Consider the following 57671-nt stretch of genomic DNA (forward strand, 5'->3'; position numbering starts at 1 on the left):
AACCTCAAATTAACCCAATAACAAAGCTACAAAGGTCAACGAAGAACCGAAAAACCACTCAATGTGGTGAGTAGGTTTTCCGCTGATGGCCGTGCCTGAGTTCAGGCGATCTAGAAAATCCGACTTTTTCAACAGAATCGGTCGGTAGCTGCCCGTCATGAACGACCGGAGCCGACCCGAAGCTGACTAACGTAAAGTTGAGGGGCGCGCCGCTTCTGGCGCGTCCCTCTCGAATGTTAGGCGTCGCTAGCTCGCTGGCCACAGTATCTTCCGAGCCAATAGTTCCGCTGATCTGGCAAAGCCCGCCGGTGGTTCTGAAGTGGAGCCATGGGCGATGTCGTCTCGCGCCTTCTTAAGCTCTTTGAACTGCACTACGTCAGCTTCCGGGAGGTTCGTCCAGGTACAGGCGGCACACCATACGAACCGGTCATAGAGGTTCCGCAACTGATCTGCCTGTGTCCGCAGGAGGCGGACTGTCGATTCTCGCTGTGACGTCGTGGTGCTGGTCAATTTCTTGATGCCTGCTTCATGATCGATTCGTCCGAAGGCTGCGTGTGTCTCCACCTCAAGCGCTAGAAAGAAGTAGAGAAATTTCTTGAGTTGATCGTCTTCTCCAAGGCCGAGAGCGAAGAACCGAGAGGCCTTTGGGTTGAGAGTTGGGGCAAGGCTTGTCACCGCTTCTAGCTTTTGCATCAGTCCCGCGAGCGGCAGGTTGTAGGACGTGTACGCCTCTGCCCGGAGCTCGATGCGAATGTCGCGCACCACTAAGCCAGTGCTTGTACGGCCGGCGGTGGCGCGCGCGACTTTGCGGAGAGCGACGAACTTACCGCCCTCGTTGAGCGTGCAAGTAAGTGCTGAAAGGATTGCGGGCAGGGCTCGCGCTTCCAGTTGAGCAAGTTCCGCGCGTACGGCAGGGAAGCAATCAAAAGTCGTCGTGCTGCCGTCGGCTTCCGCCTTTAGTAGACCATTGCTGCACGTGTGCTCGGCGGTTGGTCCAACTTGAACCAATACGAACGGGCCTTGGCACTTTGTTTCGGCCCTCCACTCCTCTTCGTTCTCTGCGAAGGTGTCGTTGAGTAGGGCCAAGCATCCTTCGTTGACGCCCGGACTAGCGGCCAGCCGGTAGGCGACGCTCGCAACAGTACCTGCGGTAACGTGAGTGGTTCCTGTTGCAAGAGCGATGCCTCTGGCTTCATACACGGTGACACTGGAAAACGCGGCAGCCACGCTCTCGCCCACGGCGAACTCACGGAAGCCCATCACGCGCATTACTTCGTCGGAGAACGTCACGGCCATTGGTATTCCTTGATGAGACGTACGCGATGATGCGCACATTACTGACGAGGCCACAGCATGTCCATGGGCCGCTTCTGGCCGATTCGGGACAGGAAGAAACCGCTTCTTTCAGGCATTCAAGGCATTAGTGAACCAGATGATGCAATCCAGTTCGGCCAGGTTTTTTGCCGGGTATCGTAGCGGGCAGCGCAGGCGCAATTCATTCTTTTCCTAGCTGCGGGTGATGCAGCAATAGCTGAAATATAGTCATCTGCCGCAAGGATGTGAGGCCCCCTGGTCGTGGAGGTGGCCGCGGGTCTTCTTTTTCCGCGCCCCTGCCGCCAGCCATGACTGCCCGAGCGGCCTTTGCCGCCGGGCGCAGAGGACAAACGAGGCGAGGCCATCGGCGTGTCCATGTCACCCGGAAACCGCCCACGCCCACCCGGGTCTAATCTGACAGGTATAGCCTGCAAGAGGGTCTTGCGATGAAGCTGCGCTATCTGTTGTACCTGGGGCTGGTGCTGCCACTGGCCGCCTGCACCCTGCATGTCGATGGGGACCGCGGGTACGCGCCCCCTCCGCACTACGCCCCGCCACCCCAGGTCGAGTGGCGCTGGGATCCCGATCTCGACGTCTATGTGGTGCTCGGCTGGCCGCATCTGTATTACCGGGATCGGGTCTATTATCGCTGGCACGACCATGATGGCTGGTACTGGTCCGACCGCCATGATGGCGGCTGGAACAGGGGGGGCAAGCAGTTGCCACCGGGGCTGAGCAAGAAGTACGGCAAACAGCGGCGTTCCTATGGTGGTGGTGGCTATTAGCCGGCGCTGGAGTGGTTTGCTGACTGCTCTCCCGATAGGCGGCGGTGCATCGCGCCTGCAGAGGTTTGCAGGGGTGCTAGCGTTGACATGTGGGCGGCGGGTGTTGCGCCGGCCCGCGTGGTTCTACTTCCTGCGCGTCGTTTAGCCAGTCATGGAGGTGATCGTCATGGCTCGCACTACATCCATCAGCCATTACCGCAATATCGGCATAGTGGCGCACGTGGATGCCGGCAAGACCACCACCACCGAGCGGATCCTGTTCTACACCGGGGTCAACTACAAGATGGGCGAGGTGCATGATGGCGCCGCGACCATGGACTGGATGGCGCAGGAGCAGGAGCGCGGCATCACCATCACCTCGGCGGCGACCACGGCGTTCTGGACCGGCTCGCGCAAGCAGCTGGACAGCTACCGGATCAATATCATCGACACCCCCGGCCACGTCGACTTCACCATCGAGGTGGAGCGTTCGCTGCGCGTGCTGGACGGCGCGGTGGTGGTGTTCAGTGGCGCCGACGGGGTCGAACCGCAGTCGGAGACGGTCTGGCGCCAGGCCGACAAGTACCGGGTGCCGCGCATCGCGTTCATCAACAAGATGGATCGGGCCGGCGCCGACTTTCTCCGCGTGGTCGCGCAGATCAAGCAGCGCCTGGGCCATACGCCGGTACCGATCCAGTTGCCGATCGGCCAGGAGGAAGAATTCCGCGGGCAGATCGACCTGATCCGCATGAAGGCCATCTACTGGAGCGCCGAGGACCAGGGCATGAACGGCCGCGAGGAGGAGATTCCGGCCGAGCTGCTGGAGCAGGCGCAACACTGGCGCGCCAACCTGATCGAGGTCGCCGCCGAGGCCAGCGAAGAACTGCTCGACAAGTACCTGGAGGGGGGCGAGCTGTCGGAGGACGAGATCAAGAACGGCGTGCGCCTGCGTACCCTGTCCTGCGAGGTGGTGCCGGCGGTGTGCGGCTCGGCGTTCAAGAACAAGGGCGTGCCGCTGATGCTCGATGCGGTGGTCGAGCTGTTGCCGGCGCCCAGCGAGGTCCCCGCGATCCGCGGCACCCACCCGGACCACCCGGAGCGTGAAGACGAGCGTCATGCCGATGACGACGAGCCCTTCGCGGCGCTGGCGTTCAAGATCGCCAGCGACCCCTTCGTCGGTACCCTGACCTTTATTCGGGTGTATTCCGGGGTGCTCAACTCCGGCGATGCGGTGCTCAATTCGGTCAAGGGCAAGAAGGAGCGGGTCGGCCGCATGGTGCAGATGCATGCCAACCACCGCGCCGAGATCAAGGCGGTGTGCGCCGGCGACATCGCCGCGCTGATCGGCATGAAGGACGTCACCACCGGCGATACCCTGTGCGACCTGAACAAACCGATCGTGCTCGAACGCATGGACTTCCCCGAGCCGGTGATCTCTATCGCCGTGGAGCCCAAGACCAAGGCCGACCAGGAGAAGATGGGCGTCGCCCTGGGCCGGCTGGCCCAGGAAGATCCCTCGTTCCGGGTGCGCACCGATGAGGAAACCACCCAGACCATCATCTCCGGCATGGGCGAGCTGCACCTTGACATCATTGTCGACCGCCTGCGCCGCGAGTTCGGCGTCGAGGCCAACACCGGCAAGCCGCAGGTGGCCTATCGCGAGACCATCCGCAATACCTGCGAGATCGAGGGCAAGTTCGTCCGCCAAACCGGCGGGCACGGCCAGTATGGCCACTGCTGGATCCGCTTCGCGCCGGCCGACGAAGGGCAGGAGGGGTTGCAGTTCAGCAACGAGATCGTCGGCGGGGCGATCCCGCGCGAATACATTCCGGCGATCCAGAAGGGCATCGAGGAACAGATGAAGAACGGCGTGCTCGCCGGTTATCCGTTACTCGGCCTCAAGGCGGCGGTGTTCGACGGCTCCACCCATGACGTCGATTCCAGCGAACTGGCCTACAAGGTTGCCGCGTCCATGGCCACCCGGCAGTTGTCGCAGCAGGGCGGGGCAGTGCTGCTGGAGCCGGTGATGCGTCTCGAGGTGGTCACGCCCGAGGAATATATGGGCGACATCATGGGCGACCTCAATCGCCGCCGCGGCCTGATCCACGGCACCGAGGAGGCCGTGACGGGGCGCATCGTGCGCGCCGAAGTGCCGTTGGGCGAGATGTTTGGCTACGCCACCGATGTGCGTTCGATGTCCCAGGGCCGCGCCAGCTTTTCCATGGAGTTCGCCCGCTACGCCGAGGCGCCGGCGCATATTGCCGCGGCCATCCTCAAGAAGTCCGCTTGAAGGCGCCGACGGGCCCTGGCAAGCCAGGTAGCGGGGCAAAAAAAGTCGGGGCAGTCTGTCGATTCGCGCATGAGGCGTTCGACTACTGGGCAGACGCCACGCCACCGGTCGCGTGGCTTTGCCCCTGCGAGGAGATACGACAATGCGTTTTATGGTGATAGTCAAGGCAACCGCAGATTCCGAAGCCGGAGTGATGCCCAGCGAGGAGCTACTGGCGGCCATGGGTCGCTACAACGAAGAACTGGCCGAGGCCGGCGTGATGCTCGCCGGCGAGGGCCTGCATCCAAGCGCCAAGGGCGTGCGGGTGAAATTCTCCGGCGACCAGCGCAGCGTGACCGACGGCCCTTTCAGTGAAACCAAGGAACTGATCGCCGGTTTCTGGATCTTCCAGGTAGCTTCATTGCAAGCGTGCATCGAGTGGGTCAAGCGCTGCCCCAACCCGATGCCAGGCGAGTCGGAGATCGAGATTCGTCAGATATTCGAAGCCGAAGATTTCGGCGCGGAATTCACCCCCGAGTTGCGCGAGCAGGAAGCCCGTATCCGCGCGCGCATCGATTCTGAAGACTGAGAGTTTTTTCGTAACTGCCAAGGAGAGTTCTTATGAAGATCCATGCCTACCTGATGTTCGACGGCCAGTGCGAGGCCGCGTTCAACTTCTACGCCGAGTGCCTGGGTGGCACCCTGGAGATGATGCGTTACGCCGATAGCCCTGAGGATATGGGGGTTTCGGCGGAGTTCCAGCAGCGCATCATGCATGTCTGCCTGACGGTGGGCGACCAGTTGCTGATGGCCTCCGACACCCTGCCGCAGTCTCCGTACGAGGGCATCAAGGGCTGTTCGATCTCGCTGCAGGTGGACAACGTGCCCGAGGCCGAGCGCCTGTACGCCGCGTTGTCTGCCCAGGGCTCGGTGCAGATGGAACTGCAACAGACCTTCTGGGCCACGCTCTTCGCCATGTTCACCGACCGCTTCGGTGTGTCCTGGATGATCAACTGCGCGGTGGACAGCCAGATGGGTTGAGCCCGTTGCGGTTGCCTGGTGCGCACGGCCTAGGCGGCCCCGCGCACCCTACGGATCGAATACCCGTAGGGTGCGCCGTGCGCACCGTGGATAGCCCCATGCCGGCTTTACCGCGCTCGCCTTAGCTGACCAGGGTCAGGGTCGTTTGCGCCTGTTGCTCCGGGGCGGGCTCGGCTACTCCGGCGAGGAATTCATCACCCCAGCGACGGATGTCGTTGTAGCTGACGATGTCGAACAGCTCGCGCAGCCGGGCCTGAGCTTCGGTCTTGGGCATGTTCAGCGCCAGGTAGCAGGTGCTGGCCAGGTCCGCGGTGTCGTGCGGGTTGGTCAGCAGCGCGCCCTTGAGTTCGGCGGCGGCACCGGCAAACTCCGAGAGTACCAGCACACCCGGGCCTTCGAGCAGGCCCTGGACGGCGACGAACTCCTTGGCCACCAGGTTGAGACCGTCGCGCAGCGGGGTGATCCACATCACGTCGGCCATAGCGTACCAGGCCACCACCTGCTCGAAGGGGAAGGCACGGAAGAAGAACTGCACCGGGGTCCAGCCGATGCGGGCGAAGCGGCCGTTGATGCGGCCAACGGCTTGTTCGATCTGCGCTTGCAGTTCGTCGTAGATGGTCATTTCGCTGGCGGCCGGTACGCAGATACTGACCAGGGTGACTTTGCCGAGCAGCTCCGGGTTGTCCTCCAGCAGGCGCTCGAAGGCCTGGAGTTTTTCCAGGATGCCCTTGGTGTAGTCGAGGCGTTCCACCGAGAGGATCAGTTTCAGCCCGCTAAGCTCCTTGCGCAGGTCGGCCATCAGTTCCTGGATCTTCGGTTGGTCCAGGGCGCTGCTGATCCGGCCGATGTCCAGACCGACCGGGTGGGCGCCGAGTTTGACGATCCGGCTGCCGGTGTCTACCGCGGTGGTCATGCGCTCCAGGCCCACGGCGCAGCCATAGGTGATGAAGCGCGGTGCGCAATTCTGCCGGCTGACGGTTTGCAGCGGCGTCACGCCGCGTGCCACGTCGACGAAGTTTTCCACCTGGCGCGGGATATGAAAACCGATGTAGTCGCATTGCAGCAGGCTACCGATGATCTGCCGGCGCCAGGGCAGCACGTTGAACACATCCGCCGAGGGGAAATAGGTGTGGTGGAAGAAGGCGATGCGCAGGTCCGGGCGCAACTCGCGCAGATAGCCGGGAACCATCCACAGGTTGTAGTCATGCAGCCAGACGATGGCGCCTTCGGCGGCTTCCAGGGCGGTGCGTTCGGCGAAGGCGCGGTTGACCTTGAGGAACACCTGCCAGTCGTCTTCGTTAAAGGTGGCGCGCTCCCAGAAGGTGTGCAGGGTCGGCCAGAAGGCCTCCTTGGAGAAGCGCTTGTAGAAGATGTCGACTTCTTCCTTGCTCAGCTTGACCCGCGCGGCCTTGAGCTTGGGATAGCGTTCGGCGTCCACGGTGGTGTGGACGTCGAACGGCTCGTCGCCGTCTTCATGCACCGCCCAGGCGACCCAGGAACCGGGGCGGCCGTCGCCGAAGAAACTCAGCAGGGTCGGGATGATGCCGTTCGGCGAGGTCGGGCGGCGGCGTTGCAGCTTGCCGTCGACCCGATGTTCTTCATAGGGCAGGCGGTGGTAGACCATCACCAGCTCCGATTTGCCGGGTTCGGCGGCGATCCGCCGTTCGGCGGCGATGCCGTGCTCGCCGAGAAAGCCGAAGTGGGCGAACGCCTGGAGAATCCCGCCGCAACCCGCGCGGCTGGCATGCAAGGTGCGCGAGGACTGCTCGGTGGCTTGCAGCAAGCCGGCTTCCGAGTTGCCGACGCAGACACTATTGAAGGTGCCATCGAGCATGCTCAGGTCGTTGAGGGAGTGGCCAGCAGCCAGCACCTGGTCATTGTCCAGCTCCAGCCAGTCAGCCAGGGCTTGCAGGCTGCTGCCCTTGTTGACGCCATGGGGCAGAAAATCCAAGTAGCGGTCGGCGGAATAGAGCAGGTCGCAGCCGAGCGCTTGGGCGGCTGCAAGCAGGGCCGGGTTGGCGGCTTGCTCGGGGGTGCAGAAGTAGGAGCAGCGGCGCATCTGCGGCACGTCCTGGCGCTCCAGGTCGAAGCCTTCGATGGCGCTGGCGACCTGGCTTTCGCCGGGCCAGAGCGCATCGACCTTGCTTTGCAACGACTGGATCGGCTGCAGGGTGTCGCCGTGGGTGAAGCTGGCGCCGACGTCGGAGATGATGTAGTCCGGCTGTGGCAGGGTCGGGTCGGCCAGCAGTGGCAGTACCGACTCCAGGCTGCGGCCGGTGACATAGGCCAGGCGGATTTCCGGGTGGGCGGCGATGGTCTGGTAGAGGCTTAGGCGATCTTCTGGATCGCCGGAGAGAAAGGTTCCATCGAGATCGGTGGCAAGTAACATGCGCAGTCTCCTTATGCAGTTGACGCGCCGACATGGGCCGACGTGCTAAGTGTCGGGCGGACTCGCTTCGCAGCGGTCGCCTCTTCTGTTATGCAGGAGCAGATCGTTCGTTCGGCTCTTGCGCTGATTCGGTTACCACTTCCTCGTCGATGTCGTCCGATGGGGGGGCATCGGGCATCAACTCCAGCACGGTATGGCTGGTGCGGAGCATCGGCATGAAGTGCCCATGCGGCTCGCTGACCAGGTCGCTGACGTGGCGCAAGCGGTAGAAGGTATAAGCGGCGAGCAAACCGAGGGTCGCCGCAAAGTACAGTGGCAACGCCTGGGCACCCAGATGCTGCATGAGCAAGCCTGCCAGCAATGGGCCACATACAGAACCGATACCATTAACCATCAGTAGACTGCTGGAACCGGCGAGAATTTCATCGCTGTGCAACTGGTCGATCAACTGCGCCACGGCAATCGGGTAAATGGCGAAGGCCAAGCCGCCCCAGACGAAGATCGCCGCGAGCAGCAGGCGTCCGGTGGGCAGCACGCTCATCAGCAGGGCCACCACCACCGACAGCGCCACCACCCAGAACAGCACCAGGCGCCGGTCATGCTTGTCGGAGTAAATGCCGATTGGCCACTGCAGCAGGGCGCCGCCGAGAATCGCGCCGCTCATCAACAGACCAACGCCGGTGGCGTCGAAACCGCTGAGGCTGGCATACACCGGCGCCATGCCCCAGAACGCGCCCAGGGCCAGGCCGGACAGGCCGGCGGCGGCAATGGCCAGCGGAGCAATGCCGGCCAGCTGGCGCAGGTTGGTGTGCAGGGTTTCCGGCACGCTGGGCTGCGGCTGTCGGGTCAGGGCGATCGGCATCAGCGCCGCGCTGATCAGCATCGCCGCGAGGACGAACAGCACGAAATCGCTGGGGTCGGCCAGATTGAGCAACTGCTGCGCCGCTGCCAGGGCGCCGAGGTTGACCGCCATGTACATGGCGAACACCTGGCCGCGTTTGTCATTGGGTGCCCGGGCGTTGAGCCAGCTCTCGATCACCATGTACAGGCTGACCAAGGCCAGGCCATAGAGCACGCGCAAACCCAGCCAGACCCACGGGTCGATGATCAGAACGTGGAGCAGTGCGGTGATGGCTGCCAAGGCGGCACAAAAGGCAAACGCGCGGATGTGCCCAACGCGACGAACCAGCGGAATCGCCAGCCAGGTGCCAAGGAGAAAACCGACGAAGTACCCGGACATGATCAGTCCGAGCATCCCGGTGGAGTAGCCTTCGGCGACGCCACGCAGGGTCAGTAGGGTGTTGAGCAGGCCATTGCCGAGGAGGAGTAAAGCAACCCCACCGAGCAATGAGCTGATAGGGGCAATCAGGGACCACATGGCGAACTACCCTAGGGGACTATGGCTCTGATAGCAAGCAGGAATCGCGCCATGATATTTAGAGCGTGTTGTTAATCATTTGATTTATATATGAAAAATAGTCTGATGGACGGTTTCTTGTTTTGCTATTGATAGAGTTCGCACCATTCCGGTGCGCACTCTGCTCGGAAGCTGTGAAAATATCGAGCGCCATCGCGAGATCGTCTCCATGCGTTCGCGGCACGGCGCGCTACGTGAAAAACGGCGGAGTTTAGTGAGCTAAATGACCCTGTTTTTCGCGTGGCGCAATGTCAGTAGCGGGAGCCAGGGAGCGGTCGTCGTAGGCGAGCGTTTTTTCACAGCCTCTCATTGCTGCTCGAGCTGCAGCAGCTCGAGCGCTGGCGGTGAGAGCCCGGCTACCTTGTTGAAGCGTTCGATCATGTCATTCAACTCCTCGCGGTCGCGTCGAATGGCAATATGCCGGTCGGCTGTTTCCACGACACTGCGTGCGTGGGTGATCAGCTCGGCTTGGTGATGGGGGCGAGGGTTTTGAAACATCAGGTTCTTGAACGCTTCTAGCAGGTTGGTCAGTACCTGCGGATCGCTTCTGCCATAGGTGCGTATTGGGCCGAAAATCTGCTGGAGTAGTTGGTCCAGCGATAGTTCGAAGAAAAATACACGGGGGGCTTCGCCCGCCAGCGGCGCGGAGTCCAGGTCGGGCAACTGCAGGCGCTTGGAGAACAGCACGCTGAGCATGTCGATAGCGGTGATTGCGGTGCCTGGGTCGTTGATGCCGGGGCTCAGGGCTTTCACCGCAATTTCGGAAATTTGCTGGCAGCCAAATACATAATGCGCGCTGGCGTATTGCTCGACGAAGAAGTCGAAGCAATCGAGCAGTTGCTGGCACAGTTCGTCGTCAACTTTGCGCTCGAGTTTGAGCAGCGGGTGGCCGGGCATGACGAAAAATCCGCGATGGATCAGTACTGTCATGCGCAGGTCATTGTCTACCAGCAGCCGGTTGAGTGTGTGGGTATTGAGCGTCTTGAAATAACCGCTGCGTTGCGCATTGACTACCACCCACCCCTGGTCTGCCGGCCAGGAAGGCTCCTCGTTGCCATCGAGCAGTTCCACGCGGCTGGTGAGCTTCGCAAGCGTGGTGGCGTAGAGGTTGTTGAGGATGTATTCGACCTGGATCGATTGCGAGATGGAACGGATGAAGTGCACGAACAGACCCAGGCAGGCGATAGCCAGCCCCAGCGTAATCAGCACGCCAAGGCTGGGGGCCTGATGTTGCTCGGTCTGCTCGATGGTGGTGATCAACAGCAGTGCGTAGAGGATGGTTCCGAGGTAAACCCCCAGGGTCTTCTGGTGACTCTTGCTGCTGATCAGGCCTGGGATTACCCGTGGCGATAGGGACGCGGAGGCGTTATTGAGTACCACCATGACCATCGAAAAGCTGAACACCATCAATGACAGGATGCCGCCGACCAGGGTGCCAAGAATCAACCGGGCATTGTCGGGGTTACGCACCAGGCCAAAGTCGAACCGCTGTTTGAGCGCCATCAGCCAGGGCTGGTACTCGATGGCCATGTTCACTATGCACAGCAGCAAGAAACCCACGGCTATCAGCGTGGGAAAGAACGCCATGCTGTGAGTGACGCGGTGGTAGGTGCGAAAGAGCAGGTTGGCGGGGTGGACCACAGGTTTTCTCGTGCTGACCAAGGGGGGGCAAACTATACAACTATAGGCTCCGCTCGCGTGATGCCTACGCCGGCCTGAGTAGCAAGGCAGCGGAACTGGTCAGGATCGTAACTATGTTCGCAGCGAGGAGGCTACCGCAGGGTAACCGCTTCGCCATCATGCCGGCGGCATCGAGCCATTAGCTTGAGCAAACTCGGGCGATTGCCTGTGCCAAGGCATCCAGCCGTTCGCTATCCAGGCCGGCAACGTTGGCCCGGCCGCTGCCGACCATATACACACTGTGTTCCGCACGCAGACGCTGCACCTGTTGGGGCGACAAACCGGTGTAGGAGAACATTCCGCGTTGCTCGGCGATATGCGCAAAGCGCTCGGCCAGGCCATAGGGGCGCAAGGCCTCGACCAGACCCAGGCGCAGGCCGGCGACCCGTTGGCGCATGGCCTCCAGTTCATCGCTCCACAGCTTTCTGAGTTCGCCGTCGTCGAGGATAGTGGCGACCACGGCCGCGCCGTGGGCCGGAGGCGTCGACCACAGGTTGCGGGCGATGGAGGCCAGTTGGCTGCGCACATCCAGCAGTTTTTCCGCCTCGCTGGTGCAGACAATCAGGGCGCCGGTGCGCTCGCGGTAGAGGCCGAAGTTCTTCGAGCAGGAGCTGGTAATCAGCAGTTCGGGCAACTCGCTGGCGAACAGGCGCACGGCCCAGGCATCCTGTTCCAGGCCGGCGCCGAAGCCCTGGTAGGCGAAGTCGATCAGCGGCAGCAGCTCGCGCGCCTTGACCACGTCCAGCACGCGGCGCCAGTCGTCTTGAGTCAGGTCGAAACCGGTGGGGTTATGGCAGCAGGCGTGCAGCAGCACCACGTCGCCCCGGGGCAGGTGGCTGAGTGCGGCGATCATTGCCTCGACGTTGAGCCGGTTGTCGGCACCAACATAGGGGTAATGGCCAACGCGCAGCCCGGCCTCGGCAAAGATGGTTTCATGGATCGGCCAGGTTGGGTCGCTCAACCAGATGCCGCGGCCGGGCAGGCAGTGGTGGATGAAATCGCCAGCCAGGCGCAGGGCGCCGGTGCCGCCGGGGGTCTGGCTGGCGGCCGCGCGCTGCTCGGCGAGCAAGGGGCTGTCGGCGCCGAGTACCAGCCTGGCCAGGTGGCTGCAAAACAAGGCATCGCCGTGGCCGCCGATATAGCTTTTAGTGGTCTCGCTGTCGACCAGGCGCTGCTCAGCCAGCTTGACCGCTCGCGGAATCGGCGTCAGGCCCTGGGCGTCCTTGTACACACCCACGCCAAGATCGAGTTTGGCCGGGTTGCGGTCGCTGCGATAGGCCCCCATCAGGCCGAGAATCGGGTCGCCGGGCACCCTGGCAATCGGGGCGAAATGACTCACTTGCGGCCCTCCGCGGTTTTCGCCACCTCGTCGGTACGTGCGGCCATGATGAAGTCGTTGCGGTGCAGGCCGCCCATCTCATGGCTCCACCAGGTGACGGTGACCTTGCCCCACTCGGTGAGCAGGGCCGGGTGGTGGCCGACTTCCTCGGCGATGGCGCCGACCGCGTTGGTGAAGGCCAGGGCGTGTTTGAAGGTGCGGAACAGGAAAACTTTCTCCAGCTCCATATGGCCGTCACGGGTTTCGATGTTCCAGTCGGGGATCTCGCGGATCAGCTCGGCGAGCTCTTCATCGGATACTTTCGGCGCATCGGCGCTACAGGCTTCGCATTTGGCTTGGGCAAGGCTCATGGGGGTTCTCCAGAACGAGTGAATAGGCGTAGGGCGTACCGGGCGGCGAATCGCTCGCGAAGCAGTACGCCGTTTATTGTTGAATGTAGGTGACTGAGAGGCGGACTGTTCGCTTCGCTCCTGAGTCCGCCCTACACACGGATCAGGCAGCTTTCGGCGGAAACTTCGGTGCGTGCAGGCCCATCTGCATGGCCTGATGGACCATGCCCATGATGTCCTGGTGCGCCAGTTCGAACAGATGCTTGAGTTCCGGCAAGACGTAGTACAGCGGTTGCAGGATGTCGATGCGGTAAGGCGTGCGCATGGCCTCGATCGGGTCGAATGGCAGGTGCTCGGGTTCCCCGGACAGACTGTAGACGGTTTCCTTCGGCGAGGAGAGGATGCCGCCGCCATAGATCCTGCGACCCTGGCTGGTGTCGACCAGGCCGAACTCGATGGTCAGCCAGTACAGGCGGGCCAGGTACACCCGCTCCTCCTTCGTTGCCTTGAGGCCGAGCTTGCCATAGGTGTGGGTGAACTCGGCGAACCAGGGGTTGGTCAGCAACGGACAGTGACCGAAAATCTCGTGAAAGATGTCCGGCTCCTGCAGGTAGTCCAGTTCCTCGGGGCTGCGGATAAAAGTGGCCACCGGGAATTGCTGACTGGCCAGCAGCTCGAAAAAGGTCTGGAACGGGATCAGCGCCGGCACCCGGGCGACGCGCCAGCCGGTAGCACCCTGCAACACCCGATTCACTTCATCGAGTTGGGGAATACGCTCATGGGGCAGGCCGAGTTGCTCGATGCCGTCCAGGTACTCCTGGCAGGCACGTCCGTCGATCACCTTGAGTTGCCGGGTGATCAGGGTATTCCACACCTGATGCTCGGCTTCGCCGTAGTGGATAAAACCGCTTTCATCCGGCTGCCGAGCCACATACTGCGTACTCTTCATCGCTGCCTCCTGCTGGGGCTGTCATTGTTATGTTGGACAATGGATACCCCGGATTGTGAGGTTGCGCAGCGCTGAATGCGGCGATTGGGCAGGCTAAAGGCAGGATTTTCGTAACGAAAAGATTACGTTGGCATCGGTGCGGCCAACTATCGTCTTGCTGCTGGGCTAACCTGTCACATATTCTTGACGAAAAATATGGAGAGGCCGTCGATTTTCGACGCTCTGCTATCAGGAAATATGTTCAGGGCCTGCCATGCGTATCAAGATTCACTGCCAGAACCGGATCGGCATTCTGCGCGACATCCTCAACCTGCTGGTCGACTACGGTATCAACGTCGCCCGTGGCGAAGTCGGTGGCGAGCAGGGCAACGCCATCTACATGCTCTGCCCGAACCTGATCAACCTGCAGTTCCAGGCCCTGCGGCCGAAGCTGGAGGCGATCCCCGGGGTGTTCGGGGTCAAGCGCGTCGGCCTGATGCCCAGCGAGCGCCGCCATCTGGAGTTGAACGCCTTGCTCGGCGCCCTGGACTTTCCGGTGCTGTCGATCGATATGGGCGGCTCTATAGTCGCCGCCAACCGCGCCGCCGCGCAGTTGCTCGGCGTGCGTGTGGACGAGGTGCCGGGCATTCCACTGTCGCGCTACGCCGAGGATTTCGACCTGCCGGAACTGGTGCGTGCCAACAAGTCGCGGATCAATGGCCTGCGGGTCAAGGTCAAGGGCGATGTGTTCCTCGCCGACATCGCCCCGCTGCAGACCGAACACGAAGAGAGCGATGCCCTGGCCGGCGCGGTACTCACCCTGCACCGCGCCGACCGCGTCGGCGAGCGCATCTACCATGTGCGCAAGCAGGAGTTGCGCGGTTTCGACAGCATCTTCCAGAGCTCCAGGGTGATGGCCGCGGTGGTGCGCGAGGCGCGGCGCATGGCGCCGCTGGATGCGCCGCTGTTGATCGAGGGCGAGACCGGCACCGGCAAGGAGCTGCTGGCGCGCGCCTGCCACCTGGCCAGCCCGCGCGGGCAGTCGCCGTTCATGGCGTTGAATTGCGCCGGCTTGCCGGAGTCCATGGCCGAGACCGAGCTGTTCGGCTATGGCCCCGGCGCCTTCGAGGGCGCACGGCCGGAAGGCAAGCTCGGCCTGCTGGAATTGACTGCCGGCGGCACCCTGTTCCTCGATGGCGTCGGCGAGATGAGCCCGCGGTTGCAGGCCAAGCTGCTGCGCTTCCTGCAGGACGGCTGCTTCCGCCGGGTCGGCAGCGACGAGGAGGTTTATCTGGATGTGCGGGTGATCTGCGCCACCCAGGTCGACCTGTCCGAGCTATGCGCCAAGGGCGAATTCCGCCAGGACCTCTACCATCGGCTCAATGTGCTCAGCCTGCATATCCCGCCATTACGCGAATGCCTGGACGGCCTGGCGCCGCTGGTCGATCACTTCCTCGATTCGGCCAGCCGGCAGATCGGCTGCCCGTTGCCGAAGCTGGCGCCCCAGGTGCTGGACAAGCTCGGCCACTATCATTGGCCGGGCAATGTGCGCCAGTTGGAAAACGTGCTGTTCCAGGCGGTGTCGCTGTGCGAGGGCGGTACGGTCAAGCTCGAACACATCCGCCTGCCGGACTACGGCGCACCGCAGCCGCTGGGCGAGTTCTCGCTGGAGGGCGGCCTGGACGACATCCTCGGGCGCTTCGAGAAGGCGGTGCTGGAGCGCCTGTACCACGACCATCCGAGCAGCCGGCAGCTGGGCAAGCGCCTCGGCGTGTCGCACACCACCATCGCCAACAAGCTGCGCCAGCATGGCCTGGGTAAGGAATGAGTGGCGAGCTGAGTGTAGGAGCGGGGGGGCGCCCAGTCCCCCCACGTTCCTACAAGTGAGGGCCGCGACTGGCCTACGACCTTGGTGCAATTGTCGGCGGACGGGGCGAGGGCGAGACTGGCTACGTTCGGATCCTGCGTGATTTGGATGTAAGTGGTTCTCCATTCCGCTTGCGGAATGTTTGGGTAGGCGGCCTCTCGTTAGGTCGCCTTTTTTTCGCCTGCAATCTACCCCGTCGAGCGTTTTGACGGCCGGTCAGCGACCCGATTGCGGTTGCAGCGGTGCCTGGCAGCTGGTCGTGCAACTGCTTTACTGAGAGGTTATGTAAAGACCCGCACCTACTGCGGCCGTCTCCAAGCGCCCGCGACGGTACTCGGTTTTTTCACAGCCGCTGAGGCATGCTTGCAACGCCTTTGCGGGCTGTCAGTGGTGCAAGACCATGGTTGTAGAGCGGTAATACCATGGTCGAATGGCCCTAGTAGGGGTATCTGGTTACAAAATGCCCCATAGAAAAACAACTACCCACCGAGGTCTATCCAATGAGTGCTGCGTCCCTCTATCCCGTGCGCCCAGAGGTGGCGGCTCAGTCGCTTACCGACGAAGCCACCTACAAAGCCATGTACCAGCAGTCGGTGATCAACCCCGACGGCTTCTGGCGTGAGCAGGCCCAACGTCTCGACTGGATCAAGCCGTTCACCAAGGTCAAGCAGACCTCGTTCGACGACCACCACGTCGATATCAAGTGGTTCGCCGACGGTACCCTCAACGTTTCCTACAATTGCCTCGATCGGCACCTGGAGGAGCGTGGCGATCAGCTGGCGATCATCTGGGAAGGCGATGATCCGTCCGAGCACAAGAACATCACCTACCGCGAGCTGCACGAGCAAGTGTGCAAGTTCGCCAATGCCCTGCGCGGCCAGGACGTGCACCGTGGCGACGTAGTGACCATCTACATGCCGATGATTCCGGAAGCGGTAGTGGCGATGCTCGCCTGTGCCCGTATCGGTGCGATCCACTCGGTGGTGTTCGGTGGCTTCTCGCCGGAAGCGCTGGCCGGGCGCATCATCGACTGCCAGTCCAAGGTGGTGATCACCGCCGACGAAGGCCTGCGTGGCGGCAAGCGCACCCCGCTCAAAGCCAACGTCGATGACGCCCTGGCCAACCCGGAAACTGCCAGCGTGCAGAAGATCATCGTGTGCAAGCGCACCGGTGGCGATATCAAGTGGCACCCGCACCGCGACATCTGGTTCGAAGACCTGATGGCGGTCGCCGGTAGCGTCTGCGCACCGAAAGAAATGGGTGCCGAGGAAGCGCTGTTCATCCTCTACACCTCCGGCTCCACCGGCAAGCCCAAGGGCGTGCAGCACACCAGCGCCGGTTATCTGGTGTATGCCGCGCTGACCCATGAGCGGGTATTCGACTACAAACCGGGCGACGTCTACTGGTGCACCGCTGATGTCGGCTGGGTCACCGGTCACAGCTACATCGTCTACGGCCCGCTGGCCAACGGCGCGACCACCTTGCTGTTCGAGGGCGTGCCCAACTACCCGGATATCACCCGCGTCGCCAAGATCGTCGACAAGCACAAGGTCAATATCCTCTATACCGCGCCGACCGCGATTCGCGCGATGATGGCCCAGGGCGATGCAGCCATGCAGGGTGCCGATGGCTCCAGCCTGCGTCTGCTTGGTTCGGTGGGCGAGCCGATCAATCCGGAAGCCTGGAACTGGTACTACAAGGCGGTCGGCCAGGAACGCTGCCCAATCGTCGACACCTGGTGGCAGACCGAAACCGGCGGCATCATGATCAGCCCGCTGCCGGGCGCGACCGCGCTCAAGCCAGGCTCGGCAACCCGTCCGTTCTTCGGCGTGCAGCCGGCGCTGGTGGACAACATGGGCAACCTGCTGGAAGGGGCCGTCGAGGGTAACCTGGTGATCATCGATTCCTGGCCGGGTCAGGCGCGTACCCTGTACGGCGACCACGACCGCTTCGTCGATACCTACTTCAAGACCTTCAAGGGCATGTACTTCACCGGCGACGGTGCCCGCCGTGACGAAGATGGTTACTACTGGATCACCGGCCGGGTCGACGACGTGCTCAACGTTTCCGGTCACCGCATGGGTACCGCCGAAATCGAAAGCGCCATGGTCGCCCACCCGAAAGTGGCGGAAGCCGCAGTGGTCGGTGTGCCGCACGACATCAAGGGGCAGGGCATCTACGTCTACGTCACCCTCAATGGTGGTCAGGAGCCTTCCGAGCAACTGCGTCAGGAATTGAAGAACTGGGTGCGCAAGGAGATCGGTCCGATCGCCTCGCCAGACGTTATCCAGTGGGCTCCCGGTTTGCCGAAGACTCGCTCGGGCAAGATAATGCGCCGCATCCTGCGCAAGATCGCGACCGGCGAATATGATGCGCTCGGCGATATCTCCACGCTGGCCGATCCTGGCGTGGTGCAACACCTCATCGAGACTCATCGCGACATGCAGGTCGCCTAACCGGCACCGGCAAACCGCGCCCCACCTCGGCCACGAACCGAGGTGGGGCGTTGTCGTTTGTGGCTGCCGGAATATCGGTAGGAGCGGGGGCGACGCCCAGTCCCATGTCCGCGAAAACTCTGCAAGACAAAAGCTTCGCGGGCATGGGCTAGGCCCCCCCGCTGCTCCTACGGGTTCAGCGTTGTCACCGAAAGGGTAACGCCGTGCGCGGTTTATGGGGTGCAGGGAAACGCTTTGCGCCGATTTGGTGCGGCTTTGAAAAATACAAATGACCTGAAAGGCCCGTGAATAAAGGGTTTTGCAAAATCAGGCGCAGTAATTGCTTGGCTAATAGGTTGTCTTTCCATTCTGTCCCTGCATATTTGTCGGGGGCTGTCAATACGTCCGCAGTGCCCGTCCGGGTCTTTTGTAATTACTTGTCGCATTGAAGAAATATCGACTTTCGACCTGTCGCTAGAATGCCGCACACCCAGCCGGAACTGCTTGTCTCTGTCTGTTGCCCAGCAAAGACGGCGACGTTCGCTGCAAGTTATCCGTGGCTGGAGGCATGTGTGCTCACAGGGTTACTGCCAGCCGCATCCATTCCCATTCGAAGGAGTCACAAGATGAAGAAGATTGCACTTCTCGGCGCACTGGCGCTATCCGTGCTGGCGCCGCTGGCCATGGCTGATGACAGCAAGCCCCTGCGCATCGGTATCGAAGCGGCTTACCCGCCGTTCGCCTACAAGACTCCTGACGGTAATATCACTGGTTTTGACTACGATATCGGCGTTGCCCTGTGCGAAGAGATGAAGGTCGAGTGCAAATGGATCGAACAGGAGTTCGATGGCCTGATTCCAGCGTTGAAAGTGCGCAAGTTCGATGCGGTGCTGTCGTCCATGTCGATTACCGAAGACCGCAAGAAGTCAGTGGATTTCACTGGCAAGTACTATGCAACGCCGGCCAAGCTGGCGATGAAGGCCGGTAGTGTGATCAACGATCCTTTGGTCGACCTCAAGGGCAAGAAAATCGGCGTGCAGCGCTCTTCGGTTTACGACCGTTATGCCACCGAGGTCTTCGTCCCGGCTGGCGCTGAAGTGGTGCGTTACAGCTCGCAGAACGAAATCTTCCTCGACCTGACCTCCAGTCGCCTGGACGCCACTCTGGCCGATTCGGTGAACATCGACGACGGTTTCCTCAAGACCGACGCCGGCAAGGGTTTCGCTTTCGCAGGGCCGGACTTTACCGATGTGAAGTATTTCGGTGAAGGCCAGGGGATTGCCGTGCGCAAGGGCGATACGGCCCTGGCCGACAAGATCACGGCAGCCATCGCCGCTATTCGGGCCAATGGCAAATACCAGGAAGTGCAGGACAAGTACTTCAGCTTCGACGTCTACGGCGACTGACTGCTGCAGGCAAGTCGTTTATCAGTGAGAGTGGCGCAAACAGGCCGGTAGCGCGCTTGTGCCACTTTTCCGTTGTGCTCCTCGGCGCCGCCCGGCGCCTGTATGAGGTACCAGAGCATGCTTGACGGCTACGGCTCGACCATTCTCGAAGGCGCCTGGCTCACCCTGATGCTGGCTCTGTCATCCGTTACGGTAGCCATCTTCCTCGGCTTGCTCGGTGCGGCGTTCCGTCTGTCGCCGATCAGGTGGTTGGCGATTCTCGGTGAAACCTACGCCACGGTGATTCGCGGCATTCCCGACCTGGTGCTGATTCTGCTGATTTTCTATGGCGGCCAGGACCTGGTGAACCGGGTGGCGCCGCTGCTGGGTTATGACGAATACATCGATATTAATCCGTTTATCGCCGGCGTATTCACCATGGGCTTCATCTTCGGCGCCTACCTGTCGGAGACTTTTCGTGGCGCCTTCATGGCCATCCCCAAAGGCCAGAGCGAGGCGGGCGCCGCTTACGGCATGAGTGGCAGCAAGGTGTTCTTTCGCATCCTGGTGCCGCAGATGATCCGTTTCGCCATTCCGGGCTTCACCAACAACTGGCTGGTGCTGACCAAGGCCACCGCGTTGATTTCGGTGGTGGGGCTGCAGGACATGATGTTCAAGGCGAAAAGCGCGGCCGATGCCACCCGTGAGCCGTTTACCTTTTACCTGGCGGTCGGCGCGCTCTATCTGGTGCTGACCAGCGTGTCCCTGCTGGTGCTGCGCTATGTGGAAAAGCGCTACTCGGTCGGCACCAAAGCCGCCGATCTGTGAGCATGGGAGCGAACGCATGATCTTCGACTACAACGTGATCTGGGAAAACCTGCCGCTGTATTTCAGTGGCGTACTGGTTACCCTGCAGCTTCTCCTTATTTCCCTGGCCTTCGGCCTGGCGCTGGCGATTCCGTTGGGGCTGATGCGGGTGTCCAAGTCGCCGCTGCTGAATTTTCCGGCCTGGCTCTACACCTATGTGATCCGCGGCACGCCGATGCTGGTGCAATTGTTCCTGATCTACTACGGCCTGGCCCAGTTCGAGGCGGTGCGTGAGAGTTTTCTCTGGCCGTATTTTTCCAGCGCGACCTTCTGTGCCTGCCTGGCGTTCGGCATCAACACCAGTGCCTACAGCGCGGAGATCCTCGCCGGCAGCCTCAAGTCGACCCCACATGGCGAGATCGAAGCGGCCAAGGCCATGGGCATGTCGCGGGGCAAGCTGTACCGGCGCATTCTCCTGCCGTCGGCATTGCGCCGGGCACTGCCGCAGTACAGCAACGAAGTGATCATGATGCTGCACACCACCAGCCTGGCGTCGATCGTCACCCTGATCGATATCACCGGCGCGGCACGCACCGTCAGTTCGCAGCATTACCTGCCGTTCGAGGCGTTCATCACCGCCGGGTTGTTCTACCTGTGCCTGACCTTCGTCCTGGTGCGCCTGTTCAAACATGCCGAGCGCCGTTGGCTGGCCTATCTGGCGCCACGCAAGACCTGAGGAGGCGAACATGCAACGGATCGATCATGTGCTGCCCTGGAACTGCCCCGGCACGGAACGGCGGTTAAGTGTATTCCGCTTTGGCAGCGGCCCGTGCAAGGCCTACATCCAGGCATCCCTGCATGCCGATGAGCTGCCGGGCATGCGGGTCGCCGTGGAACTCAAGCGGCGCCTGCACGAACTCGAAGCCCAGGGTCGCCTGAGCGGCGTGATCGAACTGGTGCCGGTCGCCAATCCGATCGGCCTGGGGCAGTTGTTCCAGGCGACCCAGCAGGGGCGTTTCGAGTTCGCCAGCGGCAAGAATTTCAACCGTGACTTCTTCGCCCTGGCCGAGGCCATTGCCCCGGCCCTGCAAGGCTGTCTGGGCGAGGATGGCCCGGCCAATGTGCGCTTGATCCGCTCGGCGATGCTGGCCGCGCTGGGTGTGCTGCCTGCGCCGGCTTCCGAATTGCAGGCCTTGCAGCGCCTGTTGCTCAAGCACGCCAGCGATGCCGATGTGGTGCTGGATCTGCACTGCGACTTCGAGGCGGTGGTGCATCTGTACACCCTGCCGCAGCAATGGGATCAATTGCGTCCACTGGCCGCCCGCCTGCAGGCCGGCGCGGTGCTGGTCACCGAGGATGGTGGGGGCAGTTCATTCGACGAAGCCTGCTCGCTGCCCTGGTTGCACCTGGCCCGGCAATTCCCCGAAGCGGCTATCCCGCTGGCGTGCCTGGCCACCACGGTCGAGCTGGGTGGCATGGCCGATACCGGCAAGGAGCAGGCCGTAGCCAGTGCCGAGAGCATTCTGGCGTTTCTCGCCGAGCAGGGCCTGATTGCCGGCGACTGGCCGGCGGCGCCCGAAGACAGCTGCGAGGCCACGCCTTTCGAGGGCGCCGAATATGCCTGCGCGCCGCATGCCGGAGTGGTGAGTTTTCTGCAGCCGGTGGGGGCGCGAGTCAAGATCGGCGATCCGCTGTTCGAGGTGATCGATCCGCTCAGCGATCGCCACAGCACCGTCTGCGCCTCGACCGATGGTGTGCTCTATGTTCGTGAACGGATGCGCTTTGCCCAGCCGGGTCTGTGGCTGGCCAAGGTCGCCGGTCGTACCCCTATTCGCCAGGGTCGCTTGCTCAGCGACTGATTCAAGAGAGTGGAAACCATGTACAAACTCGAAGTTCAGGATCTGCACAAGCGCTACGGCAGCCACGAAGTGCTCAAGGGCGTGTCCCTGGCGGCCAAGGCTGGCGACGTGATCAGCATCATCGGCTCCAGCGGCTCGGGCAAGAGTACCTTCCTGCGCTGCATCAACCTGCTCGAACAGCCCCACGGCGGCAAGATCCTGCTCAACGGCGAGGAACTCAAGCTGCTGGCCAACAAGGAGGGCGCGCTCAAGGCCGCCGACCCCAAGCAGTTGCAGCGCATGCGCTCGCGCCTGGCCATGGTGTTCCAGCATTTCAACCTGTGGTCGCACATGAGCGCCCTGGAAAACGTCATGGAGGCGCCGGTGCATGTGCTCGGTATCGCCAAGGCCGAAGCCCGGGAAAAAGCCGAGCATTACCTGAACAAGGTTGGCGTGGCTCATCGCAAGGATGCCTACCCGGCGCACATGTCCGGCGGCGAGCAGCAGCGCGTGGCGATCGCCCGGGCCCTGGCCATGGAGCCGGAGGTGATGCTGTTCGACGAACCGACCTCGGCCCTCGACCCCGAACTGGTCGGCGAGGTGCTCAAGGTCATGCAGGATCTGGCTCAGGAAGGCCGCACCATGGTGGTGGTCACTCACGAAATGGGCTTCGCCCGCGAGGTCTCCAACCAGTTGGTATTTCTCCACAAGGGCGTGGTCGAGGAGCGTGGCGACCCGCGCGAAGTGTTGGTCAATCCACAATCGGAACGCCTCCAGCAGTTTCTCTCTGGTAGCCTTAAATAACGCTATGCATCGGTTAGCCGATCGCAGGAGCGGTCCATGGCCGCTAAATTGGCGGCCAGATTGCTATCGCGGGCATGGCCCGCTCCTACGACAGTCGAAACTCTTATCCGTGTGACATGCCCTTAAATGCCTGCCAGAGCCTAAACTGCCCCCATGACTGCCCATCGAATCGGCTTCCTGCTTTGGCCCAACTGCAAGCCCCTGACCCTGGCGTTGGCCGAGGAGGCCTTGCGCGTTGCCCAGCGTGTCCACCCGGACGTGGTCTACGAACTGTCGTTCATCCAGGCCGAGCCCCCGGTCGAAGGTGCCTGGCGCCTGCCGGGTGAAGCCTGGACGGGCAGGCTGGATGGTTTGCACAAGCTTTTCCTGCTCGCCGACGAGCCCCCCGGGCCCATGCCTCTGGCCTTGTCCAGCGCGCTCAAGCAGCTGGTGCGTGCCGGTTGCGTGATCGGCGCGATATCCGCCGGGGTCTATCCCCTGGCGCAACTGGGCCTGCTCGATGGTTACCGCGCCGCCGTGCACTGGCGCTGGCAGGACGATTTCAGCGAGCGCTTCCCCAAGGTCATCGCCACCAGCCACCTGTTCGACTGGGACCGTGATCGCCTCAGCGCCTGTGGCGGGCTGGCCGTGCTCGACCTGCTGCTGGCTTTGTTGGCCCGCGACCATGGCGCCGAGCTGTCGGGCGCGGTGTCGGAAGAACTGGTGGTCGAGCGTATTCGCGAGGGCAGCGAGCGCCAGCGCATTCCGTTGCAGAACCGCTTGGGTTCCAGCCATCCCAAGCTGACCCAGGCGGTGCTGTTGATGGAGGCGAATATCGAAGAGCCGCTGACCACCGACGAAATCGCCCAGCACGTCTGCGTCTCGCGCCGCCAGCTGGAGCGCATCTTCAAGCAGTACCTGAACCGCGTACCCAGCCAGTACTACCTGGAACTGCGCCTGAACAAGGCGCGCCAACTGCTGATGCAGACCAGCAAGTCGATCATCCAGATCGGCCTGTCCTGCGGCTTCTCCTCCGGCCCGCACTTCTCCAGCGCCTACCGCAACTTCTTCGGTGCAACCCCGCGCGAAGACCGCAATCAGCGGCGCAGCAACAGCCCCTTCGAGCTGACCTCGGCGCCGGTCGAGCGCGGCTAGATCCGCCACCTTGGGTTAGGCGTGCCCCGTTGATTGCTTGCAATGCGCCAGCGGCACGCCGTTACCTACAATGGGCATCACGCCGCTGGCGTTCAATGACTCCAGATCAGCCCCACCAGCAGGTAGCTGACCAGGGTCACCAGCACCACGCCGATCAGGTTGAGGGCGAAGCCGGCCTTGATCATCGACTGGATGCGCATATGTCCGGTGCCGAAGACGATGGCGTTGGGCGGCGTCGCCACCGGCATCATGAACGCGCAACTGGCGGCGATGGCGGCGGGAATCGCCAGCAGTTCCGGCGGCATGCCCTGGGCCACGGCCAGGGCGCCGAGCAGCGGCAGGAAGGCTGCGGCGGTGGCGGTGTTGGAGGTTACTTCGGTGAGGAAGATGATCACCAGCACCGTCACGCCGATCATCGCCAGCATCGGCAAGGCGCCGAGCATGCCCAGGCTCTGGGCGATCCATTCGGCCAGACCCGTGCTGCGGATCACTCCGGCCAGGGACAGGCCGCCACCGAACAGCAGCAGTACGCCCCAGGGCAGCTTGACGGCGCTCTCCCAGTTCATCAGGAACACCCGCTGCCTGGCGTCCACCGGGATGATGAACAGCGCCAGGGCGGCGGCGATGGCGATACTGGTGTCGTTGACGCCGGGCACCTGCGCAGCGATCAGCGGCTGGAATACCCAGGCCTGGGCGGTGCAGAGAAATACCAGGGCCACCAGCTTCTCGCCGCGACTGAGGGGGCCGAGCGCCGCCAGTTCTGCGCGGATCAGCTGACCGCTGTCATGGCCGCTCAGCTTGAAACCGCCACGGGTCAGCCACCACCAGATCGCGGCCAGCATCAGCAGCGCTACGGGCAGGCCGATCAGCATCCATTGGCCGAAGCCGATCTGCACGCCGTAGCTGTCATTGAGAAAGGCCGCCAGCAGGGCGTTGGGCGGAGTACCGATCAGGGTGGCGATGCCACCGACACTGGCGGCATAGGCGATGGCCAGGAGCAGGGCGGTGGCGAAGCGTTCGGTTTCTTGGTCGGCGCAGTTGCGTTCGCCGGCCAGCAGGCCGATCACCGACAGGCCGATGGGCAGCATCATGATGGTGGTGGCAGTGTTGCTCACCCACATGCTGAGGAAGGCGGTGGCCAGCATGAAACCGGCGATCTGCCTGCTCGGCTGGCTGCCCATGGTCAGCAGGGTGAGCAGGGCGATGCGCTTGTGCAGGTTCCAGCGCTGCATGGCCAGGCCGAGCACGAAACCGCCAAGGAACAGGTAGATGGTCGGGTTGGCGTAGGGCGCGGTAGCCGCATTCAGGCTGTCGATGCCCAGGGCCGGGATCAGCAGAATCGGCAGCAGGGCTGTGGCGGGGATGGGAATGGCTTCGGTGGACCACCAGGTGGCCATCAGCAGGGTCAAGCCGACGGTGGCCCAGGCGCCAGTGGTCAGCCCGGCTGGCGGCTCACTGAGCAGGCAGACCAATAGCAGCAAGGGGCCGAGCAGCAAGCCGATCCAGGCCGCCTTGGCGGGGCCGGGCATGGGAGGAAGGGCTTCGTCCATGTGCAGTTTCCTCCAGATCCAAAGGCCGGCTTTGATCGCGCAGCCTGCAACCCGTGAGCACTGCGGCAGGCCCCCGGATTGCGTCAGCGTGAGTCGTCAGACAAGTCGGTTGGGCGGCCGAACAGCGGGCTGCCGCAGCGGTTGCAGAAGGCTGCGGCGCTATCATGCCGGTCTTTGTGGCAATGCGAGCAGTCATGTTCGAGTTGGCCATCGGTGCGCATCGCCGTGGCCAGTTCCGCGGTGAATATGCCGGTGGGTACGGCGATGATCGAGTAGCCGGTGATCATCACCAGAGTCGCCATGGCTTGGCCGAGCGCGGTTTTCGGGGTGATGTCGCCAAAGCCGACGGTGGTCAGGGTCACCACCGCCCAGTAGATGCTGATCGGGATACTGGTGAAGCCGTTCGCCGGACCTTCGATCACGTACATCAGGGTGCCAAACACCGTGACCAGGGTGGCGATGCCGACGAAGAACACGATGATCTTCTGCCGGCTGCCGCGCAGCGCGGTGAGCAGGAAGTTGGCCTGGCTGAGATAAGGTGCAAGCTTGAGCACGCGGAATACCCGGAGCATGCGGATCACCCGGATCATCAGCAGGTACTGGGCATCGGCGAACAGCAGGGCGAGGATCGCCGGCAGCACCGCCAGCAGGTCGACCAGGCCGAAGAAGCTGAAGGCATAGCGTAGCGGCTTGGGCGAGCAGTACAGGCGCGTGATGTACTCGATGGCGAACAGGACGGTGAAGCCCCATTCCAGGCCGAGCAGTTGCGCGCCGTACTGGCTGTGAATGCTGTCGATGCTGTCGAGCATCACCACGACCAGGCTGGCCAGAATGGCCAGCAGCAGGTAACGGTCGAAGCGTTGCCCGGCCGGGGTGTCGGTGTGGAAGATGATGATGTACAGGCGCTGACGCCAACTTTGGCTGCTTTCCATGGATAAAACCGGTGGAGTGGGAGCATGCAGCCTAAGCAGCTCGATGGGGCGATGGCAAGGCGAACGTGCCGGTTAGCGTGTCGCCGCCGACCCGGTGAGCATCGCTCTTGGCGAATGCCTGCGTGCGCGCAAACCGGATTCCGGGGCCGTCAAAGGCTTCGGCCGGTCTTGGCGGAGTTGCCCGCCTGTAGGCAGGCAACTGGTGGGCAGGTTAGGACGGCTGGGCCTTGGCTCCGGCGGTATCCGGCGTCTTGGATTCTGCGGTTTGCCCTTGTGGGATTGGCCAGGCCTGTGGGTCGATGTCCAGTTCGGGGAACATTCTTGGGTCGAAACTGGGGCTGACGATGCCAGCAGCACGCTGGCGTTCGTAGTCGCGCATCAGGCGCAGACCTACCTTGAGCAGCAGAACCAGGGCGATAAGGTTGACCAGGGCGAGCAGGGCCATGGTCAGGTCGGCGAAGGCGAACACTGTGTTGAGATCCTGCAGGGCACCCCAGAGGATCAGTGCCAGGGTCAAGAGGCGGAAGCCCGCAACTGCCATGGGGTTGTCCAGGCCCATGAAGCTCAGGCTGTTTTCGCCCAGGTAGTAGTTGTAGACCATCGACGTGAAGCAGAAGCAGAACAATGCCAGGCTGACGAAGGCACGACCCCACTCACCCACATGCTCAGCCATGGCCGCCTGGGTCAGGGCGATACCCCCTAGGCTGCCGCCCGGCTGGTAGGCCTCCGAAAGCAGCACGATCATCGCGGTGCAACTGCACAGCACCAGGGTGTCGATGAACACGCTGAATGCCTGCACGATGCCCTGGTTGACCGGGTGGGGTACTTCGGCCACAGCGGCCACGTTGGGTGCGCTGCCAAGGCCGGCTTCGTTGGAGAACAGGCCGCGCTTGATACCGTGCAGTATGGCCGCGCCGACCCCTCCACCGACGGCCTGTTCCAGGCCGAAAGCACTGTTGAAAATCATCAGCAATGCCTCGGGAATGCGCTCTACATGGCTACCCAATACGTACAGGGTCATGAGCAGATAGCCGAGGGCCATAACCGGCACGAGGATCTCGGTGAACCGGGCGATGCGCTGCAGACCTCCGAAGATGATCGCCGCCAGCAGGCCAGCGATCAGCGCGGCGCAAGCATAAGCGGGCAGACCGAGGGTATCGTTGAGTGAGGTGGCAATGGTGTATGACTGCAGGGCGCTGAAGCCGAAACCGAAGGTCACCAGCAGCAGGATCGAGAAGACCACCGCCAGCCAGCGCGACTTCAAACCGCGCTCGATATAGAAGGCCGGCCCGCCACGATACAGGCCGTTGCTACCGCGAACCTTGAAGGTTTGCGCCAGGGTGCATTCGAAGAAACTGGTGGCCATGCCGAGCAGGCCGATCATCCACATCCAGAAAACCGCCCCCGGGCCACCCAGGGTAATGGCGACGGCGACACCGGCGATGTTGCCGGCACCGACCCGCCCGGCGACGCTCAGGGTCAGGGCCTGAAACGAGCTGATCTGTCCTTTCTGGTGTTTGAAGGCGCTGCGCAGGATGCCGAACATGGCGGCGAAGTGTCTCAGCTGCACGAAACGGGAGCTGCAGGTGAATAGCAAACCGATGGCCACGAGGGTGACGATCAGTACCTTGCCCCAGAGCAAGTCGTTGAGGAGATTAAGCATGGCGAAGGTCTCTGCGATTGGAGTTGGGATTGTCGAGGCAGAACGATTCAGTTTCGGCTGGGCAGGTGCAGGGAACTGCAGGGCGCGGCCGGAGGCGTTGCGCTGGCGGGTTCTCGACGACCTGTCGATTCTTGTTATGAGCGGGCGGCACCCACGAAGGCCTGAAACAGGCGGCTTTCTTCCTGATTGATACGGTATTCGGGGTGCCATTGCAGCCCCAGGGCGAAGCGCCGATCGCGGCGTTCCACGGCCTCGATCAGGCCGTCCTCGGCGCGTGCTGCCGGCAGCAGGTTGTCCGGCAGTTGCCGGGCACCCTGGTGGTGTACCGAGTTGACCCGCAGGCGGCTGCAGCCGAGCAGACGCTGCAACTGGCTGTCCGGGGCGATATCTACCGGGTGCCAGGGGTGGTCGTGGGCCGTCGTCTGCATGTGCTCGAGGGCTCCGGGCATGTCGCTGCCGAGGTCCTGGTAGAGGCTGCCGCCAGAGGCGACCACCAACAGTTGCATCCCGCCGCAGATGCCCAGCACCGGCATGTCCCGGTCCAGAGCACCGCGCAGCAGGGCCATCTCGAAGGCGGTGCGCGTCGCCTTGGTACTCACGCTCTGGTGCTGCGTGCTCTGGCTGTAGAGCTCTGGCGGGATGTCGAACATGCCGCCGCTGACGAGCAGAGCATCGATTCGCTCCAGGTAGTCCTGCACTGCCGAGAGGTCATGTGGCAGGGCGATCGGCAGGCCGCCGGCGGCACTCACCGCCTCGGCGTAATTGACGCGCAGGGCGTACCAGGGATCGAGAGAGTAGCCACCGCCTTGCGGTTCGATATCCAGGGTGATTCCGATCAGGGGTTTGCGCATGGCGGTTCCTTTCATTGAGGGCGGGCGGCGATCACCATCATCTCCACCAGTACGTCGGCTGAGGCGAGGTCGGCCTGGGTCGTGGCACGGGCCGGTGCGCTGCCAGCCGGTAGCCAGCGCCCCCAGGCTTCATTCATGGCGGTGAAATCCCTTTCGATGTCTTTCAGCCAGATCTGGACACTTAACAGGTTGGAGCGATGGCTGCCGGCCTGTTGCAGAAGGCTGTCGATCTTTGCCAGCACCTGTTCGGTCTGGCTGGCGCAACCACCCTGGCGGTCGTCCGGAATCTGGCCGGACAGGTAGATGAGATCGCCGTGGAGTACGGCGCCACTGAGGCGCGTGGTGCTGGCGATACGCTCGATATGCATGGGAAGCTCCTGTCGATTAGCGAGAGTTGCAGTTGGGAAGACTCAAGCCTTCCAGCGAGATCGGGCTTTTGCGCCCGGAAATCAGGGATGAAAGAACCTGGCCACTAGCACAGGCCAGGGTGAAGCCCAGGCTGCCGTGGCCGCTGTTGAGCCAGAGGTTGGTAAACGCGGTGGCACCGAGCAGCGGCGTACCCTGTGGGGTGCAAGGGCGCAGGCCGGCCCAGGCCTCGGCCTGCTGGTAATTGCCGGCACCAGGAAAAGTGCGCTCGCCCAGGCGGCGCAGGGCGCTGAGACGTCGTGCGTTGGGGTGAGCGTCGCTTGCTCCGATATCGACCATGGCGGCGACCCGTAGCTGGTGACCGAGACGGGCGTAGACCACCTTGTGATCAAAGTCGGTAACGCTGACCTCCGGGGCGATGGCATCCTCCGCCAGCGGCAGGGTCAGGCTGTAGCCCTTGAGTGGGTAGATTGGCAGGTGCAGGCCCAGGGTACGGGCCAGGCGGGCACTGTGATTGCCCGCGGCAAGGACGAAGGCATCGGCAGCGATGCATTCTTCACCCAGGCGCAACGCGTGAATTTTCCCAGCGCTATGCTCGAAACCGGTCGCTGGACGGCCGCTGAGGCGGCGATAGCGGCCACTGGCTTGCAGGCGTTGTTCCAGTACCTGGCAGAAGCGCAGGCAATCGGCAACTTCGTCGTCGGCGCTGTAGATGCCGCCGGCCAGTTGCCCGGATATGCCTTCCAGGGCAGGCTCCAGTGCCAAGCATTGGGTCGCATCGAGTAGCTGTTGCCCGGATGCTTCGCTCATTTTGCGTGCGGCCTGGTGCAGGCTGCTGGTATTGCGGTAGACCACCAGCTTGCCATTGCTGCGCCAGGCGAAGCCGTCGAGGCCGTCCTGCGCCCGCCATTGCGCCAGGGTCTGCTGGCTGTGCAGGGCCAGGCGCAGCAGGTGGCCGGTATTGCGCTGGTTGACCGAACTGCGACAGGCCGCGAGAAAGCTCAGGCACCAGCGCCATTGCCGCGGCTCCAGGCGCAGGCGGAATTTCAGTGGCGCGGCGTCGCCCTGCAGCATCCAGGCGAGGGCTTTGAACGGCACCCCGGCATCAGCCAGGGGGGAAACATAGCGATAGCTGAGTTGACCGCCGTTGGCATGGCTGGTTTCCTGAGCGACCTGTGCGTGGTTTTCGCACAGGCTGACCTCATGACCCTCGCGGATCAGCGCATAGGCGGTGGCCAGACCGACGACCCCACCCCCAACTATCGCGACGTGCTTGCTCATTCGTGCCTCCATGACTGCTCAATGGGGCCAGCTTGCCGCCCTTGGCAGCGGAGATCGAATGAACAGATGTAGGGCCGCCATTACCTAAGGTTATGGGGCGAAGCGCTATGCTGTGGCTCGGAGCGCCATAGTTCCGTCTTCGAATCTTCTACCCAGTGATAGGAAATCTTCGTGCGGCTGCGTCATATCGAAATTTTCCAGGCAATTCTGCAGACCGGCTCGGTCACCGGTGCCGCCAAGCTGCTGAATATCACCCAGCCAGCGGCGACCAAGGCGCTGCGTCATGCCGAGGCACAACTCGGCTTTAGCCTGTTCTCCCGGATTCGCGGGCAGTTGCACCCCACCGCGGAGGCGCGCCTGCTGGAGGAGGCCACCGGCAAGGTATTCGACGACCTGCGGGAGGTTCGCCGTCTGGCCGGCAATCTGCGCAGTCATAGCGACCGCCCCTTGCGCATTGTCACCACACCGACCCTGGCGCAGAGCCTGCTGCCGGCGAGCATCGCGCAGTGGCGGCGACGCTACCCGAAGACACCCTGTGCGCTGGCGACCCATCACACCCGGGAGCTGGTCGAGAGCCTGTTGCTGCATGAGGCGGATATCGGCTTCAGTCTGCAGGAGCCCAAGCATCCAGCGCTGCGTAGCGAGACCCTGGCTCAGGGCTGTATGCGGGTGATCGCGGGCCGCGGCCAGTGGAGCGAGGTGCTGTGCGGCAAACCCATGGTCCTGCAGGAGCTGGCGGGCCAGCCGCTGATTGCCCTGGACACTCGCGATGGCCTGGGCAGTCTGTTGAGCAGCCAGCTGGATGAAATGGAGGATGCACCGGTGATTACCACCTACGTGCAGACCTATCAGGTGGCGCGTTCGTTGGTGGAGGCTGGGCTCGGCCTAGCGGTGGTGGATCCCTTCACCGCGCTTGTCCATAGCTCAGCGGCGGTGCAAGTGCGCGAATTGCACCCATGCATCATGGTGACGCTCTATGCCGTCAGTCGGTCCAGCGATGGCAAGCACCCTGCTGCCAGCGCCCTGATCCGGCAGATGGCGGAACAGGCCAGGCAGTTGCTGGCGCGCTGAACACAGTTCAGTATTTGCCCCGTGGGGCGCTCGCCGCCACCGCCCGTTGCCAGCAGTTGCGGCCGGCCTGGATTAGCCAGCAGCTGAGGATAAAGGGCATGGTCAGGGCGGGCAGGCCCAGGGCGCTGAAGCCGGGTTGCAGCAGCAGGGCCAGGGCGATACCGAGGGCCGGCAGCCAGGGCCGCCGATGAACCTGACTGAGGGCGATGGCCGCCAGGGCGGCGTTATAGCCATACAGGCCGGTCAGCGCGCTGTGCTGCGGCAAACCCTGGTACAGCGCCAGCGCCAACCCGCCGGTTGAACCCAACAGCGCCCAGCAGGCCGCGCGCCGGTCGGCCAGCAACAGGCCCAGCAGCAGGCAAACGCCGGCCAATGGCTGGTCGAGAAAGATCACCTGGCCCAAGCCGCGTGCCATGGCGATCAGGCCGGCCCACCAGTCGAGCGGTTGCGCCTGGCCTGGGGTGGCCAGCGTCAACTCAAGCTGCAGGGCGGGTGACAGCCACAACAGCAGCCAGCTCAAAACGACAAAGGGCAAGGTGAAGGCGGGCAGCCACTGGCGCTCGCGCATGCGTTGCATCCAGGGCGCGAGCCATAGGCTGGAAAGCCCGGCGCTGACCATGATCAGCAGCGGCAGCAGCGCTGACCAGGCGAACTGCAGGCTGATCAGCATGCCCAGCAGAATGCCGTTGTAGCCATACAGGCCCAGGGCGATATCTGTCCTGGCATAACCTCGACGCTGCGCCGTCAGGGTGCTGCTAAGGCCGCCGAGCAGGGCTCCGCCAAGCAATTCGGGCGCGCCCATGGCAATGGCCAATAACACCAGCAGACCACAGCCGGGGTGGGCCTGCAGAAAGATCTGGCTAAAGCCATTGAGCAGGGCGCGAAACCCTCGCAGAGCATGACGATTGGGCAGAGGCAGTGGCTGCATGCAGGCTTACCCTGGAATAAAAAGAGGCGTCCATCTGGACGCCTGCAAACTGGCTGGGCCAGCGTGGGATTTGTAGTGCGCAAAGCCGTGTTTGCGCCGGATTGCGCTTAGCGCAGCGTTTCGATACGCAGGCTATTGGTGCTGCCCGGCTGGCCAAAGGGTTCGCCGGCGGTGATCACCAGGGTGTCGCCGCGCCTGGCCATGCCTTGTGCCTGGGCGATTTCCAGGGCGGTGCTGGTGACTTCCTCGACCTGGTGCAGACGCTGGTTGACCACCGAATAGATGCCCCAGGCCACCGTCAGGCGCCGTGCGGTATGTAGATTCGGTGTCAGGCTGAGGATCGGCGCCGTCGGTCGTTCGCGCGAGGCACGCAGGCTGGAGGCGCCGGATTCGCTGTAATTGACCAGCGCGGCCACCGGCAGAATCGAACTGATCCGGCGGATCGCGCAGCTGATCGCGTCCGACGCCGTGGCTTCGGCTTGCGGTCGGCCGACGTCGAGCTGAACCTGGAAGTCCGGGCCGTTTTCCACCTGACGAATGATCTTGCTCATCATCTGTACGGCTTCAAGCGGGTAGTCGCCCGAGGCGGTTTCGGCCGAGAGCATCAGTGCATCGCTGCCTTCGGCCACGGCATTGGCCACGTCGGTGACTTCGGCGCGGGTCGGTGCCGGCGAGAAGCGCATGGATTCGAGCATCTGGGTGGCCACCACCACCGGTTTGCCGAGCTGGCGGCAGGTGCGGATGATGTCCTTCTGGATGCGCGGCACGTTTTCCGCCGGTACTTCCACACCCAGGTCGCCACGGGCGACCATGATTGCGTCGCACAGGCGGGCGATTTCTTCCAGATGGGTCACTGCCGAGGGTTTCTCGATCTTGGCCATCAACAAGGCGCGATCGCCGATCAACTGGCGGGCTTCGATAATGTCTTCGGGGCGCTGGACGAACGACAGCGCCACCCAGTCCACCCCCAGCTCCAGGCCGAAGGCCAGGTCACGACGATCCTTTTCGGTCAGCGGGCTCAGTTGCAGCACCGCTTCGGGTACGTTGACGCCCTTGCGATCCGACAGCTCGCCGCCGGCGATTACTTCGGTGATCACCGCGTCGGCTTGCTTGCTGGTTACCTGCAGGCGCAGGCGGCCGTCGTCGAGCAGCAGGCTCATGCCCGGCTGCAGCGCCTCGATGATTTCCGGGTGGGGCAGGTTGACCCGCCGGGCATCGCCCGGGGTGCTGTCCAGATCCAGACGCAGGGTCTGGCCGCGTTGCAGGTTGACCTTGCCGTCTTTGAAGCGGCCAACTCGCAGCTTTGGCCCTTGCAGGTCCATGAGGATGCCGATTGGCGTGTCCAGCTGGCGCTCCACTTCGCGCACCCAGGCGTAGCGCTGGGCGTGATCGGCGTGCTCGCCGTGGCTGAAGTTGAGGCGGAACAGATTGACCCCGGCCTCGACCAGTTGACGGATATCGTCGCTGCCTGCGACGGCCGGGCCGAGGGTGGCGAGGATTTTGACTTTCTTATCAGGACTCATTGTGGCTGCTCTCGAGAATCAGAATGGCGCGGAAATCGTTGACGTTGGTACGGGTCGGCCCGGTGACGATCAGCGCATCCAGAGCAGCGAAATAGCCGTAGCCGTTGTTGTCATGCAGTTCGTCGCTGGCACTCAGGCCCAACTGGGCGGCGCGGGCATAGCTGTCCGGGGTCATCAGCGCGCCGGCGTTGTCTTCCGAGCCGTCGATGCCATCGGTGTCGCCGGCCAGGGCATAGACCCCGGGCAGGCCCTTGAGGCTGTCGGTCAGGCTCAGGAGGAATTCGGCGTTACGTCCGCCACGGCCGTGTCCGCGCACGGTCACGGTGGTCTCGCCGCCGGAGAGGATCACGCAGGGCGGCTTGATCGGCTGGCCATGCAGCAGCACCTGTTTGGCGATGCCGGCATGCACCTTGGCCACCTCGCGCGATTCGCCCTCCAGGTCGCCGAGGATCAGCACGCCGAGACCGGCTTCGCGCACCTTGGCGGCGGCGGCATCGAGGGACTGCTGGGGGCGGGCGATTAGCTGGAAGTGGCTGCGCGTCAGGCAGGGGTCGCCAGGCTTGACCGTTTCCGAGGCCGGACTCTGCAGCCAGGCGCTGACCTTGTTCGGGATCTCGATGGCGTAGCGGTTGAGGATCGCCAATGCCTGGGCCGAGGTAGTCGGGTCGGCCACGGTCGGGCCGGAGGCGATCACCGTAGCCTCGTCGCCCGGTACGTCGGAAATCGCGTAGGTGTACACGCTGGCCGGCCAGCAGGCCCTGGCCAGGCGGCCGCCCTTGATCGCCGAGAGGTGCTTGCGCACGCAGTTCATCTCGCCGATGGTGGCGCCGGATTTGAGCAATGCCTTGTTGATCGCCTGTTTGTCCTTGAGGCTGATGCCGTCGGCCGGCAGGGCCAGCAGGGAAGAGCCGCCACCGGACAGCAGGAAGATCACCCGGTCGCTTTCCGTCAGGTTGCTGACCAGCTGCAGCACCCGGCGGGCAACCCGTTCGCCGGCATCGTCCGGTACCGGGTGGGCGGCTTCCACCACTTCGATCTTTTTGCAGTTGGCCCCGTGCTCGTAACGAGTCACCACCAGGCCGGAGACCTCGCCCTGCCACTCGCGCTCGATCACCTCGGCCATGGCCGCGGCGGCCTTGCCGGCGCCGATGACGATGACCCGGCCACTGCGGTCGGCGGGCAGGTAGTCGGCCAGCACCTGGCGTGGGTGGGCGGCGTCAATGGCGCTGGCGAACAGCTCGCGCAGCAGGCTTTGCGGATCGATGGACATGGCGATCTCTCTTGTTAGGGTTGGATCAACTCGATTCTAGTGCGCAGCGTCCGTCAGGCAGACGCTGCGCACTAGAATCGACCATCCCGGCAGGCGGGCCGTGACACCTTCTGCCGGGCGGTCGAAAGGGTTCCACGCCGAAGCGTGGGGAGTGGTGCGTGGTGCGTGGTGCGCATGGCGCACCCTACGGGGTATCGCGATCCGTAGGGTGCGCTGTGCGCACCGCGGGTTCATTCACCGCGGATCGAAAAGTTGGCCATGTGCTCCAACCCCTTGATCAGCGCCGAGTGGTCCCAGTTGCTGCCGCCGATGGCCGCACAGGTGCTGAACACCTGCTGGGCGTTGGCGGTGTTGGGGAGGTTGAGGCCCAGCTCGCGGGCACCCGCCAGGGCCAGGTTGAGGTCCTTCTGGTGCAGGCTGATGCGGAAACCCGGATCGAAAGTGCCCTTGATCATGCGCTCGCCGTGCACTTCAAGGATCTTCGAACCGGCGAAGCCACCCATCAGCGCTTCACGCACCTTGGCCGGGTCGGCACCGTTCCTGGCGGCGAACAGCAGGGCCTCGGCCACCGCCTGGATGTTCAGGGCGACGATGATCTGGTTGGCTACCTTGGCGGTCTGGCCATCGCCGTTGCCGCCGACCCGGGTGATGTTCTTGCCCATCGCCTGGAACAGCGGCAGGGCGCGCTCGAAGGTCTGCTCGCAGCCACCGACCATGATGCTCAGGGTCGCAGCCTTGGCGCCGACTTCACCACCGGATACCGGTGCGTCGAGATACTGCGCACCGGTGGCCTTGATCTTCTCGGCGAAGACCTTGGTCGCGGTAGGGGAGATCGAACTCATGTCGATCACCACTTTGCCGGCACCAACACCTGCGGCAACGCCGTCGGCGCGGAACAGCACATCATCGACCTGCGGGGTGTCCGGCACCATGATGATGATGAACTCGGCTTCCTGCGCCACTTCACGCGGGTTGGCCAGGCCGATGCCGTTGTCGCCCAGCAGGTCGGCTGGAGCCTTGTCGAAGTGCTCGGAGAAGAACAGGGTGTGCCCGGCGTTCTGCAGGTTCTGCGCCATGGGTTTACCCATGATGCCGGTACCGATAAATCCGATTTTAGCCATGAGGTTGTCTCCTTAGATGGCGTTATGGATGCTCTTGTGGAAAGGAGCGAGCCAGCCAAGGCCGGCGGCAGTGGTGGTGGCGGGCTTGTATTCACAGCCGATCCAGCCCTGGTAGCCGATACGGTCCAGGTGCTCGAAGAGGAAGCGGTAGTTGATCTCGCCGCTGCCCGGCTCGTGACGGCCCGGGTTGTCGGCCAGCTGTACGTGGTTGATCACGGCCAGGTTGTTCTCGACGGTGCGGGCCAGATCGCCTTCCATGATCTGCATGTGATAGATGTCGTATTGCAGGTACAGGTTGCTGCTGCCGACCTTGTCGCGAATGGCCAGCGCCTGTTTGGTGTTGTTCAAGTAGAAGCCGGGGATATCGCGGGTGTTGATCATTTCCATGACCAGCTTGATACCGGCTTTTTCCAGCTTGCCTGCGGCGTACTTGAGGTTGTCGACCAAGGTCTGCTCGATGTTCGCGCAGTCATAACCCTGCGGACGGATGCCGGACAGGCAGTTGATCTGGCTGTTGCCCAGCACCTTGGCGTAGGCGATGGCCTGATCCACGCCGGCACGGAACTCCTCGGCGCGGTCGGGGTGGCAAGCGATACCGCGCTCGCCCTTGCCCCAGTCGCCGGCCGGCAGGTTGAACAGCACCTGCTCGAGCTTGTTGGCGTCCAGGCGAGCCTTGATTTCTTCGGCGGCAAAATCATAGGGAAACAGGTATTCGACACCACTGAAGCCGGCATCGGCGGCAGCGGCGAAACGGTCCATGAAGTCCACTTCTGTGAACAGCATTGACAGGTTGGCGGCAAAACGGGGCATAAAGCATTCCTCGGTTGCGTAAGGTAGCGTGGGACGTAGGGTGCGCCGTGCGCACCGAAAGGTACGCGGTAGGCACTCTGGTGCGCGCGGCGCACCCTACGGATCAATCCAGCAGCGAGATGGCAGTCGGCGCATCGGCACCGCGCTCGGCGAGGTCTTCGAACTCGTTGACCGCATTGATCTCGACACCCATGGAGATGTTGGTCACCCGCTCCAGGATTATCTCCACCACTACCGGTACGCGGTGCTCTTCCATCAGCGCCTGGGCCTTGGCCAGGGCAGCCTGGATGTCGTTCGGCTCGAATACGCGGATGGCTTTGCAACCCAGGCCTTCCACCACGGCCACATGATCGACGCCGTAACCGTTGATCTCCGGCGCGTTGATGTTCTCGAAGGCCAGCTGCACGCAGTAGTCCATCTCGAAACCGCGCTGCGCCTGACGGATCAGGCCCAGGTAGGAGTTGTTCACCACTACGTGGATATAGGGCAGGTTGAACTGCGCACCCACGGCCAGTTCTTCGATCATGAACTGGAAGTCGTAGTCGCCGGACAGCGCCACCACCTTGCGGGTCGGATCGGCCTTGACCACGCCCAGTGCCGCCGGAATGGTCCAGCCCAGCGGGCCGGCCTGGCCACAGTTGATCCAGTGGCGCGGCTTGTAGACGTGGAGGAACTGCGCGCCGGCGATCTGCGACAGGCCGATGGTGCTGACGTAGCAGGTGTCCTTGCCGAAGAACTCGTTCATCTCCTCATACACGCGCTGCGGCTTGACCGGCACGTTGTCGAAGTGGGTCTTGCGCTGCAGGCTGCGCTTGCGCTCACGGCAGGCTTCGACCCAGGCGCTGCGGTCCTTCAGCTTGCCAGCGGCCTGCCACTCGCGGGCCACTTCGATAAAGGCGTCCAGGGCGCTGCCTGCGTCGGAGACGATGCCCAGGTCCGGGTTGAACACGCGGCCGATCTGGGTCGGTTCGATGTCGACGTGGATGAACTTGCGACCCTGGGTGTACACGTCCACCGAGCCGGTGTGACGGTTGGCCCAGCGGTTGCCGATGCCGAACACCAGGTCGGATTCGAGCAGGGTGGCGTTGCCGTAACGGTGCGAGGTCTGCAGGCCGACCATGCCGACCATCAGCTTGTGGTCGTCGGGAATCGCGCCCCAACCCATCAGGGTTGGCACCACCGGTACGCCGGTCAGTTCGGCGAACTCGACCAGTTTGTCCGCCGCGTCGGCGTTGAAGATGCCGCCGCCAGCGACCAGCAACGGACGCTCGGCTTCATTGAGCATGGCCAGGGCTTTTTCCGCCTGCACGCGATTGGCGGCCGGCTTGGCCAGTGGCAGTGGCTCGTAGGCGTCGATGTCGAATTCGATCTCGGCCATCTGCACGTCGAACGGCAGGTCGATCAGCACCGGGCCGGGCCGGCCGCTGCGCATTTCATAGAAGGCTTTCTGGAAGGCGCGTGGCACTTGGCCCGGCTCCATCACCGTGGTCGCCCACTTGGTCACCGGCTTGACGATGCTGGTGATGTCGACCGCCTGGAAGTCTTCCTTGTGCATGCGTGCACGCGGTGCCTGGCCGGTGATGCACAGGATCGGGATGGAGTCGGCCGATGCCGAGTACAGGCCGGTAACCATGTCGGTGCCGGCGGGGCCGGAGGTGCCGATGCACACGCCGATGTTGCCGGCATTGGTGCGGGTGTAGCCCTCGGCCATGTGCGAGGCGCCTTCGACGTGGCGAGCCAGGATGTGGTCGATGCCGCCGACTTTCTGCAGTGCGGCGTACAGCGGATTGATGGCGGCGCCGGGGATGCCGAACGCAGTGTCAACGCCTTCGCGGCGCATCACCAGTACGGCGGCCTCGATTGCTCTCATTTTGGCCATTGTCTTGTGCCTCTTTTGTTATCAGATTGTATACAAAGATGCTGGCGTTGATTCTATTCATGGCCTGACCTGTTGGTCAACTGCTTTTCTCGTCTGAGCAATTCCCAGATAAAAATCTTTTAAAACGCCCGTTTCAGGCGGGATGCCTGAGCTGGTGCGGAATTTTGAATTGATCAATGTATACAAACAGATGTTCTATTGTATTCGTCTATTGAGTTTTTTGTTTCTGGTGGGATAGTGGTGTCGACCTTTGGATGGCCGCGCCGGTCGTCGCTCCCATTGCGGGGCGCTAGCTGGCCAGGCGTTTCGTACGATTTACCAACCTTGAGGAAGTACCTGCATGAGCACGCTCAATCTGAATATCGCCAGCCGTATCAGCAGCCGCGCCCTGGCGGTCGGCCGGGAAATTTGCGCAGCACCCCTGACCGTGGTGGTGCTGGATGCCGGCGGTCATATGATCAGCCTGCAGCGCGAGGACGGGGCCAGTCTGCTGCGCCCGCAGATCGCCATCGGCAAGGCCTGGGGCGCGCTGGCCCTGGGCAAGGGCTCGCGTCTGATTGCCGCCGACGCGCAGCAGCGTCCGGCTTTTATCGGCGCGGTGAACGCCCTGGCGGAAGGCAAGCTGGTGCCGGCACCAGGTGGCGTGCTGATCCGCGATGAGCGCGGCGAGGTCATCGGCGCCATCGGCATTACGGGCGACACCTCGGATATCGACGAGCAGTGCGCGATCAGCGCCGTGGAGTCGGTTGGGCTTAAGCCGGATGCGGGTATCATCGCTTGATGACGCAGGGTTTGCGGGAGGGGCTTTCGGGGCTGGCATCCTGCTTCGCTCTACTCCTGCATCCATGCAGTCGCAGCCGCGACTGTAACGATTAAGAGTTCGCCGCTAAAGCGCCTCCCGCAGTGTCCGCGGGCAATAAAAAACGGTGAATGCTTGCACAGTATTCAGCGTTTTTTTTGGTGTGCCATCCCTGGCCGTCACCCTTCTGGCCGTTGCTGCGCAACGTTAAAAATGGCTCCCGGCCATTTTTTATTAGCGCCGTTTGCCCAGGGCAGGGCGGATAACTAGGCTTACGCGCGGGTGACTTGCTCGGAGGCGACGGTCTGGATTTCGTCGATTTCACAGCCCTTTATCACCAGACGGATGATGGTCTGGGCGGCGGCTTCGTAGTCGGCGTCATCCAGGCTGGCCTTGCCGGTGACGGTGGCGATCTGCCAGTCGAAGTCGGCATAGGTCTGGGTCGCGGCCCAGATGCTGAACATCAGGTGATGCGGGTCGATCTTGGCCATCAGACCCTGGCCGATCCAGCGCTGGATGCAGGAAATGTTGTGCTGGGCCTGGGCGTTGAGCTGTTCGGCCTGTTCGGCGGACAGATGTGGCGCGCCGTGCATGATCTCGCTGGCGAATACCTTGGAGGCCGAGGGCAGCTCGCGGGAAATGCGGATCTTCGAGCGGATATAGGCCGTCAGCACATCCGCCGGTTTGCCGGGCTGATTGAATGGCGCCGAGGCCTCCAGCAGCGGTTCGATAATGCTCTCCAGCACTTCGCGGTAGAGGTTCTCTTTCGACTTGAAGTAGTAATAGACGTTGGGCTTGGGCACACCGGCCTTGGCGGCGATATCGCTGGTCTTGCTGGCGGCAAACCCCTTGTCGGCGAACTCTTCACTGGCTGCGCGCAGAATCAGCTCTTTGTTGCGCTCGCGAATACTGGTCATAAGCCCCTGTGCTTGCATGTGCCGCCCGGCGCTGGGCGGCGGTCGGGCATGGTAGCACCCGCTCTGCACTTGGCTCAAGCCGGCGCGGGCTGGGCGTTTGGTTAACTTAACTGACCTTGTGGTCAAGTTATTGTGTACAAAAAATTGCTTTTCTGTTTCTATCTACGCACTGCATTTAATTACAAAAATGTCTCGACTCACTGAGTAGAGGAGACTTGCTGTGCATCACGCGCAATTGCTCGACCCTTTCGGTCGGCGCATCACTTACCTGCGATTGTCGGTTACCGACCGCTGCGACTTCCGTTGCACCTACTGCATGAGCGAGGACATGGTCTTCGCCCCGCGTGCGCAGATTCTCAGCCTGGAAGAACTCTACGCCGTGGCCGATGCCTTTATCGGCCTGGGGGTCAAACGCATCCGCGTCACCGGTGGCGAGCCGCTGGTGCGCAAGAACCTGCTCAGCCTGCTGGCTCGCCTGGGTCAGCGCCCGGAGCTGGAAGACCTGGCCATCACCACCAATGGCTCGCAACTGGCCGAGCTGGCGCCGCAGTTGCGCGCAGCCGGAGTCAAGCGCTTGAACATCAGCCTGGATTCCCTGCGCCGCGAGCGTTTTACCGCCTTCACTCGGCGTGATCGGCTCGACCAGGTGCTGGCCGGCATCGAAGCGGCGCGAGCGGCCGGATTCCACAAGATCAAACTCAACTGCGTGGTGCAGCAGGGGCGCAACGACGACGAGGTACTCGATCTGGTCGAGTTCGCCGTGGCCCGCGGCCTGGATATCAGTTTTATCGAAGAGATGCCGCTGGGCAGTGTCTCCAGCCATCAACGCGAACAGACCTTCTGCTCCAGCGACGAGGTGCGCGCGCGCATCGAGCAGCGCTACGCTCTGGTCCGCAGTGGCAAGCAGACCGGCGGCCCGTCGCGCTACTGGCGGGTGCCGGGCACAGGGACGCACGTCGGCTTTATTTCGCCGCACAGCCACAACTTCTGTGGCGATTGCAATCGCGTACGGGTCACTGCCGAGGGCAAGCTGGTGCTCTGTCTGGGGCACGACAACGCGCTGGATCTCAAGGCCTTGATCCGCCGTTATCCGGGGGACAGCCAGCGTCTGCGCGACGCTTTGGTCGGTGCCCTGCGACTCAAACCCGAACGCCATCATTTCGAGCGTGACGAGCAGGTCCAGGTACTGCGGTTCATGAGCGCGACCGGCGGCTGAGTCGCCGCGCTGAATCCCCGGTCGCGGTCTGCCTTTGGCCGATCAAACCGGTGAGACCAAACCAACAATAATCAGGAGGGTTGCCGTGAAGCCCGCTAGTGTCTGCAGTTTGTTCACCTTGCTGTTTTGCACCGCCAGCCAGGCCGAAAGCTATGTCATCGGCGTCGAGAAGATGGCTTTCGCGCCGCATTACAGTGTCGACCAGCAGGGGCAATACCAAGGCTTTGCCCGTGAGTTGTTCGATCTGTTCGCGACGCACAGCGGCGTACAGTTGAGCTACCGGGCGCTGCCGGTGGCGCGCTTGCTACCGGCCCTGCTGCAGGGTGAGGTGGATTTCAAGTACCCGGACAGCGATAGCTGGGCGCAGACCCAAAAGCACGGCAGGGACGTGCACTACAGTCAGGCGGTGGTCGCCTACGTCGATGGCGTGCTGGTCGCGCCGCCGCGTCAGGGGCAAGCGTTAGAGCAGCTCAAGCGTCTGGGCATGGTCAGCGGCTGGACCCCCTGGGGTTACCAGCAGGGTATCGAGGCGGGACAGATCCAGCTGACCTACAGCGACGACCTGCGCAAGATGATCAAGCAGACATTGAAGAAAGACACCGACGGCGCCTACTTCAATGTGGTGGTCGCCACCCATTACCTCGACAACATCCGCGCCCGCCCCGGCGCCCTGGTGTTCGATGCCAAGTTGCCGCATACCCGCGGCAGCTTTCACCTGTCCACGCTCAGGCATCCCGCGCTGCTGCAGCGCTTCGATCGCTTCCTGCTCGAGCGTCAGGCCGAAGTGGCCGCATTGAAGGACAAGTACCGGGTCGAGGCCGATCTGGATTCGGAGTACCTGGGGGTGGAGCAGTGGAAGGTGGATTTCCTCAAGCGGCAAAAAGCCAAGGCGAGCGTCGAGTAGCCAATCGACCCGCGCACGGCTCCGGCTTCAGGTCTTCTATGCTTGCAAGTAAGAAGGCGCGATCCGTCCTCGACAGCAATCGGCCGTTGCGGCCAGAAGCTGTTTCGGCCCCGCTGGTGGTCAAGTTGCGTGTCGGCGGTGGCTACAAAGGCATGACTCGCGGACTCCGACACAGGGTGCACAGGAGGCCTGAAATGAACGATTCCGACTTGCAAGCACAAATAGATGGGGCGAATGCCTACCAGGCACTCTTGGTCCCGGCATTGTTCCAGGAATGGGCGCCCTGGGTGGTCGCCGCCGCCAACCTGCAGCCCGGACAGCGCGTATTGGATGTTGCCTGTGGCACCGGTGTACTCGCCCGGGTGGCGGCTGATTGCGTCGGCAATAGCGGTTCGGTGGCCGGTCTGGATGCCAATCCGGGCATGCTGGCCGTGGCCGCCGAGCTCGCACCCGATATCGACTGGCGGCAGGGCCTGGCGGAGTCGCTGCCGTATCCGGATGAGTCCTTCGACGCGGTTGTCAGCCAGTTCGGCCTGATGTTTTTCAACGATAGGCGACAAGCCCTGCGTGAAATGTTCAGGGTCCTGGTGCCAGGCGGTCGACTGGCCGTTGCCGTCTGGGATTCACTGGAAAATACCCCGGCCTATGCGGCCGAAGTCGCCTTGCTGGGACGGCTCGCTGGGGAGCAGGCGGCGGACGCCCTGCGGGCACCGTTCGTGCTTGGCGACAAGCAGGCGCTGGTGGCGCTGTGCACCAGCGCCGGAATCGACGCGCCAGGCATTGTGAGTCATACGGCTACGGCATGCTTTCCCAGTGTGCGTGCCATGGTCGAGGCGGATCTGCGCGGCTGGTTGCCGGTCATGGGGGTCAACCTCGATGAGCAAGTTATCGCGCGCATCCTGGCTGAAGCGGAGCAGGTGCTGGCACCCTACGTCGGTGCGGACGGCAAGCTGCGGTTCGATTCACCGGCGCACATCGTGCGGGCGCGCAAGCATTAGCGGCGCCGGCGCCAGGGCAAGCCGTCCTCACGGGGAGCGGCCTGATTGTCTGCATGCGTTAGCGCGCCGGGGTTGCCTGCGATGCGCCGCCCGGCGGGTTTAGCTGCGTGAGCCGAGCGCCGCCGAGGCGCCTTTGGCGGCACAGTGCTTGCGCATCAGCAGGTAGTGGAACAGCGCGCCGAGCATGGCGCCGAACAGCCAGGAGTAGCCGGACAGCTCGTTGAGGCCCGGCGTCCACACCGAGGCGACCGAGAACACCGAGGCCACGCCGAAGGCGATCATGGCGTTACGGTTCCAGCCGCCATTGTAGTAGTAGGTCGAGCCGGCTTCGGCGCTGAACAGGTCCTGCAGGTTGAGGTGCTGCCTGCGCACCAGGTAGTAGTCGGCGACGAGAATGCCGTACAGCGGTGCGAGCACCGCGCCCAGGGTGTCGACGAAGGCGGCGATACCGACGTTGCTGATAAAGGACACCCAGAGTGCGCCAATGAAGAAGGCGATGGCCGCGGTGATGAAACCGCCGGTGCGCGCGCTGATATGGGCGGGTGCCAGGTTGGCGATGTCGTAGGCGGGTGGGATGAAGTTGGCGACCAGGTTGATTCCGACCGTGGCGGCGAAGAAGGTCAGCGCCGCGATGATGGTCAGGGTCAGGTTGTCGACCCGGGCGACGATGTCAGTTGGGTTGGTCAGGGTCTCACCGAACACCACTACGGTGCCGGCGGTGATCACCAGGGCGATCAGCGAGAAGATCGCCAGGCTCACCGGCAGGCCGAGAAAGTTGCCGATGGTCATCTGTTTTTCGCTTTTGACGAAGCGGGCAAAGTCACCGTAGTTGATCACCACCGCGGCGAAGTAGGCGACCATGGTGCCGACCACCGCGATAAAAGCGGCGACCGGACCGGCGGCATATTCGCCGGTACCGCGGAAGATCTCGCCCAGCTCACCGAGCAGGCTGGGGCCGGCCTTGTACCAGATCATCAGCATCAGCGCGATCATCACCAGGTAGACCAGCGGGCCGGCCCAGTTGAGGAACTTGGTGATCCAGTCGATACCGCGGATGAACAGGGCGACCTGAAATACGCAGACGATCACATAAGAGAGCCAGCCGATAGCGGTCATGCCCAGAAATGTCGCACTCGAACCGCTGCCGAGCACCGAGTTGAGTAGCAGGGCCACGGCGGTGGAGGCGAAATAGGTCTGCACGCCATACCAGAAGATCGCCACGATACCGCGCACCACGGCGGGGAAGTTGGCCCCGCGCACGCCCATGCTGGCCCGGGCCATGACCGGGAAGGGAATGCCGTACTTGACGCTGGGCCTGCCGGTCAGCTGCACCAGGCCCATGACGATGAAGCCGGCGAGAACGATTCCGGCCAGCACCGCCCAACCGTTCAGGCCATAGGAAATGAACAGGGTGGCGGCGAGGGTATAGCCGAACAGGCTCTGGATGTCGTTGGACCAGACATTGAATATCTCGAACCAGCCCCATTTGCGTTTTCCGGGAGGTAAGGGCGCCAGGTCCTCGTTGTACAGCGAGGTGTCGATTTGCTTGATGCGGAAGTCATCGGTGGACATGGGCGGCTCCTGGTATTTTGTTGTTGGCGCCAATATGGCGCGCATCTGAGGAGATATTGTGTGCACGTTCCGTTCCACATCTTTCGTTCGCTTCCCTAGGGGTGACCGGGATTCGGTGGCTAGCGCTGAGCGAATGAGAGTGGAGTTCTGATGGTTGTACACATAAAAATTTATTTTGGAAATTAGTTTTTACTAAATTGTCCACAAAAAGCTATTTTTATGTGTACTAATAATTGACTTGTTGGTCAGTTTGTGCTGGGCTGTATGTGCTTAAGTTATTGTGTCTGCTGGATTTTCAGATTTATTTGAACGTGCTGAGGCGTCAGTCGTCGAGGCCGCTGTTTTTGCTGCCTGCGGTGGGTATTTTTGTACACAAAAAAAGGGGATCACGCTCAGCGTGATCCCCTTTACTTTCCCGCTGTCGCCTATCCGGCAGCGTTCCAGTGCGTTGCCATCAGAAGTGGTACTTGACCAGGGCCTGCACGGCCGTCTGGTCGAAGCCGTCGGTGGAGCCATCGATGGGCTTGATCCCGTACTTGTTGTGCCACATGTTCAGCTCGGTGCCGACGTAGAGCTTGCGCTGCTTGCCGAACAGGGCCTTGCCGGCATCCCATTTGACCTGGATCGAGGAGCCGACCGAGGTCTGGGTGCCGGCTTCGGCAGACGGTGAGCGCCAGTCGATGTAGCCGTCGACCACGAAGTCCTGTTCGCCGATGGCGAAGGGGTAGGCGCCGGCCACGGTCAGCTGGGTGGCGTAGCCGTTGCTGTCCTGGTCGGCGAAGAACACGTGGTTATTGATCTTGACCCGGTACAGGTTGGTCTTGAGGTAGGCGAAGCCCGGCACATCCCAGTCGAAGCCCAGGCCATACAGGTAGTTCTCGGTACCGGGACCGCCTTCGCCTTTTTCATAGGTGAAGGCGGCCTTGACGTCTTTCAGCGGGCCTGCGGAAAGATCCTGGCCGGTCAACCAGCTGAGGCTGATGCGCGGCGAGAACTCCATGTAGTAGAAGCTGTTCTTGTCGTCTTGCTCGAAGGTGCCGTTGGCGAAGCTGCCGCGGGACTGGACGTTGTCCGCATGGACGTAGTCGAGGAAATAGAACACATCGCCCCAGGCCCAGCCGCTGGCGTGCTCGAAGGTGAAAGTGGTCTGCGAGCGTTGTTCTTCGCCATTGAAGTTGAGGCGCTGGAAGTTGTCGCCATACAGGTAGGACAGGCTGTTGTCTTGCCAGTGCAACATGTCGTCGGCGAAGGCTTGTTGGCCGGCGAGCAGGCCGGCAGAAAGGGCAATGCAGAGAGGCAGGTACTTCGCTTTCATCGGGTTTTCCTTGTTTTTAGAGGGCGCAAGAGTTCTCGCCCCTGCGGCTGACCGCAGGGAGCCAAGGGGAAAAGGTGTTAGTCGGGCCGCTGGTTCAGCTTGGCCGGCCGAGTGGCTCCGGGTTGCGGGCCAGGCTCTCCGGGTGTGGCTCCTGGGCATCCAGGGTCTGCGGGTTTTGCAGCACGTTGTGCAGGTGGGACTCTGGTTCGTAATCGTTCTCTGCCAGTTCCACATGCTCTTCCGGGAGGAAGATGTTCAGCAGGATGGCGCTGAGGGCGCCGATGGTGATCGGCGAGCCGAAGATGTTTTTCAGGGTGTCCGGCATATGCGCCAGCGCTTCCGGTACGGCCGCCACGCCAAGGCCAAGGCCGAGGGAGATGGCCACGATCAACACGTTGCGCCGATGCAGGCCGGCTTCGCTGAGGATTCTGATCCCGGCCACGGCAACGGTACCGAACATGATCAGGGTGGCGCCGCCGAGAACCGGCTTGGGCATCAGTTGCAGGACTGCGCCGATCGCCGGAAACAGGCCGAGCAGGATGAATATCCCGGCGACATAGAAGGCCACGTGGCGGCTGGCGACGCCAGTGAGCTGGATGACCCCGTTGTTCTGGCTGAAGGTGGTCATCGGCAGGCTGTTGAACATCGCCGCCATGGCCGAGTTGCAACCGTCGGCAAGGACCCCGCCCTTGATCCGGCGCAGGTAGAGCGGGCCCTTGACCGGTTGCTTGGAAATGATCGAGTTGGCAGTCAGGTCGCCGGCGGTTTCCAGCGGGGTGATCAGGAAGATCACGGCGATCGGCACGAAGGCCACCCAGTCGAAATTGAAGCCGTATTTGAACGGCACCGGCACGCTGACCAGCGGCACGGCAGCCATGCTGGAGAAGTCCACCCGGCCATTGAACCAGGCGACGGCAAAACCCAGGGCCAGGCCGATGATCACCGCCGACAGGCGCACGGCCTGGGACTTGAAGCGGTTGAGTACGACTATGGTGACCAGCACCAGTGCCGCCAGCCCGAGATGGTGCAGGGCACCGAGGTCGGGTGCACCATAGCCGCCGGCGATGTCGGTCATCGCCACCTTGATCAGCGACAGACCGATCAGGCAGATGATGGTGCCTGTGACCACCGGGGTGACGACCTTGCGCAGTTTTGAGATGACCTGGCTGAAGGCGATCTCGACGAAGGCGGCGCAGAAGCACACACCGAACAGGGTGGCGAGTATTTCCTCCTCGCTGCCGCCGCGCCCCTTCACCAGAAAGCCGGCGCTGAGGATGGCGCTGAGAAAGGCGAAGCTGGTGCCTTGCAGGCACAGCAACCCCGAGCCGAGCGGGCCGATGCGCTTGGCCTGAACGAAGGTGCCGAGGCCGGAAACGAACAGCGCCATGCTTACCAGATAGGGCACATAGGCGCCCAGGCCGAGCACGTTGCCGACGATCAGGGTGGGGGTGATGATGCCGACGAAGCTGGCCAGCACATGTTGCAGGGCGGCGAAGATCGCCGGGGCGAAGGCCGGGCGGTCGTCGAGCTGGTAGATCAGGTCGTTGCTGCCCGCAGACGGAGCTGGGGCGTGCGTGGTGCGAGTCGTGGTCATGTCAGAGCCTGCCAGTTGTTTTTATATGGTCATGGGCTTGCACGAGGCTTCACGGCGCCTCTATCTGATCAGTGTTCGAAGTTGTCCGATCGGTCAGAATGCGCCGACTATAGCAACTTGTTCACAGGGTTAAAAACAATTTATTTTTATATTGTGCACAATGCTGATCGCGGCGGGCAGCAGGTGCCATGGCTGGCAGTGTGTTGCCGCTGAGAATGGCGTATTGCTTACGCCCTACGGGTGGTGTCGCTGTCGCGATTTCGCGCAGGTCGCAGGGCGATCCGGGCGCCGATCCGTTCGGAGCGAAGCGACAGCCCGCCGGATGTGTGCCGCGCCGATTAACCAATGGTGCACTGCCTTCGGCGAGTGACACCCTACGGATCGCGGCTTGCTCGAGATCTGGCGATTCCCTCGGATCGTAGGGCGGCTTCGGAGCGCAGCGACAACCCGCCGGATGTGTGCCGCGCCGATGATCCACGGTGCACTGCCTGCGGCGAGTGACACCTACGGGTCACGGACTGCTCTAGATCGTAGGGCGGTTGTCGCCGCTCAATTGCGCGCTTGCAGGGCGCGGGCGACGTGCTCGGCCAGGCCGCTGCCGGCCTCGCTCATGGTCAGGTAGGTGCGGTCGGCACCGGCCTCCTGGATGCGCTGGGCGATATCTTCGTACATCGCGTGGGCGACGATCAGGCCCTTGAAGCCGCGTTCGCGCAGCTTGTGGGTGGAGATGATCTTGGCTTCCTGGTCGTTCATGGCCAGTATCACCGCCTCGACCGCCGGCATCTCCAGGCTCTGCCAGAACATCTGGTCTTCGGCGTCGGCGAATTGCACGCGGCGTCCGGCCTTGCTGCTCAGTTCAATCACCACCGGGTCGGAGTCCAGGCTCAACAGCCTGAAGCCCTTGTCCTTGAGATGGTCATAGGCGGCGCGGCCGGTGCGGCCCATGCCGATGATCAGGATCTGTGCATCGCCCAGTGAAATCGGTTGTTCGTCGGGGTGACGGATGTCGCGCTCCAGCGGGATCAGACGCTTGGCCAGGCGCTCATACAGCGGGTGGGCGAAGCGGTTCAGTTGCGCGGAGATGACGAAGGACAGGGCCACGCTGATGGCCAGCGGGATTAGCCATTGCGGCAGGACCACGCTGGCCACGATCAGGCCGAACTCACTGTAGTTGGTCAGGCTGACGCTGCTCAGAAAGGCGCTGCGCGCGCGCAGGCGGAACACCAGGAACAGGCCGAAGAACAGCAGGCCCTTGAGCGGCAGCAGCAGCGACATCACCAGGGCAAACGCCAAGGCGTTGGCATCCGGCAGGCCGCCGATGCCGATCTGCAGGAAGAAACCGACCAGGAACACCTCCTTGATGCTCCACAGCGAGTTGGACAGTTCTACGGCGCGCTTGTGCTTGGCCAGCATGGCGCCGAAGGCCAGGGCGCCGAGTTCCGAGCTCAGGCCGAGCGATTCGAAGCCATAGCCACCGACGACCAGGGCCAGCAGCAGGCCCAGCAGTACCATCAGTTCCTCGTGGCCGCTGGCGTCCAGCAGGCGGAACAGCAGTGGCCGCAGCAGGGGCAGGGCGAACACCAACAGCGCCCAGGGTGAAGGCGCATCGCCGTTGGCCAGACTCATCACCAGCAGGGCGATCAGGTCCTGGATGATCAGCACGCCGATCGCCACTCGGCCGTGAAAAGCGCGCAGCTCGCGCTTGCCCTCCAGCACCTTGGCCGCCAACACGGTGCTGGAAAAGGACAGGGCAATAGCCAGCAGCAGCCCTTCCTGCCAGGGCAGGTCGAGGATCAGCAGGATTGCCGGCAGGAAGATCAGGCTGGAGATGGTGAAGTGCAGCAGGCCGCCGCCAATTACTTCGCGCCTGACCAGGTTGCTCAGCTTGAGCTTGAGACCGACGGTAAACAGCAGCAGGAGCACGCCCAGGTGGGCAATATGTTCCAGCGCGGCACTGTCGCGCGGGCCTATTGCGAGGTGCTCGCCGAAGGCGGCCAAGGCGAAGCCGGCGGCCAGGTAGCCAACCAGTGGCGGCAGGCCAACGGCGCGCACTGACAAGCCCATGATGAAGGCGAAGGCGATCCAGGTGGCTTCGATCATGGGCTGTCCTTGTCGGCAGAAGGAAAAAAAGCTGCGCATTGTAACGGGCCGAAGGCACAGGTTGTCTAGCGGCGACGCGTTCGCGCCATGGCAGTATGCCATTCGCAGGCAGCGCTGCTGGTGTGCGCAATACCGTCAAGCTGTGCGGCGCCAAGCCAGGGTGCAAGTTGGGAGGGGCGGTCGCGGATTGCGCCGGGGCCTATTCGGGCTACAAGCAAGGTGCAGTCCTGGTTGCCGGCTGCAGGCAAGGGGCGAGGGCATACGAAAAAATGCCGCTCACTCTGTCCAAGTGAGCGGCATTGCTTGCGCCGGCCGGCGGTGCAGGGCCGGCCGATATCCGGGGGGGGGATTGGAGCCGCCCCGGCTGCAGGGTCTAGTCGAGCTGCGTGCCCTGGGCGATCCAGGCACCGATCAGGTCGCGTTCTTCCTGGGTCATCTGGGTGATGTTACCCAGTGGCATGACCTGTGAAGCGACTGACTGGGCATGGATCTTCGCTGCCTGTGCCTTGATCTGCTGCGGGGTATCGAGCATGAAGCCCAATGGCGCGGCGCTGAACATCGGGCTGCTCGGTTGGGCCGAGTGACACACGCTGCAGCGTTCCTGGATCACCTTGTTGACCTCGGTAAATTTCGCGTCCGCTGCGCCAGGGCCCGCTTCAGGCAGTTCTTCCACTTTGGCGACGGTGACGGTGGGCTGGCTTTCGCTGACGGCAACCGGAGCGGCTTCGGGCGTCGAGCGCACCGGGGCAGTGACGTAGGCCAGGCAGATCATGCCCAGGGCTGCGGCAGGCAGGGTCCAGACGTATTTGCTGCTGTCATGGCGGGTGTTGAAGTAATGTCGCACCAACACCGCCAGCACCGCGATACCGGCCAGGATCAACCAGTTGTATTGGCTGCCGTAGGTGCTCGGGAAGTGGTTGCTGATCATGATGAACAGCACCGGCAGGGTGAAGTAGTTGTTGTGCCGCGAGCGCAGCAAGCCTTTGGCCGGCAGGGTCGGGTCGGGCGTGGTGTTGTCTTCGATCGCCTTAACCAGCGCGCGCTGGGCCGGCATGATGGTGAAGAACACGTTGCCAACCATGATGGTGCCGATGATTGCGCCGACATGGATATAGGCGGCGCGACCGCTGAAGATCAGGCTGAAGCCAAAGGCTGCGGCGATCAACAGCACGAACAGCACCGCACCGAGCAGCGCTGGGCGTTTGCCCAGGGCCGAATCGCAGAGCAAGTGATAGGCCATGTAGCCCGCAATCATCGAGCCGAAGCCGATGGCAATGGCGACGGCCGGTGCCATGTCGCTGCCGGGGGCGATCAGGTACAGGCTCGGATTGAGGTAGTACACCACCAGCATCAGGGCAATCCCCGACAGCCAGGTGGCGTACGCCTCCCATTTGAACCAGTGAAGGTTCTCCGGCATTTTCGGCGGGGCCAGTTTGTATTTTTCCAGGTGGTAGATGCCGCCACCGTGGATCGCCCATAAATCGCCGGACAGGCCGTCGCGCGGGTTGGAGCGGTTGAGGTTGTTTTCCAGCCAGACGAAATAGAAGGATGCGCCGATCCAGGCGATGCCGGTGATCATATGGATCCAGCGAATGCCCAGGTTCAGCCACTCAGTCAAATGTGCTTCCACAATCAGTACCTCTTTCCCGATACCGGCATTCGCCGGCGCCAGGCTTCTCTTATTGGTGGGGGTCGAGGAGCAGTTGCTCTGCCTCGGTAAAGAAATGCTCATCGCAGTTGTTGCCTGAACCACTGCGATCAACCACCAGGAAGTCATCCCGCTTTTCGATCGTCAGCACCGGGTGGTGCCAGACGCCGCGATGGTAATTAATGCCCTGCCTGCCGTTGCTGCGGAAGGCGCGGACCAACTCCGACCGAGGTGCATCGCCAAGTGGCGCGACCAGAATCAGAAAGGGGTGGCCGAGCAGCGGCATGAATGCCTGGCTGCCCAGCGGATGGCGCTCCAGCATGCGCACGGTCAGCGGCATATCCAGGGCCTCTGCACTGAAGATGCTGATGATCGCCGTATCCTCCGGCTGCGCGGTCTCGACCGTGGCCAGTTTGTGATAGCGGCGGGTGGAGCCGTTATTGATCATGAAGAACTCGCTGCCCTCGGTTTCGATAACGTCGCCGAAGGGGGCGAAGGCTTCTTTGCTTAACGGCTCGATGATCAGTTTGCGCATGGTGGTCTTCTGTTCTTTGAATTCGGGAGTGCGGTATTGCTTTTGCTCTTTGTGGGAGGGGTTGGGCGGGATTCTGCTTTAGCCGCGATGCTTTTAAAAACTCGCGGCTAAAGCCCCTCCCACAGAGGTCCCATCAAGACTTACTTGGCGACCTTGCCGAACAGGCGCAGCCGGCTGATACCGCCATCCGGGAACACATTGACCCGCACATGGGTGATCGGCCCGAGCTGGTTGATCTGCTCGGCGAACTCGTGCTCGGCATGCATTTGCAGCTTCTGACTCGGCAGCAGTTCACGCCAGAACAGGCTCTGGGTTTCGACCTGGCTGTCGGTGCCGCCTTTGACGAAGGCGCCCTGGATCGAGCAGCTGTCCGGGTAGTTGCCCTTGAAGTGCAGGGTGTCGACGACGATGCGCTCGATCTCGCCCGGATGGCCGAGGGCGACAATCACCCAGTCGTTGCCCGGGGTGCGGCGCCGTGCGGTTTCCCAGCCGTCGCCCATGTTGATGCCACGGCCGGGGTTGAGGATGTTGCTCATGCGGCCGAAGTGTTCGTCGGAGCAGGCCAGGGCGCGACCGCCGTTCAGCGCGGCGGCCAGGTCGACTTGCTGGTTATCGCCGACATCGCTCCAGTCGCGGAACGGAATGCCGTAGACGCGCAGACGGGCAACGCCACCGTCCGGGTAGATATTGAAGCGCAGGTGGGTGAAAGCCTGGCTGTTGGCGATTTCGTGGTAGTGGTGGCTGTTGCCCTGCAGCTCGACGGCGCCCAGCACTTCGGTCCACTCGGTGGCCTCGCTCGGATCGCCCTCGGCGACGAAGCAGCCTTCCAGGGAGGCGGACGGCGGGAAGTTGCCGGTGAAGAAGCTGGTGTCGATATCCACGCCCTTGATCGAGCCCGCCACGCCCAGGCGAATCACCGCGCTGTCGTAACCTTCGAAGCGTTTGCGCCGCGATTCCCAGCCGTCCATCCACTTGCCGTTATCGTCGAATACGCCTTCCTTCCACACCGCCGGGGTCGGCTGGAACAGGCGGTTGACGTCGGCGAACCAGTCATCAGTGACCGAGATAGCCTTGGTGCCAAGGCGTGCGTCGGCCAGGTTGAGGTATTTCTCGAAGGGTACGGCGTAAGCTTTCATATAGTGTCTGCCTTAACAGTGAGGGCGTTACAGGGCTTGCAAACGGAACAGCGCGATCTTGTTGATCTCGGCCAGGGCGGTCTGAAACTCCTGCTCGGCGGAGTGATGGATGCGTGTTTCGAAGGCCGCGAGGATCTGGTGCCGGTTGCTGCCCTTCACCGCCATGATGAAAGGAAAGCCGAACTTGGCCTTGTAGGCATCGTTGAGTTCGGTGAAACGGGCGAATTCTTCGGCGCTGCATTCATGGATGCCTGCGCCGGATTGTTCCGAGGTGCTGGAGGCGGTTAGCTCGCCACGCACCGCGGCTTTTCCGGCCAAATCCGGGTGGGCATTGATCAGTGCCAGCTGGGCCTCATGGCTGGCGCTGAGCAGTATGTCGGCCATGCGCTGGTGCAGGCCGTCGACCTCGTCGACGCTCTGGTCCAGGCCGAGATCGAAGGCCTTCTCGGCGACCCAGGGCGAGTGCTCGTAGATGTCGGCGAAAACTTTGACGAAATCCTCGCGGCTCAGGCGCGATGGGGTCAGGGTCTGAAAGCGGCTCATTTGCTGTTCTCGCTAAAAGGGTGGGTGGCGTGCCAGTGGCGGGCAATATCGACGCGGCGGGCGCACCAGACTTTGTCGTGGCCTTTGACGTACTCGATAAAGCGCGCCAGGGCGGCGATGCGCGCGGGACGGCCGAGCAGGCGGCAGTGCATGCCGATCGACAGCATCTTCGGCGCACCTGCCACGCCTTCGGCGTAGAGCACGTCGAAGGCGTCCTTCAGGTACTGGTAGAAGTCGTCGCCGGTGTTGAAACCCTGCACCTGGGTGAAGCGCATGTCGTTGGTGTCCAGGGTGTAGGGGATCACCAGATGCGGTCTGGCCGCGCTGCTGGCAGCGTCCCAGTAGGGCAGGTCGTCGTCGTAGGTGTCCGAGTCGTAGAGGAAGCCGCCTTCCTCCCTCACCAGGCGCCGGGTGTTCGGGCCGGTGCGGCCGGTGTACCAGCCCAGCGGGCGCTCGCCGGTGATGTCGGTGAGGATGCGGATGGCTTCGAGCATATGCTCGCGCTCCTCGGCCTCGTCCATATATTGGTAGTCGATCCAGCGGTAGCCGTGGCTGCAGATCTCGTGGCCGGCCGCGGCCATCGCCTTGATCGCCTCGGGGTGACGCTGCGCGGCCATGGCTACGGCGAATATGGTCAAGGGAATCGCGTGCTTATCGAACAACGCCAGCAGGCGCCATACACCGGCACGGCTGCCGTACTCGTACAACGATTCCATGCTCATATTGCGCGCGCCCTGCAGCGGCTGGGCGGAGACCATCTCGGAGAGAAAGGCCTCGGACTCCGGGTCGCCGTGCAGTACGTTGCGTTCGCCGCCTTCCTCGTAGTTGAGCACGAACGACAGGGCGATACGGGCATCGCCCGGCCAGTGCGGATGCGGCGGGTTGTTGGCGTAACCGATCAGGTCGCGTGGGTAGTCAGCGCTCACTGCAGTCTTCCTTCTTGGCTTGTTGCGGTCACTGCGTAGCCCGGGTGACGAGGGACGCGACCGTGATGAGTAATTGTATACAAAATGAATGGCGCTTTGTAAATAGAAAATCAGCTTTATTGCTAAATCAGTTCTTGCCGTTGAATCTGTAGCGATGCTTGGGTCGTGCGCCTGGCGCGCTTCTTGATTCAAGGGGTTTGCCGTCATGGCTGGAGCCGGTTTGGAAGTGTTTTCTGGATTAAATGGAATATATAATTGTGTACAATAAATCAAAAAAGTGTCTTGAGTTGTATGGCGGCGTGCTATGCTCCGCTCAGCTCGAGGCTGCTGGAGCCCGAGTCATCTGCCCAATTCACTAACAGTAGAGGAGGTGTGGTGTCTGCGCGGCAATTGGCCGGCGGTGGATGCCTGATCGCTATGGGACGATTGACCACACATGTTCTGGATGCCGCGCACGGCTGCCCCGGCAGCGCCATCACCGTTGAGTTGTATCGGGTCGAAGGCGAGCAGTTGCATTTGCTCAGCCGTGTGCTGACCAACCATGACGGCCGTTGCGATGCGCCTATTCTGCAGGGCGACGATTACCGCAGCGGTGTCTACCAGTTGCAATTCCATGCGGGCGACTATTACCGGGCCCGCGGTGTGCAGTTGCCCGATCCGGCATTCCTCGATGTGGTGGTGCTGCGCTTCGGCATCGACGCCAGCCAGGAGCACTACCACGTTCCCCTGCTGATTTCCCCATACAGCTATTCCACCTATCGCGGTAGCTGATAGCGAATGCTTGTGACCCTCTGACTCATCCCTCGAGTCCCCGGCCGGCATGGCGCGCGGACTTTTTCTGCGTGCGCCAGGCATGGCGCTGTCCGGGTCGCTGTGGTAGTGGGGCGGGAGACTCGGCGGTGAACGTTATCTTCATGCCCGGCAAGGGGCGTGATAGCCGAGCGGCAAGGGTGTCGCGGTGCGGGTGACTGCTAATCGGCAGGACGCTGAAGGCAGGCTGTTGGCCTGACGAAGACCGGCGGGCGCCCCCTGGCGCGGATAGAGGCGGCATGGCGTGCGCCCCATATGAATCAGGCGCTACCGAAGAAGCTGTGGAGTCGGCTTGGACTGGTCGCTATGTTGGATACGGTCAATCGGCTTGGCCGTGCAACCTGAGCCGCAGTATACGGAACCGTACGTGCGGTGGTGTGAGAGAGGGAGGGCGGAGGCCGTGAGGCCTCCTCCTGCTCGATTGCAATTGGTAGGAGGGCAGCTTACTTGCCGGTCCAGCGCTTGAGCACCAAGGTAGCGTTGGTGCCACCAAAACCGAAGCTGTTACTCATTACGGTGTCAATCTTGGCGTTTTCGACGGTGCTGCGCTGGATCGGCAGATCGGCGATTTCAGGATCGATTTCCTCGATATTGATCGAGCCGGCAATGAAGTTGCCTTCCATCATCAGCATGCAATAGATCGCTTCCTGCACGCCGGCGGCGCCCAGGGAGTGGCCGGTCAGGCTCTTGGTCGAACTGATGGCCGGGGCCTTGGCGCCGAACACTTCACGGACTGCGCGGCTTTCCGCGACGTCGCCGACCGGCGTCGAGGTGCCGTGGGTGTTCAGGTAGTCGATCGGTGTGTCCACCGTAGCCAGGGCTTGCTGCATGCAGCGCACCGCACCTTCGCCGCTCGGTGCGACCATGTCGTAGCCGTCGGAAGTGGCGCCATAACCGACGATTTCCGCGTAGATCTTCGCGCCGCGCTTGAGTGCATGCTCCAGTTCCTCGACTACCACCATGCCGCCGCCACCGGCGATGACGAAACCGTCACGCTTGGCATCGTAGGCCCGCGAGGCTTTTTCCGGAGTGTCGTTGTACTGGGTGGAGAGGGCGCCCATGGCATCGAACAGGAAGCTCTGGGTCCAGTGTTCTTCTTCGCCGCCGCCGGCAAACACCATGTCCTGCTTGCCCATCTGGATCTGCTCCATGGCGCTGCCGATGCAATGAGCACTGGTGGCGCAGGCGGAGGAGATCGAGTAGTTGACGCCCTTGATCTTGAACGGAGTCGCCAGGCAGGCCGATACGGTGCTGCCCATGGTGCGCGGCACACGGTAGGGGCCGACCCGCTTGACGCCCTTCTCGCGCATGATGTCCAGGGCTTCCATCTGGTTGAAGGTCGAAGCACCACCGGAGCCGGCGATCAAGCCGACTCGCGGGCTGGAAACGTCTTCGGCGCTGAGGCCGGAGTCCTTGATGGCCTGTTCCATGGACAGGTAGGCGAACGCTGCCGCATCACCCATGAAGCGATAGACCTTGCGGTCGATCAGTTCTTCCAGTTTCAGGTCAATAGAGCCGGACACCTGGCTGCGCAGGCCCATCTCGGCGTATTCCGGATTGAAACGGATACCTGCCCGGCCAGCGCGAAGGTTGGCGGAGACGGTTTCTTTATCATTGCCCAGGCAAGAAACGATGCCCAGACCGGTAATCACGACGCGACGCATGGGGAGAGT

General features: G+C 62.6%; 48 protein-coding genes and 1 pseudogene. 19 read left to right on the top strand and 30 right to left on the bottom strand.

Annotated elements, in window-relative coordinates; all coding sequences use genetic code 11:
* Nucleotides 1–246 precede the first annotated feature (246 nt).
* The gene (locus R3355_RS19830) at nucleotides 247–1296 is read right to left on the bottom strand and encodes a hypothetical protein (RefSeq protein ID WP_318962721.1); all 1050 of its coding nucleotides are present in this window, start codon (nucleotides 1294–1296) and stop codon (nucleotides 247–249) included.
* A 464-nt stretch (nucleotides 1297–1760) separates the two neighbouring features.
* Here R3355_RS19830 and R3355_RS19835 point away from each other — a divergent pair, with 464 nt between their 5' ends.
* The 4 genes from R3355_RS19835 to R3355_RS19850 all read left to right on the top strand — a co-directional run bounded on the left by R3355_RS19835 (nucleotide 1761) and on the right by R3355_RS19850 (nucleotide 5388).
* Entirely contained in the window at nucleotides 1761–2099 is a 339-nt protein-coding gene (locus tag R3355_RS19835; protein ID WP_318947084.1) for a hypothetical protein, read from the top strand.
* Between the two features lie 166 nt (nucleotides 2100–2265).
* Complete coding sequence (gene fusA, locus R3355_RS19840) at nucleotides 2266–4368, top strand: elongation factor G (protein WP_318962722.1); 2103 nt, start codon at nucleotides 2266–2268, stop codon at nucleotides 4366–4368.
* A 142-nt stretch (nucleotides 4369–4510) separates the two neighbouring features.
* Nucleotides 4511–4936 (top strand): YciI family protein, encoded by a 426-nt coding sequence (locus R3355_RS19845; protein WP_318947082.1) that lies wholly within the window; start codon nucleotides 4511–4513, stop codon nucleotides 4934–4936.
* 32 nt (nucleotides 4937–4968) lie between these two features.
* Entirely contained in the window at nucleotides 4969–5388 is a 420-nt protein-coding gene (locus tag R3355_RS19850) for a VOC family protein (protein WP_318962724.1), read from the top strand.
* A 121-nt stretch (nucleotides 5389–5509) separates the two neighbouring features.
* Here the strand turns inward: R3355_RS19850 and ggpS are convergent, their stop codons facing one another.
* The 6 genes from ggpS to phhA form a co-directional block, all read right to left on the bottom strand.
* Nucleotides 5510–7777: a glucosylglycerol-phosphate synthase gene (ggpS, locus tag R3355_RS19855; RefSeq protein WP_318962725.1), complete on the bottom strand. Its 2268-nt coding sequence runs from the start codon at nucleotides 7775–7777 to the stop codon at nucleotides 5510–5512.
* A gap of 88 nt (nucleotides 7778–7865) precedes the next feature.
* Nucleotides 7866–9155 (bottom strand): MFS transporter, encoded by a 1290-nt coding sequence (locus R3355_RS19860; RefSeq protein WP_318962727.1) that lies wholly within the window; start codon nucleotides 9153–9155, stop codon nucleotides 7866–7868.
* A 345-nt stretch (nucleotides 9156–9500) separates the two neighbouring features.
* A complete protein-coding gene (locus R3355_RS19865; protein WP_318962728.1) occupies nucleotides 9501–10835 on the bottom strand; it encodes a DUF2254 domain-containing protein in 1335 nt (444 codons plus the stop codon).
* 178 nt (nucleotides 10836–11013) lie between these two features.
* Nucleotides 11014–12213, bottom strand: coding sequence for an amino acid aminotransferase (locus R3355_RS19870; RefSeq protein WP_318962730.1), 1200 nt, complete (start codon nucleotides 12211–12213; stop codon nucleotides 11014–11016).
* Nucleotides 12210–12563, bottom strand: a complete 354-nt coding sequence (locus R3355_RS19875; RefSeq protein ID WP_318962731.1) for a 4a-hydroxytetrahydrobiopterin dehydratase — start codon at nucleotides 12561–12563, stop codon at nucleotides 12210–12212. The genes R3355_RS19870 and R3355_RS19875 overlap by 4 nt, the downstream gene beginning before the upstream one ends.
* A 142-nt stretch (nucleotides 12564–12705) precedes the next feature.
* Nucleotides 12706–13491, bottom strand: coding sequence for a phenylalanine 4-monooxygenase (gene phhA / locus R3355_RS19880; protein WP_318962732.1), 786 nt, complete (start codon nucleotides 13489–13491; stop codon nucleotides 12706–12708).
* Between the two features lie 253 nt (nucleotides 13492–13744).
* Here phhA and R3355_RS19885 point away from each other — a divergent pair, with 253 nt between their 5' ends.
* The 8 genes from R3355_RS19885 to argR all read left to right on the top strand — a co-directional run bounded on the left by R3355_RS19885 (nucleotide 13745) and on the right by argR (nucleotide 23740).
* On the top strand, nucleotides 13745–15298 hold the full coding sequence (locus R3355_RS19885) for a sigma-54-dependent transcriptional regulator (RefSeq protein WP_318962733.1): 1554 nt from the start codon (nucleotides 13745–13747) through the stop codon (nucleotides 15296–15298).
* A gap of 539 nt (nucleotides 15299–15837) precedes the next feature.
* Nucleotides 15838–17793: an acetate--CoA ligase gene (gene acs, locus R3355_RS19890; RefSeq protein WP_318962734.1), complete on the top strand. Its 1956-nt coding sequence runs from the start codon at nucleotides 15838–15840 to the stop codon at nucleotides 17791–17793.
* Between the two features lie 605 nt (nucleotides 17794–18398).
* Nucleotides 18399–19178, top strand: coding sequence for an ABC transporter substrate-binding protein (locus R3355_RS19895; protein ID WP_318962735.1), 780 nt, complete (start codon nucleotides 18399–18401; stop codon nucleotides 19176–19178).
* A gap of 117 nt (nucleotides 19179–19295) precedes the next feature.
* Nucleotides 19296–19985: an ABC transporter permease gene (locus R3355_RS19900; RefSeq protein WP_318947072.1), complete on the top strand. Its 690-nt coding sequence runs from the start codon at nucleotides 19296–19298 to the stop codon at nucleotides 19983–19985.
* Nucleotides 19986–20001: 16 nt separating this feature from the next.
* Nucleotides 20002–20700: an ABC transporter permease gene (locus R3355_RS19905; protein ID WP_318962736.1), complete on the top strand. Its 699-nt coding sequence runs from the start codon at nucleotides 20002–20004 to the stop codon at nucleotides 20698–20700.
* Nucleotides 20701–20710: 10 nt separating this feature from the next.
* Nucleotides 20711–21823 (top strand): M14 family metallopeptidase, encoded by a 1113-nt coding sequence (locus R3355_RS19910; protein WP_318962737.1) that lies wholly within the window; start codon nucleotides 20711–20713, stop codon nucleotides 21821–21823.
* An 18-nt stretch (nucleotides 21824–21841) separates the two neighbouring features.
* Nucleotides 21842–22606: an ABC transporter ATP-binding protein gene (locus tag R3355_RS19915; RefSeq protein ID WP_318962738.1), complete on the top strand. Its 765-nt coding sequence runs from the start codon at nucleotides 21842–21844 to the stop codon at nucleotides 22604–22606.
* A 153-nt stretch (nucleotides 22607–22759) separates the two neighbouring features.
* The gene (argR, locus tag R3355_RS19920) at nucleotides 22760–23740 is read left to right on the top strand and encodes a transcriptional regulator ArgR (RefSeq protein WP_318962739.1); all 981 of its coding nucleotides are present in this window, start codon (nucleotides 22760–22762) and stop codon (nucleotides 23738–23740) included.
* A gap of 92 nt (nucleotides 23741–23832) precedes the next feature.
* On the opposite strand, the gene R3355_RS19925 is transcribed toward argR, so the two are convergent.
* From R3355_RS19925 to R3355_RS19950, 6 genes are all read right to left on the bottom strand, one after another.
* Nucleotides 23833–25290, bottom strand: a complete 1458-nt coding sequence (locus R3355_RS19925; protein WP_318962740.1) for a DASS family sodium-coupled anion symporter — start codon at nucleotides 25288–25290, stop codon at nucleotides 23833–23835.
* Between the two features lie 83 nt (nucleotides 25291–25373).
* Nucleotides 25374–26222 carry an ion transporter gene (locus tag R3355_RS19930; protein WP_318962742.1) on the bottom strand — a complete coding sequence of 283 codons (849 nt, stop codon included), beginning with the start codon at nucleotides 26220–26222 and terminating at the stop codon, nucleotides 25374–25376.
* Nucleotides 26223–26433: 211 nt separating this feature from the next.
* A complete protein-coding gene (locus R3355_RS19935) occupies nucleotides 26434–27885 on the bottom strand; it encodes an alanine/glycine:cation symporter family protein (protein WP_318962744.1) in 1452 nt (483 codons plus the stop codon).
* Nucleotides 27886–28019: 134 nt separating this feature from the next.
* Complete coding sequence (locus tag R3355_RS19940; RefSeq protein ID WP_318962746.1) at nucleotides 28020–28736, bottom strand: gamma-glutamyl-gamma-aminobutyrate hydrolase family protein; 717 nt, start codon at nucleotides 28734–28736, stop codon at nucleotides 28020–28022.
* A gap of 11 nt (nucleotides 28737–28747) precedes the next feature.
* Nucleotides 28748–29104, bottom strand: a complete 357-nt coding sequence (locus tag R3355_RS19945; RefSeq protein ID WP_318962747.1) for a RidA family protein — start codon at nucleotides 29102–29104, stop codon at nucleotides 28748–28750.
* A gap of 16 nt (nucleotides 29105–29120) precedes the next feature.
* Nucleotides 29121–30383 carry a D-amino acid dehydrogenase gene (locus R3355_RS19950; RefSeq protein ID WP_318962749.1) on the bottom strand — a complete coding sequence of 421 codons (1263 nt, stop codon included), beginning with the start codon at nucleotides 30381–30383 and terminating at the stop codon, nucleotides 29121–29123.
* A gap of 171 nt (nucleotides 30384–30554) precedes the next feature.
* Between R3355_RS19950 and R3355_RS19955 the strand changes: the two genes are divergently transcribed.
* Nucleotides 30555–31454 (top strand): LysR family transcriptional regulator, encoded by a 900-nt coding sequence (locus R3355_RS19955; RefSeq protein WP_318962751.1) that lies wholly within the window; start codon nucleotides 30555–30557, stop codon nucleotides 31452–31454.
* Nucleotides 31455–31461: 7 nt separating this feature from the next.
* Here the strand turns inward: R3355_RS19955 and R3355_RS19960 are convergent, their stop codons facing one another.
* The 6 genes from R3355_RS19960 to gcl all read right to left on the bottom strand — a co-directional run bounded on the left by R3355_RS19960 (nucleotide 31462) and on the right by gcl (nucleotide 38985).
* Entirely contained in the window at nucleotides 31462–32382 is a 921-nt protein-coding gene (locus R3355_RS19960) for an urea transporter (protein WP_318962752.1), read from the bottom strand.
* A gap of 107 nt (nucleotides 32383–32489) precedes the next feature.
* Nucleotides 32490–33905, bottom strand: coding sequence for a pyruvate kinase (gene pyk / locus R3355_RS19965; RefSeq protein WP_318962753.1), 1416 nt, complete (start codon nucleotides 33903–33905; stop codon nucleotides 32490–32492).
* A complete protein-coding gene (locus R3355_RS19970; RefSeq protein WP_318962754.1) occupies nucleotides 33895–35175 on the bottom strand; it encodes a glycerate kinase in 1281 nt (426 codons plus the stop codon). Before R3355_RS19970 ends, pyk begins: the two co-directional genes overlap by 11 nt.
* Nucleotides 35176–35405: 230 nt before the next feature.
* Nucleotides 35406–36296: a 2-hydroxy-3-oxopropionate reductase gene (locus R3355_RS19975; RefSeq protein ID WP_318962755.1), complete on the bottom strand. Its 891-nt coding sequence runs from the start codon at nucleotides 36294–36296 to the stop codon at nucleotides 35406–35408.
* Between the two features lie 12 nt (nucleotides 36297–36308).
* Entirely contained in the window at nucleotides 36309–37106 is a 798-nt protein-coding gene (hyi, locus tag R3355_RS19980) for a hydroxypyruvate isomerase (RefSeq protein ID WP_318962757.1), read from the bottom strand.
* Between the two features lie 103 nt (nucleotides 37107–37209).
* The gene (gene gcl, locus R3355_RS19985) at nucleotides 37210–38985 is read right to left on the bottom strand and encodes a glyoxylate carboligase (RefSeq protein ID WP_318962758.1); all 1776 of its coding nucleotides are present in this window, start codon (nucleotides 38983–38985) and stop codon (nucleotides 37210–37212) included.
* Between the two features lie 340 nt (nucleotides 38986–39325).
* Here gcl and R3355_RS19990 point away from each other — a divergent pair, with 340 nt between their 5' ends.
* Nucleotides 39326–39766, top strand: a complete 441-nt coding sequence (locus tag R3355_RS19990; RefSeq protein WP_318962760.1) for a heme-binding protein — start codon at nucleotides 39326–39328, stop codon at nucleotides 39764–39766.
* 290 nt (nucleotides 39767–40056) lie between these two features.
* On the opposite strand, the gene R3355_RS19995 is transcribed toward R3355_RS19990, so the two are convergent.
* Nucleotides 40057–40701 carry a TetR/AcrR family transcriptional regulator gene (locus R3355_RS19995; RefSeq protein WP_318948084.1) on the bottom strand — a complete coding sequence of 215 codons (645 nt, stop codon included), beginning with the start codon at nucleotides 40699–40701 and terminating at the stop codon, nucleotides 40057–40059.
* 220 nt (nucleotides 40702–40921) lie between these two features.
* Here R3355_RS19995 and moaA point away from each other — a divergent pair, with 220 nt between their 5' ends.
* The 3 genes from moaA (at nucleotide 40922) to R3355_RS20010 (ending at nucleotide 43819) form a co-directional block, all read left to right on the top strand.
* Nucleotides 40922–41917 carry a GTP 3',8-cyclase MoaA gene (gene moaA, locus R3355_RS20000; RefSeq protein WP_318962762.1) on the top strand — a complete coding sequence of 332 codons (996 nt, stop codon included), beginning with the start codon at nucleotides 40922–40924 and terminating at the stop codon, nucleotides 41915–41917.
* Nucleotides 41918–42002: 85 nt separating this feature from the next.
* Nucleotides 42003–42821, top strand: a complete 819-nt coding sequence (locus R3355_RS20005) for a substrate-binding periplasmic protein (RefSeq protein WP_318962764.1) — start codon at nucleotides 42003–42005, stop codon at nucleotides 42819–42821.
* Between the two features lie 194 nt (nucleotides 42822–43015).
* Nucleotides 43016–43819 carry a methyltransferase domain-containing protein gene (locus R3355_RS20010; RefSeq protein WP_318962765.1) on the top strand — a complete coding sequence of 268 codons (804 nt, stop codon included), beginning with the start codon at nucleotides 43016–43018 and terminating at the stop codon, nucleotides 43817–43819.
* A gap of 99 nt (nucleotides 43820–43918) precedes the next feature.
* On the opposite strand, the gene R3355_RS20015 is transcribed toward R3355_RS20010, so the two are convergent.
* The 9 genes from R3355_RS20015 to puuE all read right to left on the bottom strand — a co-directional run bounded on the left by R3355_RS20015 (nucleotide 43919) and on the right by puuE (nucleotide 55188).
* Nucleotides 43919–45391, bottom strand: coding sequence for an NCS1 family nucleobase:cation symporter-1 (locus R3355_RS20015; protein WP_318962767.1), 1473 nt, complete (start codon nucleotides 45389–45391; stop codon nucleotides 43919–43921).
* Between the two features lie 454 nt (nucleotides 45392–45845).
* Nucleotides 45846–46706 (bottom strand): outer membrane protein OmpK, encoded by an 861-nt coding sequence (locus R3355_RS20020; RefSeq protein ID WP_318962769.1) that lies wholly within the window; start codon nucleotides 46704–46706, stop codon nucleotides 45846–45848.
* A gap of 94 nt (nucleotides 46707–46800) precedes the next feature.
* Entirely contained in the window at nucleotides 46801–48300 is a 1500-nt protein-coding gene (locus R3355_RS20025) for a nucleobase:cation symporter-2 family protein (RefSeq protein WP_318948076.1), read from the bottom strand.
* A 549-nt stretch (nucleotides 48301–48849) separates the two neighbouring features.
* Nucleotides 48850–50400, bottom strand: a complete 1551-nt coding sequence (locus R3355_RS20030) for a cation:proton antiporter family protein (RefSeq protein ID WP_318962771.1) — start codon at nucleotides 50398–50400, stop codon at nucleotides 48850–48852.
* 373 nt (nucleotides 50401–50773) lie between these two features.
* Nucleotides 50774–52030 carry a urate hydroxylase PuuD gene (locus R3355_RS20035; protein ID WP_318962772.1) on the bottom strand — a complete coding sequence of 419 codons (1257 nt, stop codon included), beginning with the start codon at nucleotides 52028–52030 and terminating at the stop codon, nucleotides 50774–50776.
* 49 nt (nucleotides 52031–52079) lie between these two features.
* On the bottom strand, nucleotides 52080–52583 hold the full coding sequence (locus R3355_RS20040) for an ureidoglycolate lyase (RefSeq protein WP_318962773.1): 504 nt from the start codon (nucleotides 52581–52583) through the stop codon (nucleotides 52080–52082).
* A gap of 140 nt (nucleotides 52584–52723) precedes the next feature.
* Nucleotides 52724–53719 carry an allantoicase gene (alc, locus tag R3355_RS20045; protein WP_318962775.1) on the bottom strand — a complete coding sequence of 332 codons (996 nt, stop codon included), beginning with the start codon at nucleotides 53717–53719 and terminating at the stop codon, nucleotides 52724–52726.
* 27 nt (nucleotides 53720–53746) lie between these two features.
* Nucleotides 53747–54262, bottom strand: a complete 516-nt coding sequence (gene uraD, locus R3355_RS20050) for a 2-oxo-4-hydroxy-4-carboxy-5-ureidoimidazoline decarboxylase (protein WP_318962776.1) — start codon at nucleotides 54260–54262, stop codon at nucleotides 53747–53749.
* Entirely contained in the window at nucleotides 54259–55188 is a 930-nt protein-coding gene (puuE, locus tag R3355_RS20055; protein ID WP_318962777.1) for an allantoinase PuuE, read from the bottom strand. The genes uraD and puuE overlap by 4 nt, the downstream gene beginning before the upstream one ends.
* A gap of 417 nt (nucleotides 55189–55605) precedes the next feature.
* On the opposite strand from puuE, the gene uraH reads away from it, so the two are divergent.
* Nucleotides 55606–55959 (top strand): hydroxyisourate hydrolase, encoded by a 354-nt coding sequence (uraH, locus tag R3355_RS20060; protein WP_318948067.1) that lies wholly within the window; start codon nucleotides 55606–55608, stop codon nucleotides 55957–55959.
* A 285-nt stretch (nucleotides 55960–56244) separates the two neighbouring features.
* Nucleotides 56245–56343: pseudogene (locus R3355_RS20065) on the top strand (maturase); the annotation flags it as partial.
* A gap of 98 nt (nucleotides 56344–56441) precedes the next feature.
* On the opposite strand, the gene fabB reads toward R3355_RS20065, so the two are convergent.
* A complete protein-coding gene (gene fabB / locus R3355_RS20070; RefSeq protein ID WP_318948065.1) occupies nucleotides 56442–57662 on the bottom strand; it encodes a beta-ketoacyl-ACP synthase I in 1221 nt (406 codons plus the stop codon).
* Between the last annotated feature and the right edge of the window lie 9 nt (nucleotides 57663–57671).

This window comes from Pseudomonas sp., assembly GCF_033723075.1.
In the GTDB taxonomy this organism is placed as follows: Bacteria; Pseudomonadota; Gammaproteobacteria; order Pseudomonadales; family Pseudomonadaceae; genus Aquipseudomonas.

Excerpts from the sequence above, each read along its gene's own strand:
- R3355_RS19860 (WP_318962727.1), bottom strand. The coding sequence starts at position 9,155 with ATGTGGTCCCTGATTGCCCCTATCAGCTCATTGCTCGGTGGGGTTGCT.
- R3355_RS20025 (WP_318948076.1), bottom strand. The coding sequence starts at position 48,300 with ATGACCACGACTCGCACCACGCACGCCCCAGCTCCGTCTGCGGGCAGC.
- fusA (WP_318962722.1), top strand. The coding sequence starts at position 2,266 with ATGGCTCGCACTACATCCATCAGCCATTACCGCAATATCGGCATAGTG.
- R3355_RS19975 (WP_318962755.1), bottom strand. The coding sequence starts at position 36,296 with ATGGCTAAAATCGGATTTATCGGTACCGGCATCATGGGTAAACCCATG.
- R3355_RS20010 (WP_318962765.1), top strand. The coding sequence starts at position 43,016 with ATGAACGATTCCGACTTGCAAGCACAAATAGATGGGGCGAATGCCTAC.
- R3355_RS19830 (WP_318962721.1), bottom strand. The coding sequence starts at position 1,296 with ATGGCCGTGACGTTCTCCGACGAAGTAATGCGCGTGATGGGCTTCCGT.
- R3355_RS19995 (WP_318948084.1), bottom strand. The coding sequence starts at position 40,701 with ATGACCAGTATTCGCGAGCGCAACAAAGAGCTGATTCTGCGCGCAGCC.
- uraH (WP_318948067.1), top strand. The coding sequence starts at position 55,606 with ATGGGACGATTGACCACACATGTTCTGGATGCCGCGCACGGCTGCCCC.
- R3355_RS19990 (WP_318962760.1), top strand. The coding sequence starts at position 39,326 with ATGAGCACGCTCAATCTGAATATCGCCAGCCGTATCAGCAGCCGCGCC.
- R3355_RS20030 (WP_318962771.1), bottom strand. The coding sequence starts at position 50,400 with ATGATCGAAGCCACCTGGATCGCCTTCGCCTTCATCATGGGCTTGTCA.
- ggpS (WP_318962725.1), bottom strand. The coding sequence starts at position 7,777 with ATGTTACTTGCCACCGATCTCGATGGAACCTTTCTCTCCGGCGATCCA.
- R3355_RS19925 (WP_318962740.1), bottom strand. The coding sequence starts at position 25,290 with ATGGACGAAGCCCTTCCTCCCATGCCCGGCCCCGCCAAGGCGGCCTGG.
- R3355_RS20015 (WP_318962767.1), bottom strand. The coding sequence starts at position 45,391 with ATGTCCACCGATGACTTCCGCATCAAGCAAATCGACACCTCGCTGTAC.
- R3355_RS19970 (WP_318962754.1), bottom strand. The coding sequence starts at position 35,175 with ATGTCCATCGATCCGCAAAGCCTGCTGCGCGAGCTGTTCGCCAGCGCC.
- phhA (WP_318962732.1), bottom strand. The coding sequence starts at position 13,491 with ATGAAGAGTACGCAGTATGTGGCTCGGCAGCCGGATGAAAGCGGTTTT.
- R3355_RS19895 (WP_318962735.1), top strand. The coding sequence starts at position 18,399 with ATGAAGAAGATTGCACTTCTCGGCGCACTGGCGCTATCCGTGCTGGCG.
- R3355_RS19835 (WP_318947084.1), top strand. The coding sequence starts at position 1,761 with ATGAAGCTGCGCTATCTGTTGTACCTGGGGCTGGTGCTGCCACTGGCC.
- fabB (WP_318948065.1), bottom strand. The coding sequence starts at position 57,662 with ATGCGTCGCGTCGTGATTACCGGTCTGGGCATCGTTTCTTGCCTGGGC.
- R3355_RS20040 (WP_318962773.1), bottom strand. The coding sequence starts at position 52,583 with ATGCGCAAACTGATCATCGAGCCGTTAAGCAAAGAAGCCTTCGCCCCC.
- R3355_RS19940 (WP_318962746.1), bottom strand. The coding sequence starts at position 28,736 with ATGCGCAAACCCCTGATCGGAATCACCCTGGATATCGAACCGCAAGGC.
- R3355_RS20020 (WP_318962769.1), bottom strand. The coding sequence starts at position 46,706 with ATGAAAGCGAAGTACCTGCCTCTCTGCATTGCCCTTTCTGCCGGCCTG.
- gcl (WP_318962758.1), bottom strand. The coding sequence starts at position 38,985 with ATGGCCAAAATGAGAGCAATCGAGGCCGCCGTACTGGTGATGCGCCGC.
- alc (WP_318962775.1), bottom strand. The coding sequence starts at position 53,719 with ATGAAAGCTTACGCCGTACCCTTCGAGAAATACCTCAACCTGGCCGAC.
- pyk (WP_318962753.1), bottom strand. The coding sequence starts at position 33,905 with ATGAGTCCTGATAAGAAAGTCAAAATCCTCGCCACCCTCGGCCCGGCC.
- hyi (WP_318962757.1), bottom strand. The coding sequence starts at position 37,106 with ATGCCCCGTTTTGCCGCCAACCTGTCAATGCTGTTCACAGAAGTGGAC.
- argR (WP_318962739.1), top strand. The coding sequence starts at position 22,760 with ATGACTGCCCATCGAATCGGCTTCCTGCTTTGGCCCAACTGCAAGCCC.
- R3355_RS19910 (WP_318962737.1), top strand. The coding sequence starts at position 20,711 with ATGCAACGGATCGATCATGTGCTGCCCTGGAACTGCCCCGGCACGGAA.
- R3355_RS19885 (WP_318962733.1), top strand. The coding sequence starts at position 13,745 with ATGCGTATCAAGATTCACTGCCAGAACCGGATCGGCATTCTGCGCGAC.
- R3355_RS19960 (WP_318962752.1), bottom strand. The coding sequence starts at position 32,382 with ATGCAGCCACTGCCTCTGCCCAATCGTCATGCTCTGCGAGGGTTTCGC.
- uraD (WP_318962776.1), bottom strand. The coding sequence starts at position 54,262 with ATGAGCCGCTTTCAGACCCTGACCCCATCGCGCCTGAGCCGCGAGGAT.
- acs (WP_318962734.1), top strand. The coding sequence starts at position 15,838 with ATGAGTGCTGCGTCCCTCTATCCCGTGCGCCCAGAGGTGGCGGCTCAG.
- R3355_RS19905 (WP_318962736.1), top strand. The coding sequence starts at position 20,002 with ATGATCTTCGACTACAACGTGATCTGGGAAAACCTGCCGCTGTATTTC.
- R3355_RS19935 (WP_318962744.1), bottom strand. The coding sequence starts at position 27,885 with ATGCTTAATCTCCTCAACGACTTGCTCTGGGGCAAGGTACTGATCGTC.
- R3355_RS19945 (WP_318962747.1), bottom strand. The coding sequence starts at position 29,104 with ATGCATATCGAGCGTATCGCCAGCACCACGCGCCTCAGTGGCGCCGTA.
- R3355_RS19930 (WP_318962742.1), bottom strand. The coding sequence starts at position 26,222 with ATGGAAAGCAGCCAAAGTTGGCGTCAGCGCCTGTACATCATCATCTTC.
- R3355_RS19845 (WP_318947082.1), top strand. The coding sequence starts at position 4,511 with ATGCGTTTTATGGTGATAGTCAAGGCAACCGCAGATTCCGAAGCCGGA.
- R3355_RS19900 (WP_318947072.1), top strand. The coding sequence starts at position 19,296 with ATGCTTGACGGCTACGGCTCGACCATTCTCGAAGGCGCCTGGCTCACC.
- R3355_RS19950 (WP_318962749.1), bottom strand. The coding sequence starts at position 30,383 with ATGAGCAAGCACGTCGCGATAGTTGGGGGTGGGGTCGTCGGTCTGGCC.
- R3355_RS19915 (WP_318962738.1), top strand. The coding sequence starts at position 21,842 with ATGTACAAACTCGAAGTTCAGGATCTGCACAAGCGCTACGGCAGCCAC.
- R3355_RS19850 (WP_318962724.1), top strand. The coding sequence starts at position 4,969 with ATGAAGATCCATGCCTACCTGATGTTCGACGGCCAGTGCGAGGCCGCG.
- R3355_RS19875 (WP_318962731.1), bottom strand. The coding sequence starts at position 12,563 with ATGAGCCTTGCCCAAGCCAAATGCGAAGCCTGTAGCGCCGATGCGCCG.